General features: G+C 35.6%; 61 protein-coding genes and 1 riboswitch (2 of these 62 cut by a window edge). Of the genes, 52 read left to right on the top strand and 9 right to left on the bottom strand.

Annotated features, from left to right (window positions below; all coding sequences use genetic code 11):
* Together NSS71_RS13850 and NSS71_RS13845 are read left to right on the top strand one after the other, a co-directional pair.
* Positions 1 to 751: the 3' portion of an alpha,alpha-phosphotrehalase gene (locus NSS71_RS13850; protein WP_144546558.1), read on the top strand. It extends 914 nt beyond the left edge of the window; the window shows 751 of its 1,665 coding nt (coding positions 915–1,665); its start codon lies beyond the left edge, outside the window; the stop codon is at positions 749 to 751.
* A 224-nt stretch (positions 752 to 975) separates the two neighbouring features.
* Complete coding sequence (locus NSS71_RS13845; protein ID WP_144546560.1) at positions 976 to 1,248, top strand: hypothetical protein; 273 nt, start codon at positions 976 to 978, stop codon at positions 1,246 to 1,248.
* A 7-nt stretch (positions 1,249 to 1,255) separates the two neighbouring features.
* On the opposite strand, the gene NSS71_RS13840 is transcribed toward NSS71_RS13845, so the two are convergent.
* Positions 1,256 to 1,654 carry a hotdog fold thioesterase gene (locus tag NSS71_RS13840; protein WP_082138328.1) on the bottom strand — a complete coding sequence of 133 codons (399 nt, stop codon included), beginning with the start codon at positions 1,652 to 1,654 and terminating at the stop codon, positions 1,256 to 1,258.
* A gap of 177 nt (positions 1,655 to 1,831) precedes the next feature.
* Here NSS71_RS13840 and NSS71_RS13835 point away from each other — a divergent pair, with 177 nt between their 5' ends.
* The 3 genes from NSS71_RS13835 to NSS71_RS13825 all read left to right on the top strand — a co-directional run bounded on the left by NSS71_RS13835 (position 1,832) and on the right by NSS71_RS13825 (position 6,709).
* A complete protein-coding gene (locus NSS71_RS13835) occupies positions 1,832 to 2,281 on the top strand; it encodes a MarR family winged helix-turn-helix transcriptional regulator (RefSeq protein WP_082138327.1) in 450 nt (149 codons plus the stop codon).
* Between the two features lie 26 nt (positions 2,282 to 2,307).
* On the top strand, positions 2,308 to 5,433 hold the full coding sequence (locus tag NSS71_RS13830) for an MMPL family transporter (protein ID WP_061799099.1): 3,126 nt from the start codon (positions 2,308 to 2,310) through the stop codon (positions 5,431 to 5,433).
* A 247-nt stretch (positions 5,434 to 5,680) separates the two neighbouring features.
* Positions 5,681 to 6,709, top strand: a complete 1,029-nt coding sequence (locus NSS71_RS13825) for an AI-2E family transporter (RefSeq protein WP_061799097.1) — start codon at positions 5,681 to 5,683, stop codon at positions 6,707 to 6,709.
* A 56-nt stretch (positions 6,710 to 6,765) separates the two neighbouring features.
* On the opposite strand, the gene NSS71_RS13820 is transcribed toward NSS71_RS13825, so the two are convergent.
* Positions 6,766 to 7,605 (bottom strand): undecaprenyl-diphosphate phosphatase, encoded by an 840-nt coding sequence (locus tag NSS71_RS13820; RefSeq protein ID WP_047942294.1) that lies wholly within the window; start codon positions 7,603 to 7,605, stop codon positions 6,766 to 6,768.
* A gap of 266 nt (positions 7,606 to 7,871) precedes the next feature.
* On the opposite strand from NSS71_RS13820, the gene NSS71_RS13815 reads away from it, so the two are divergent.
* From NSS71_RS13815 to NSS71_RS13795, 5 genes are all read left to right on the top strand, one after another.
* The gene (locus NSS71_RS13815) at positions 7,872 to 8,837 is read left to right on the top strand and encodes a carbohydrate kinase family protein (RefSeq protein WP_061799095.1); all 966 of its coding nucleotides are present in this window, start codon (positions 7,872 to 7,874) and stop codon (positions 8,835 to 8,837) included.
* A gap of 310 nt (positions 8,838 to 9,147) precedes the next feature.
* Positions 9,148 to 9,693, top strand: coding sequence for a hypothetical protein (locus NSS71_RS13810; RefSeq protein WP_082810053.1), 546 nt, complete (start codon positions 9,148 to 9,150; stop codon positions 9,691 to 9,693).
* A gap of 205 nt (positions 9,694 to 9,898) precedes the next feature.
* A complete protein-coding gene (locus tag NSS71_RS13805) occupies positions 9,899 to 10,720 on the top strand; it encodes an amino acid ABC transporter substrate-binding protein (protein ID WP_061799091.1) in 822 nt (273 codons plus the stop codon).
* Positions 10,707 to 11,408, top strand: coding sequence for an amino acid ABC transporter permease (locus NSS71_RS13800; RefSeq protein WP_047942288.1), 702 nt, complete (start codon positions 10,707 to 10,709; stop codon positions 11,406 to 11,408). The genes NSS71_RS13805 and NSS71_RS13800 overlap by 14 nt, the downstream gene beginning before the upstream one ends.
* Before the next feature lie 57 nt (positions 11,409 to 11,465).
* A complete protein-coding gene (locus NSS71_RS13795) occupies positions 11,466 to 12,200 on the top strand; it encodes an amino acid ABC transporter ATP-binding protein (protein ID WP_341151761.1) in 735 nt (244 codons plus the stop codon).
* Positions 12,201 to 12,346: 146 nt separating this feature from the next.
* On the opposite strand, the gene NSS71_RS13790 is transcribed toward NSS71_RS13795, so the two are convergent.
* On the bottom strand, positions 12,347 to 12,538 hold the full coding sequence (locus NSS71_RS13790; protein WP_141231662.1) for a hypothetical protein: 192 nt from the start codon (positions 12,536 to 12,538) through the stop codon (positions 12,347 to 12,349).
* Between the two features lie 453 nt (positions 12,539 to 12,991).
* Here NSS71_RS13790 and NSS71_RS13785 point away from each other — a divergent pair, with 453 nt between their 5' ends.
* The 3 genes from NSS71_RS13785 (at position 12,992) to NSS71_RS13775 (ending at position 16,229) form a co-directional block, all read left to right on the top strand.
* Positions 12,992 to 14,278: a methyl-accepting chemotaxis protein gene (locus NSS71_RS13785; protein WP_053215673.1), complete on the top strand. Its 1,287-nt coding sequence runs from the start codon at positions 12,992 to 12,994 to the stop codon at positions 14,276 to 14,278.
* 347 nt (positions 14,279 to 14,625) lie between these two features.
* Positions 14,626 to 15,771: a rod shape-determining protein RodA gene (gene rodA / locus NSS71_RS13780; protein WP_047942284.1), complete on the top strand. Its 1,146-nt coding sequence runs from the start codon at positions 14,626 to 14,628 to the stop codon at positions 15,769 to 15,771.
* A gap of 209 nt (positions 15,772 to 15,980) precedes the next feature.
* Positions 15,981 to 16,229, top strand: a complete 249-nt coding sequence (locus tag NSS71_RS13775) for a DUF2573 family protein (RefSeq protein WP_047942283.1) — start codon at positions 15,981 to 15,983, stop codon at positions 16,227 to 16,229.
* 84 nt (positions 16,230 to 16,313) lie between these two features.
* Here the strand turns inward: NSS71_RS13775 and NSS71_RS13770 are convergent, their stop codons facing one another.
* The 3 genes from NSS71_RS13770 to NSS71_RS13760 all read right to left on the bottom strand — a co-directional run bounded on the left by NSS71_RS13770 (position 16,314) and on the right by NSS71_RS13760 (position 17,259).
* A complete protein-coding gene (locus tag NSS71_RS13770; RefSeq protein ID WP_047942282.1) occupies positions 16,314 to 16,652 on the bottom strand; it encodes a spore coat protein in 339 nt (112 codons plus the stop codon).
* 178 nt (positions 16,653 to 16,830) lie between these two features.
* Positions 16,831 to 17,103 carry a hypothetical protein gene (locus NSS71_RS13765; RefSeq protein WP_047942281.1) on the bottom strand — a complete coding sequence of 91 codons (273 nt, stop codon included), beginning with the start codon at positions 17,101 to 17,103 and terminating at the stop codon, positions 16,831 to 16,833.
* Between the two features lie 21 nt (positions 17,104 to 17,124).
* Entirely contained in the window at positions 17,125 to 17,259 is a 135-nt protein-coding gene (locus NSS71_RS13760; RefSeq protein ID WP_082138326.1) for a YuzL family protein, read from the bottom strand.
* Between the two features lie 203 nt (positions 17,260 to 17,462).
* Between NSS71_RS13760 and NSS71_RS13755 the strand changes: the two genes are divergently transcribed.
* The 29 genes from NSS71_RS13755 (at position 17,463) to NSS71_RS13615 (ending at position 45,800) form a co-directional block, all read left to right on the top strand.
* Positions 17,463 to 19,835, top strand: a complete 2,373-nt coding sequence (locus tag NSS71_RS13755; protein WP_144546562.1) for a 3-hydroxyacyl-CoA dehydrogenase NAD-binding domain-containing protein — start codon at positions 17,463 to 17,465, stop codon at positions 19,833 to 19,835.
* Between the two features lie 51 nt (positions 19,836 to 19,886).
* Complete coding sequence (locus tag NSS71_RS13750) at positions 19,887 to 21,641, top strand: acyl-CoA dehydrogenase family protein (RefSeq protein WP_047942279.1); 1,755 nt, start codon at positions 19,887 to 19,889, stop codon at positions 21,639 to 21,641.
* A 253-nt stretch (positions 21,642 to 21,894) separates the two neighbouring features.
* Positions 21,895 to 22,251, top strand: a complete 357-nt coding sequence (locus NSS71_RS13745) for an arsenate reductase family protein (protein ID WP_047942278.1) — start codon at positions 21,895 to 21,897, stop codon at positions 22,249 to 22,251.
* 67 nt (positions 22,252 to 22,318) lie between these two features.
* Positions 22,319 to 22,702, top strand: a complete 384-nt coding sequence (gene gcvH / locus NSS71_RS13740) for a glycine cleavage system protein GcvH (RefSeq protein WP_047942277.1) — start codon at positions 22,319 to 22,321, stop codon at positions 22,700 to 22,702.
* A 229-nt stretch (positions 22,703 to 22,931) separates the two neighbouring features.
* Positions 22,932 to 23,285 (top strand): toprim domain-containing protein, encoded by a 354-nt coding sequence (locus NSS71_RS13735; RefSeq protein WP_082138325.1) that lies wholly within the window; start codon positions 22,932 to 22,934, stop codon positions 23,283 to 23,285.
* Entirely contained in the window at positions 23,282 to 23,593 is a 312-nt protein-coding gene (locus tag NSS71_RS13730) for a thioredoxin family protein (protein WP_144581279.1), read from the top strand. The genes NSS71_RS13735 and NSS71_RS13730 overlap by 4 nt, the downstream gene beginning before the upstream one ends.
* 194 nt (positions 23,594 to 23,787) lie before the next feature.
* Positions 23,788 to 24,138, top strand: coding sequence for an alkyl sulfatase C-terminal domain-containing protein (locus NSS71_RS13725; RefSeq protein WP_172866040.1), 351 nt, complete (start codon positions 23,788 to 23,790; stop codon positions 24,136 to 24,138).
* Between the two features lie 262 nt (positions 24,139 to 24,400).
* Positions 24,401 to 24,506, top strand: a riboswitch (SAM riboswitch).
* A 147-nt stretch (positions 24,507 to 24,653) separates the two neighbouring features.
* On the top strand, positions 24,654 to 25,676 hold the full coding sequence (locus tag NSS71_RS13720; protein WP_047942273.1) for a methionine ABC transporter ATP-binding protein: 1,023 nt from the start codon (positions 24,654 to 24,656) through the stop codon (positions 25,674 to 25,676).
* On the top strand, positions 25,673 to 26,341 hold the full coding sequence (locus NSS71_RS13715; protein ID WP_047942272.1) for a methionine ABC transporter permease: 669 nt from the start codon (positions 25,673 to 25,675) through the stop codon (positions 26,339 to 26,341). The genes NSS71_RS13720 and NSS71_RS13715 overlap by 4 nt, the downstream gene beginning before the upstream one ends.
* A 12-nt stretch (positions 26,342 to 26,353) precedes the next feature.
* Positions 26,354 to 27,202 (top strand): MetQ/NlpA family ABC transporter substrate-binding protein, encoded by an 849-nt coding sequence (locus NSS71_RS13710; RefSeq protein WP_047942271.1) that lies wholly within the window; start codon positions 26,354 to 26,356, stop codon positions 27,200 to 27,202.
* A gap of 491 nt (positions 27,203 to 27,693) precedes the next feature.
* Entirely contained in the window at positions 27,694 to 28,488 is a 795-nt protein-coding gene (sufC, locus tag NSS71_RS13705) for a Fe-S cluster assembly ATPase SufC (RefSeq protein WP_047942270.1), read from the top strand.
* A gap of 19 nt (positions 28,489 to 28,507) precedes the next feature.
* Positions 28,508 to 29,815 (top strand): Fe-S cluster assembly protein SufD, encoded by a 1,308-nt coding sequence (sufD, locus tag NSS71_RS13700; RefSeq protein ID WP_047942268.1) that lies wholly within the window; start codon positions 28,508 to 28,510, stop codon positions 29,813 to 29,815.
* Positions 29,815 to 31,044, top strand: coding sequence for a cysteine desulfurase (locus tag NSS71_RS13695; protein ID WP_095320547.1), 1,230 nt, complete (start codon positions 29,815 to 29,817; stop codon positions 31,042 to 31,044). The genes sufD and NSS71_RS13695 overlap by 1 nt, the downstream gene beginning before the upstream one ends.
* Positions 31,034 to 31,471 (top strand): Fe-S cluster assembly sulfur transfer protein SufU, encoded by a 438-nt coding sequence (gene sufU, locus NSS71_RS13690; protein ID WP_047942265.1) that lies wholly within the window; start codon positions 31,034 to 31,036, stop codon positions 31,469 to 31,471. The genes NSS71_RS13695 and sufU overlap by 11 nt, the downstream gene beginning before the upstream one ends.
* Before the next feature lie 39 nt (positions 31,472 to 31,510).
* The gene (gene sufB / locus NSS71_RS13685) at positions 31,511 to 32,908 is read left to right on the top strand and encodes a Fe-S cluster assembly protein SufB (RefSeq protein ID WP_047942264.1); all 1,398 of its coding nucleotides are present in this window, start codon (positions 31,511 to 31,513) and stop codon (positions 32,906 to 32,908) included.
* 230 nt (positions 32,909 to 33,138) lie between these two features.
* Positions 33,139 to 34,143, top strand: coding sequence for an ROK family transcriptional regulator (locus tag NSS71_RS13680; RefSeq protein ID WP_095320561.1), 1,005 nt, complete (start codon positions 33,139 to 33,141; stop codon positions 34,141 to 34,143).
* 33 nt (positions 34,144 to 34,176) lie between these two features.
* Complete coding sequence (locus tag NSS71_RS13675; protein ID WP_341151760.1) at positions 34,177 to 35,400, top strand: MFS transporter; 1,224 nt, start codon at positions 34,177 to 34,179, stop codon at positions 35,398 to 35,400.
* Positions 35,401 to 35,427: 27 nt separating this feature from the next.
* The gene (locus tag NSS71_RS13670) at positions 35,428 to 35,808 is read left to right on the top strand and encodes a VOC family protein (protein WP_047942262.1); all 381 of its coding nucleotides are present in this window, start codon (positions 35,428 to 35,430) and stop codon (positions 35,806 to 35,808) included.
* A gap of 23 nt (positions 35,809 to 35,831) precedes the next feature.
* Positions 35,832 to 36,392, top strand: coding sequence for a maltose acetyltransferase domain-containing protein (locus NSS71_RS13665; RefSeq protein WP_047942354.1), 561 nt, complete (start codon positions 35,832 to 35,834; stop codon positions 36,390 to 36,392).
* Positions 36,393 to 36,416: 24 nt separating this feature from the next.
* Positions 36,417 to 37,214: an HAD family hydrolase gene (locus tag NSS71_RS13660; RefSeq protein ID WP_095259308.1), complete on the top strand. Its 798-nt coding sequence runs from the start codon at positions 36,417 to 36,419 to the stop codon at positions 37,212 to 37,214.
* 129 nt (positions 37,215 to 37,343) lie between these two features.
* Positions 37,344 to 38,102 carry an IclR family transcriptional regulator gene (locus NSS71_RS13655; RefSeq protein ID WP_047942260.1) on the top strand — a complete coding sequence of 253 codons (759 nt, stop codon included), beginning with the start codon at positions 37,344 to 37,346 and terminating at the stop codon, positions 38,100 to 38,102.
* Between the two features lie 122 nt (positions 38,103 to 38,224).
* Positions 38,225 to 38,872, top strand: coding sequence for a bifunctional 4-hydroxy-2-oxoglutarate aldolase/2-dehydro-3-deoxy-phosphogluconate aldolase (locus NSS71_RS13650; protein WP_095259331.1), 648 nt, complete (start codon positions 38,225 to 38,227; stop codon positions 38,870 to 38,872).
* Between the two features lie 2 nt (positions 38,873 to 38,874).
* Positions 38,875 to 39,879 (top strand): sugar kinase, encoded by a 1,005-nt coding sequence (locus tag NSS71_RS13645; RefSeq protein ID WP_095259309.1) that lies wholly within the window; start codon positions 38,875 to 38,877, stop codon positions 39,877 to 39,879.
* Between the two features lie 21 nt (positions 39,880 to 39,900).
* On the top strand, positions 39,901 to 40,731 hold the full coding sequence (gene kduI, locus NSS71_RS13640) for a 5-dehydro-4-deoxy-D-glucuronate isomerase (RefSeq protein ID WP_095320562.1): 831 nt from the start codon (positions 39,901 to 39,903) through the stop codon (positions 40,729 to 40,731).
* 14 nt (positions 40,732 to 40,745) lie between these two features.
* Entirely contained in the window at positions 40,746 to 41,549 is an 804-nt protein-coding gene (locus tag NSS71_RS13635; protein ID WP_047942255.1) for a gluconate 5-dehydrogenase, read from the top strand.
* Between the two features lie 258 nt (positions 41,550 to 41,807).
* Positions 41,808 to 42,653, top strand: coding sequence for a DUF72 domain-containing protein (locus NSS71_RS13630; RefSeq protein ID WP_341151759.1), 846 nt, complete (start codon positions 41,808 to 41,810; stop codon positions 42,651 to 42,653).
* A gap of 87 nt (positions 42,654 to 42,740) precedes the next feature.
* Complete coding sequence (locus NSS71_RS13625; RefSeq protein WP_047942253.1) at positions 42,741 to 44,099, top strand: bifunctional metallophosphatase/5'-nucleotidase; 1,359 nt, start codon at positions 42,741 to 42,743, stop codon at positions 44,097 to 44,099.
* A gap of 101 nt (positions 44,100 to 44,200) precedes the next feature.
* Entirely contained in the window at positions 44,201 to 44,503 is a 303-nt protein-coding gene (locus tag NSS71_RS13620; RefSeq protein ID WP_095320549.1) for a YunC family protein, read from the top strand.
* 202 nt (positions 44,504 to 44,705) lie between these two features.
* Positions 44,706 to 45,800 (top strand): HD-GYP domain-containing protein, encoded by a 1,095-nt coding sequence (locus NSS71_RS13615; RefSeq protein ID WP_061799077.1) that lies wholly within the window; start codon positions 44,706 to 44,708, stop codon positions 45,798 to 45,800.
* A 52-nt stretch (positions 45,801 to 45,852) separates the two neighbouring features.
* On the opposite strand, the gene NSS71_RS13610 is transcribed toward NSS71_RS13615, so the two are convergent.
* Positions 45,853 to 46,812 (bottom strand): M23 family metallopeptidase, encoded by a 960-nt coding sequence (locus NSS71_RS13610; RefSeq protein WP_047942353.1) that lies wholly within the window; start codon positions 46,810 to 46,812, stop codon positions 45,853 to 45,855.
* 284 nt (positions 46,813 to 47,096) lie between these two features.
* Here NSS71_RS13610 and lipA point away from each other — a divergent pair, with 284 nt between their 5' ends.
* The 5 genes from lipA (at position 47,097) to NSS71_RS13585 (ending at position 51,622) form a co-directional block, all read left to right on the top strand.
* Complete coding sequence (gene lipA / locus NSS71_RS13605; RefSeq protein WP_235844501.1) at positions 47,097 to 48,011, top strand: lipoyl synthase; 915 nt, start codon at positions 47,097 to 47,099, stop codon at positions 48,009 to 48,011.
* A 373-nt stretch (positions 48,012 to 48,384) separates the two neighbouring features.
* A complete protein-coding gene (locus NSS71_RS13600) occupies positions 48,385 to 48,657 on the top strand; it encodes a YutD family protein (protein WP_047942248.1) in 273 nt (90 codons plus the stop codon).
* A 312-nt stretch (positions 48,658 to 48,969) separates the two neighbouring features.
* Complete coding sequence (locus NSS71_RS13595) at positions 48,970 to 50,265, top strand: EAL domain-containing protein (RefSeq protein ID WP_047942247.1); 1,296 nt, start codon at positions 48,970 to 48,972, stop codon at positions 50,263 to 50,265.
* A gap of 22 nt (positions 50,266 to 50,287) precedes the next feature.
* Positions 50,288 to 50,725 carry a DUF86 domain-containing protein gene (locus tag NSS71_RS13590; RefSeq protein WP_061799075.1) on the top strand — a complete coding sequence of 146 codons (438 nt, stop codon included), beginning with the start codon at positions 50,288 to 50,290 and terminating at the stop codon, positions 50,723 to 50,725.
* 120 nt (positions 50,726 to 50,845) lie between these two features.
* The gene (locus NSS71_RS13585; RefSeq protein WP_061799072.1) at positions 50,846 to 51,622 is read left to right on the top strand and encodes a TIGR01457 family HAD-type hydrolase; all 777 of its coding nucleotides are present in this window, start codon (positions 50,846 to 50,848) and stop codon (positions 51,620 to 51,622) included.
* A gap of 67 nt (positions 51,623 to 51,689) precedes the next feature.
* Here the strand turns inward: NSS71_RS13585 and NSS71_RS13580 are convergent, their stop codons facing one another.
* Positions 51,690 to 52,181: a phosphatidylglycerophosphatase A family protein gene (locus NSS71_RS13580; protein ID WP_095259312.1), complete on the bottom strand. Its 492-nt coding sequence runs from the start codon at positions 52,179 to 52,181 to the stop codon at positions 51,690 to 51,692.
* Between the two features lie 194 nt (positions 52,182 to 52,375).
* Here NSS71_RS13580 and yutH point away from each other — a divergent pair, with 194 nt between their 5' ends.
* From yutH to thrB, 4 genes are all read left to right on the top strand, one after another.
* Positions 52,376 to 53,377 carry a spore coat putative kinase YutH gene (yutH, locus tag NSS71_RS13575; RefSeq protein ID WP_047942242.1) on the top strand — a complete coding sequence of 334 codons (1,002 nt, stop codon included), beginning with the start codon at positions 52,376 to 52,378 and terminating at the stop codon, positions 53,375 to 53,377.
* Between the two features lie 429 nt (positions 53,378 to 53,806).
* A complete protein-coding gene (locus tag NSS71_RS13570; protein ID WP_047942241.1) occupies positions 53,807 to 55,105 on the top strand; it encodes a homoserine dehydrogenase in 1,299 nt (432 codons plus the stop codon).
* Positions 55,105 to 56,166 carry a threonine synthase gene (gene thrC, locus NSS71_RS13565; RefSeq protein ID WP_047942240.1) on the top strand — a complete coding sequence of 354 codons (1,062 nt, stop codon included), beginning with the start codon at positions 55,105 to 55,107 and terminating at the stop codon, positions 56,164 to 56,166. Before NSS71_RS13570 ends, thrC begins: the two co-directional genes overlap by 1 nt.
* On the top strand, positions 56,163 to 57,083 hold the full coding sequence (thrB, locus tag NSS71_RS13560) for a homoserine kinase (RefSeq protein ID WP_061799069.1): 921 nt from the start codon (positions 56,163 to 56,165) through the stop codon (positions 57,081 to 57,083). Before thrC ends, thrB begins: the two co-directional genes overlap by 4 nt.
* Before the next feature lie 51 nt (positions 57,084 to 57,134).
* On the opposite strand, the gene NSS71_RS13555 is transcribed toward thrB, so the two are convergent.
* Positions 57,135 to 57,371: a NifU family protein gene (locus NSS71_RS13555; protein ID WP_047942238.1), complete on the bottom strand. Its 237-nt coding sequence runs from the start codon at positions 57,369 to 57,371 to the stop codon at positions 57,135 to 57,137.
* Positions 57,372 to 57,538: 167 nt separating this feature from the next.
* Between NSS71_RS13555 and NSS71_RS13550 the strand changes: the two genes are divergently transcribed.
* On the top strand, positions 57,539 to 57,671 hold the 5' portion of the coding sequence (locus NSS71_RS13550; protein ID WP_047942237.1) for a YuzD family protein. The gene runs 191 nt beyond the window's last position; the window shows 133 of its 324 coding nt (coding positions 1–133); the start codon lies at positions 57,539 to 57,541; its stop codon lies off the right edge, out of view.

Below are 57,671 nucleotides of genomic sequence, written 5' to 3'. Positions count from 1 at the left end.
AAATAAATGGCAAAAAGGTTTAGAAAACAAGGGATGGAATGCTTTGTTTATTGAAAACCATGACAAAGCAAGATCTGTTTCCACATGGGGTAATGATAAGGAATATTGGAAAGAAAGTGCCAAGGCTTTAGGGATGATGTATTTCTTTATGCAAGGAACTCCATTCATTTATCAAGGTCAAGAAATAGGAATGACGAATGTTCAATTTCCAACGATTGAGGAATATGATGACGTGGCAACGAAAAACCTTTATAAATTGAAACGGGAAGAAGGATTTAGCCATAAGGAAGTGATGGAGATTATTTGGTCTACTAGCCGTGATAATTCCAGAACCCCAATGCAATGGTCTAGTGATGAATATGCTGGTTTTTCTGAACACACGCCTTGGATGGGAATGAATCCAAACTATTTAGATATCAATGTGGAAAGTCAAAAGCAAGATCCAGATTCTATCTATCATTTTTATAAGAAGATGATAGATTTGAAAAAATCTGGTCCTATTTTAACATATGGAACCTTTGATTTAGTGGATGAAGAGAATAAACAGGTTTTTGCCTACACTCGGACCCTGGAGGATAAAAAGATGGTGATCATTTCTAATTTATCAGCAGAAGAGGCAGTGTTTGAAAATCGTGTCGTCGAATTGGAGCATGAAAATTTACTGTTAGCAAATTACTCAGTTGAAGAACATGAGCCAACAACTTCCATTTCATTGAAACCATATGAAGCAAGAATGTATACTTGTAAATAAGAGATAGTTAAGAGAAAAGTGCATTCAAAAATCAGCAAATTGATTTTTGAAATGCACTTTTTGTATTGATTTGAAAAAATAAGTGCTGGATAGGGAACAAAGATCGAAGAAATTACCTAAAAGGAGGAGGAAATCAGCCAAAGAACAGAAATATCAGCCAAAAGGAGGAGGGAATCAGCCGAAGTGCCGAAATATCAGCCAAAAGGAGGGAGAAATCAGCCAAAGTGCAAAAATATCAGCCAAAAGGAGAGGGGAATCAGCCAAAGAACAGAAATATCAGCCAAAAGGAGAGGGGAATCAGCCAAAGTGCTGAAATATCAGCCAAAAGAAGGGAGGAATCAGCCAAAGTGCAAAAATATCAGCCAAAAGGAGGGAGAAATCAGCCAAAGTGCCGAAATATCAGCCAAAAGGAGGGAGGAATCAGCCAACCTCCCAATATATCAGCCAACCGACCACAAATATCAACTAAAATTAAATTTCTCCTCCAAATTCCTTAAAGAAAAACTATCTCTCTAAAGAAATTACTGCCAGCGTACACCGTGAGATACATATTAATTCCTTTTTATCATTCTCTACTTTAATTTCGTAAACCATACTGGATTTTCCTTGATGAATAACTGTAGCAGTTGCGGTTACAATTCCTTCTTTTACCGAACGAATGTGGTTTGCGTTTATTTCTTGGCCAAACACCGCTTGTTTTTTGGCATCAATTAGACTAGCTGCTCCAACGCTTGCAGCAGTTTCCGCTAAAGCTACGGAAGCCCCGCCGTGTAGATAGCCGAAAGGTTGTTTTGTTCGTTCATCTACTGGCATTGTCGCAATGCATACCCCATTTTTAACTTCAACAATATTGATTCCTAGACTTTCCATAAGTGTATTTTTTATTGAGATATTTGGAAACATATTCTTATTCTCCATTAATTTTTTTCTTATTATAGCATAATCAATTAAAGGAGGAATTATTGCAATCCTAGTGCTGTTGATATCTCCCTTTTTGGCATGAAAATTTTGTGTTGACATAAAAATAAAAATAAAGTTAAAATATTTAATAGTTAAACCCTTTAACTAAATAGATGTGGGGTGAATGTTATTAATCGAACAGAGATAAATCAGATTATTGATCGATATGTAAGTATAAATTTTTCTGTTAATCGTAAATTTGATCAGTTAATTAGACAGGAAATAGGAGATGTTCTAACAACAGAACAGCATTTTACGATGCGCCATATCAACAATGTCGAAGTATGTACATCTACAGAGCTTGCGATTGTGTTTGGGGTGAAAAAAAGTGCCATTACTCCTATCATCAACCGCTTAGTTGAAAAGGGATGGGTTGAGAGAACAAGAGATGAAAAGGATAGGCGTGTTATTTATTTAACTTTAACTTCAGCAGGAAAAGTAATATTTGGCGAGATGGAGAAAAAAATTCAAAGTGTGATTGTGTCTGTTATTTCGCAATTTGATCATACTGAAATTCAAAACTTTATAGACACGTATGCCAAGTTAGATAGATTAATTGAAGAAAAATAGAGAATAGAAGCTGGAGGGGAATAAAGTTGAATGCTATTTTAAAGGGAAAATGGTTTATTCTTGGAGCATGGATTATCGCTATAGTCGGTTTATTTATAATAGCTCCAAATATGGGAGATTTAGTGAAGGAAAAAGGACAGATTACTATACCTGATGAATACTCTTCTTCTGAGGCTGGAAAAATTCTTGATGAAATTCAGAATCAGAAAAATGCAGGGGAACAGTCAACAGTGGCTTTAGTCTTTCATAATGATAAGAAGTTGACGGAAAAAGATATTGCGGAAGCGAAAAAAGCAGTGGATGCATTAGAAGCCAATAAGAAAAAGTTAGGAATTACAGATATACTTTCCTCGTTTGAAAAGGAGGAATTAAAGGACCAGTTGGTTTCAGATGATGGAAAAACCATCCTCACATCATTGACTATTAGTTGGAATGATAGAGAAGCGGAAGAGGTCAGCGACGCATTATATAAAACAATTGAAAAATATGATGTGGATCACTATTATACCAGCAACTGGATGATTGATCAGGATTTGGTAAATAGTTCTCAAGAGGGATTAAAGAAGACAGAAGGAATCACAGTTGTCTTCATTCTGGCTGTATTGTTAATTGTTTTTAGATCTGTAATTGCGCCATTTATTCCTTTAATTACAGTAGGACTTACATACTTAGCATCCCAATCTATTGTGTCTATTCTAGTAGATCAATTTAATTTCCCACTTTCCACGTATACACAAATTTTCTTGGTTGCTGTTCTCTTTGGAATAGGGACGGATTATTGTATTCTACTATTAAGTAGGTTTAAAGAGGAAATGATGCATCGGGAAAGTATTTGGGAATCGATAGTCGAAACGTACAAAAATGCGGGAAGAACAGTCTTTTTTAGCGGTATTGCGGTAATGATTGGGTTTGCTGCGATAGGATTTTCTAAATTTGTGCTTTATCAATCTGCTTCTGCCGTAGCAGTGGGGGTAGCTATTTTACTTATCGCCTTATTTACGGTTGTACCAATTTTTATGCTGTTATTAGGGAAGAAATTATTCTGGCCATCTAAAGGGTCGGCAGAGCATGGAGACAGCAAGATTTGGGAAGTGGCGGGTAATTTCTCTATAAAAAGACCGCTGCTATCCTTATTGGTTGTAGCATGTATTTGTGTTCCCTTCCTTGTTACCTATGATGGTGATATTTCTTTTAATTCTTTAGAAGAAATTGGGGATGATTATTCATCGATAAAAGCATTTAATGCAATTGCGGACAGCTTTGGACCAGGCGAGTCCATGACAACAACCGTAATTTTAAAAAATGATGACCAATTAGATACAATAGAGTATTTATCTTTAGCAGATACGATTACGAATGAATTAGCTAAAGTAGATTTGGTGGATAGAGTTCGGTCTGTAACGAGACCAATGGGAGACTCCATTGAAGATCTTTATATTTCTAATCAAGCGAAAACCTTAGAAGAAGGTTTGGGCCAAGGAAAAGAAGGAATTGATCAAATAAGTGAGGGGCTTCACAGTGCCGGAGATGAACTGCAAAAATCAGGACCACAGTTGAATGACGCAGCAGATGGGATTAATGGGCTCATTAAAGGAACAAATGATGTGAAATCTGGTTTGGGAGAAATTCAGTCTAACTTAGAAAAAATTGAACAAGGCATTCGCCAAGGTTCTGCTGGTTCTGATCAAATAAAGTCAGGATTACAACAGGCAAAAACAGGGGCAGAAGCACTGTTGAATGAGCATAATAAATTACAAACTGGATATAAAGAGGCAGAGAAAGGTCTATCTGCTATTCTCGGGGAATATCAAAAAATTAATTCAGGTTTAGAGCAATTGGCACAGGGGCTAAATAAAGTACCAAAAGAATCGTTTGGTTCTTTAGAAGGGACATATGCTGGATTAGCTGATAACCCAGCATATATAGGAATTAAAGCAGGATTTTTAGGAGCACAACAACAATTACCCGCAATTAATGCTGGTATCGATCAATTAAATACAGGGTTAGCTAAATTACAAACAGGAATGAGTAAAGCGAATGCAGGCTATGCAGAAATATTAAAAAATCAAGCAAATATTTCGGCTGGACTGCAGCAATTAATTGCTGGTATCGATCAACAGCAAAAAGGATTAGACCAATTAGCAGATGGCCAAGGGCAGATTGTGAACAATATGCCTAAATTAACGAATGGATTAAGTAGTATTAATGAGGGACAGAAGCAATTACTAGATGGGTTTAGTGATATAGGTGGTCAGCTTGGCCAATTAACGGACGGATTAACACAAAGTGCTGAAGGATTAGATCAAGTTTCTGAAGGTTTAGGTTCTGCTAAGGATTATTTATCTGGATTATCTAAAAACGAAACAAACAGTTTCTATATTCCAGATGAAGTATTAGCGAGTGATGAATTTAAAGGGGCATTAGATACGTACCTATCTCCAAATCGCAAAATCATGACATTTGACGTTGTATTCTCAGACAATCCATATTCAAATGAAGCAATTGATCAAATTGATAAGATAAAAGATAGAGTTGATCAAATAACAAAAGGAACCAAGCTTGAAAATGCGGAAATTGCTGTTTCCGGGATTACTAGTACCAATGCAGATCTTCGCACTATGTCCAATGCTGATTATACAAATACTGTTATTTGGATGATGATTGGGATTTCGATTGTTTTAATCTTTTTATTCCGGTCTATCATTATGCCGGCTTATATTATTGGATCGTTAATTTTAACATTCTATACAACGCTTGGAATAAATGAGGCAATCTACGTGAATCTGCTGGGCTATTCTGGGATCAGTTGGGCAGTACCATTCTTTGGATTTGTTATTTTAGTAGCTTTAGGTGTGGATTATAGTATTTTCCTTATGGATCGATTTAATGAATATAAGAATTTAACGATAAAAGATGCGATGTTAGAAGCGATGAAGAAGATGGGGACAGTCATCATTTCTGCAGCTATCATCTTAGGTGGAACATTTGCAGCGATGATGCCATCAGGAATGTTATCCCTATTACAGATAGCAAGCATTGTATTAGTTGGATTATTCCTATATGCATTTATCATTTTGCCATTGCTTATACCTGTTCTAGTAAAGAATTTTGGAGAAGCAAACTGGTGGCCATTTAAACGAATAAAGGATTAATAAGGAAGAGGAAGGCATTTAGGGTATATACACTTAAAGCCTTCCTTTTCATATAGGCAATGATTTTGTTGTAAGTGGATGAAGGAGAACGGATTAAATGAAATTTTTCTCTAGATAATGGAATTGAAATTAATCTGTGAAAAAAAACGTTTTTTCTTGTTATTTTTCATTTTTGGATTGATAATAAAGGATAAAGAAAAGATATTTTATAGTAGTTAGGTATTTTAAATCGTCAGGAGTCTTTTGCATGGAGATGTTGCTTCATTTTTTTCAAAAAAAAGCAGTAAAAAGATTTTTAATTTTGTTTTTAATTGGTTTAAGCCTTTATTTTGTACGTAGTATGATAAATCTCATTTTATTTACTTTTATATTTTCTTACCTAATGGATCGACTTGTTCAGTTTTTTACAAGCAAATTTGCGATAAAACGATCAATTGCGGTTATTTTGCTATATTTTACTGTATTATTTTTGCTCATATATGGGATTTCCACCTATTTACCTGTTGTCATCCAGCAAATCTCGATTTTGGTTATCCAAATCACAGACTTTTATATGCAGCCACATGACAATGCAGTCTTGAATTTTATAGTAAATACAATAAATAATCTTAATGTAACGACCTATTTACATCAGGGCTTTACCTTTATATTTAAGTATTTTACAAATATATGGGGAAATCTGCTTCAAGTGTTTATGGCGATAGTATTAAGCCTATTCTTTTTGTTAGAAAAAGACAGATTACGGTTGTTTGCTACTCGTTTTCATACTAGTAAAATAGCACCAATTTACTTTGAATGTAAATATTTCTGTAAAAAATTTGTAGCAACCTTTGGAAAAGTAATAGAAGCACAATTTATTATTGCCATTATTAATTGTGTGTTAACGACAACTTCCTTGTATTTCTTAGGCTTTCCTCAATTATTTGGATTAGGTATTATGATTTTCTTACTGGGTTTAATACCAGTTGCCGGGGTTATTATTTCCTTTATTCCATTATGTATTATCGGTTATACGGTCGGAGGAATAACACATGTCATTTCAATTGTTATCTTAATTGTTGTAATTCATGCGCTTGAAGCATATATATTAAATCCTAAACTAATGTCTTCTAAGACCGATTTACCAGTTTTTTTCACATTCATTGTTTTAATATTTTCCGAACACTTCTTTGGAGTATGGGGATTAATTGTAGGTATTCCGATTTTTATATTCTTGTTAGATATATTAGAAGTGAAGAGTGAAAAACAACGAAAAGAATCCATAAAAGAAAAATAGGTGGGTATAAAGAAAAAGTCATCTCCGGGGAGATGACTTTTTCTTTATAAATATTATTAAATAAACACAACAATGATAATGATAGCAAGCACAATACGATAGATCGCAAATGGTGTTAATTTAATTCGATCGATTAGCTTTAAAAAGAAGCGTATAGAAATTAATGCGAAAATAAATGCACTGATAAATCCAACGATAAAGAATGGGAGAGCAGCAGATGTAATGTATTCCCAATTATTTAGTAAAGAGATAAAGCTTGCACCAGCCATAATTGGTACTGCCATGATAAAGGTAAAGTCAGCTGCTACCCGGTGGCTTAGCCCCATAAGTACACCGCCAGATATCGTTGATCCAGATCTTGAAAAGCCTGGCCATAGGGCGATACATTGAAATAAACCAATGAAAAATGCTTGCTTATTTGTAATTTGATCCAAAGAAGTTGTGGTTGGTTTCTTCTTCTTTTGCGTAAAGTCTGCGATAATCATTAGGACTGCACCCACAATTAAAGCATATGCAACTGTTTCAAAATTAAATAGATGTTCATCTATGTAATCATCAAAAAGAAGTCCTAAAACACCAGCTGGAATTAACCCAATAAGAACTTGTACTAAGCTTAATTTATGTCCGACTACTTTTTCACCATTAATTGTTTTTTTCAAACCAAGAATATTTAAGAAACGATCTTTAAAGATAATTACTACTGCCAAAATCGACCCTAATTGAATAACAACTTTAAAGGTATTAGCTACTTCAGGTGAAAAAATCTCCCCTGACTTTAACCATAAATCATCGACTAGTATCATATGTCCAGTTGATGATACAGGTGCAAATTCCGTCAAACCTTCTACTATGCCCAAAATAAAGGCCACTATCAAATCCCATAACTTATCCAACATTTTTTCACTCCTATTTATCCATTCATTTCAAAATTATATTCTTACTCGAAAGCATACGCCTATCTATCATATCAAAAATTTAGCAAAAGCTGAATGCTATATTGAATATTAAATTAGACTTGGTTTCCTATTCCATTTTTCGATATAAAAACACATAAAGTATAACGCAGAAAGAAATACAGAAGTTTCACTAATTAATATTAGCGAAAGGAATAAAAGAAGATATACTAGAAAGATAGAAAAAGATAGAGAGGAAGAATCACGAAATGGAACGAAAAGGAATCCTGTCTCTTGGCGATGCGTTTATCGATTATGTTTCACGATCGAGTGATAATAATTGTTTTGAAAGAAGTTTAGGGGGAGCTTCTGTGAACGTTGCTGTACATATCAGTAGATTTACTATTCCTAGTTTTTATCTTACAAAACTAGGAAGCGGAGAAGATAGCCAATTTGTCGAAAAGGAAATGTTAAAAGAAAAAATAAATCTTGAAGACAGCGTTCGTACACCAACCAAGAAAATATCGAAAGTATATGTCCATTTAGATGCATCTGGAGAAAGATATTTTCATAAATATGAAAATGAAACGCCAAATGAAATTGTATTAGAATCAGATCTTAAGGAATCATCTTTTGAAAATAAATCGATCTTTTATTTTGGTTCTGGGACACTCTTTCATCCAAGTGCAAGAGCAGCGACAAAGAAGGCGATTGAAATCGCAAAGGAAAAAGGCTTATTCATTGCTTTTGATGCAAATATTCGGATTAAAAGATGGAAAAATGAAGAGGAATGTAGACAAGTGATGATGGAATTTTTGTCTTTTGTAGATATTCTAAAAATGTCAAAAGAAGAACTTCTCTTTCTATTAGAGGTTCAATCGGTAGAGAAGGGCTTAGCAAATTTGGAGAAGTTCCAAATACCTCTCAAGCTAATTACTTTGGGCGAAAAGGGGGCAATTGGACTATTATACGAAGAAAAAGTCCAAATGGCTGGAAAGGTGGTAAAGGCAATAGATACGAATGGTTCAGGCGATGCGTTTATGGCAACGATTCTTGCATGTATTTATAAAAAGGGATTTCCAGCTTGCAAAAAAGAGATGGAGTCTTATATGGATCAAGCTAATCGGTTGGGGGCAATAGTAGCTACAAAGGCTGGTTCCTTGCCGATTCTTCCAGATTATCAAATGATTATGGGAAGAGCTGAATCACCATTGCTCTGTGAAAACGAAGTATAGGAGATAGGATTGCATAGATATTGCGTTGAATTTGAAAACTGGAAAAAAAGCATGATTTTTTAAATAAAGCATACTTACTTATAGAGAATTATTATATTTCTAAGTAAGTATGCTTTTTATGTAACTTTTTTAAGTCTAAAGACGTAGATAAAAATAATACAAGAGTTTGTTTCCAGCCGGGGTTAAACTCTATATGATAACAAAGAGGAGTAGTAAAGATTATAACTTTTATTCGAAGGTGTTTACAAAAGAAGCCAGGATTAACAGCTTTTTCGATAAGTAAATATTAATGCGAAGGAGGGGTGTTTGTGTGACTGAAAGAAAGGTATATATTATTTTAACGGATACAGGCACTTTATTTACACGTTGTATTAAATTTTTTACAAGAAAGCCCCATAATCATGCATCTATTTCTTTTGATCCGCAATTAAATGAAGTTTATAGTTTTGGAAGAAGAAAGCCAAGCAATCCATTTATCGGTGGATTTGTGAAGGAAAATGTCCAGCATAGTTTTTTTCGAAACAGTAGGTGTATTATTTATTCCATTTCTGTTACGCAAACACAATATGAAAACATGAAGAAAAAAATTGAGCAGATGGAAAAAGAACAAAGAAATTATCGCTACAATTTACTTGGGCTTTTATTTATTTTACTAAAAATCCCATATAATCGTAAAAATGCTTATTTTTGTTCGCAATTTGTTGCATCGATTTTGCATGACAGTGGTGTCCTATTTTTTAATAAGCCCCCATGTTTAATGACCCCCTATGATTTATTAGATGAATATAAAATGCAAAAAGTCTATGAAGGGAAATTACATCTATACTCACTTGTTTTCAGAAAGCCGGCAGCCTAATGCATTTATTTATTTTTATATAATTGGAAAAAAGTGACCGTTTAAAAGGTCGCTTTTTTTTTGTATCAAATGGATATATTTCACATGGTTAATGTCAGAACTTTTGGTGAAAATAAAAAGGAGAAATCAATGCTTTGACAAATGGTAATCCCCTATACTATGATAGCTATTGCTGATAAGTCTTATCGGAATAAGGAGGAATAATATGAGAAAATTTAGTATATTATTAAGTTTGTTGGTAAGTATTACCATTGTGTTAGCTGCTTGTGGCAGCAATTCAGATAAGGGATCAAAAGATTCTGCAGATAAAAAAGCTGATAGCAACGCAGATTTATTGGCACAAATTAAAGATAAGGGCACATTAATAGTTGGTACGGAAGGTACATACCCTCCCTTTACTTTTCATGATAATTCTGGGAAGCTAACTGGATTTGATGTGGAAATTGCACAAGAAGTGGCAAAACGTTTAGGAGTGAAAGCAGAATTTAAGGAAACACAATGGGATGCCATGTTTGCAGGCCTTGATGCAAAGCGCTTTGATATGATTGCAAACCAAGTAGGGATTAATGATGAAAGAAAAGCGAAGTATGCATTTTCTGATCCTTACATTTCTTCTGCTGCTGTTCTTATCACGAGAGAAGATTCAGATGTGAAAAGTTTTAAAGATATGAAAGGATTAAAGTCAGCACAATCATTAACAAGTAATTATGCGGAAATTGCCAAAACGAATGGTGCAGAGCTAGTTGGAGTGGATGGATTTAATCAAGCGATTGAACTTCTTAACGCAAAACGAGTAGATGTTACCGTTAATGATAAATTATCTTTCTTAGATTTTAAAAAGCAAAAGCCAGATGTAAAAGTTAAAATTGTCGATACTGCTGATGATGTAGCGCATAGTGGTTTAATGTTTAGACAAGGAAATGATACATTAGTTAAAGCGGTAAATAAAGCACTTAAAGAAATGATTGATGATGGTACGTATAAATCAATATCAGAGAAATGGTTCGGAGAAGATGTACTTAAATAGCATTTTTACTGACGCAGAAGCATTCCAACGATATTATGATATAGCAGTTAGTTCCCTTCTTCCTTTGGTGAAGGGGGCTATTTTATATACGATACCACTATCCATTATATCCTTTATTATTGGGATAATTTTAGCTGTATTAACCGCTTTAGCTAGATTATCCAGTATAAAAATTTTTCGGGCGATTGCTGGAATCTATGTTTCCATCATTCGCGGAACACCATTACTCGTACAGCTTTTTATTATTTTTTACGGGTTACCCAATGTTGGTATTACGCTCGAACCTTTTATAGCAGCTATTATAGGTTTTTCATTAAGTGTTGGAGCGTATGGATCGGAAATAGTCAGAGGATCCATTTTAAGTATTCCTAATGGTCAATGGGAAGCTGGCTATTCCATTGGGATGAGCTATGTTCAAAATTTAAAAAGAATTATTTTGCCACAGGCTGCACGTGTTTCGATTCCGCCATTGTCTAATACATTTATCAGTTTAATTAAAGATTCGTCTCTAGCAGCCTTAATTCTAGTAACAGAAATGTTTCGAAAGGCACAGGAAATCGCAAGTACGAATTATGAGTTCTTATTGCTATATTCAGAGGTAGCCCTATTGTATTGGCTTATTTGTTTCCCTCTTTCTATTATCCAGCAAGGACTGGAAAATCGATTCGGCCGTCACTTAAGTAAATAAAAAAGCTTCTATTAGGCAGGAAGACTAAAATAATCGATAGAGGAAGGAGCGAACATCATGATTTCAATTAAAGGGTTGTCTAAGCATTTTGGCGATTTACAAGTATTAAAGGACATAAATTTAGAAGTGGACAAAGGGAAAGTCATTGTTGTTATTGGTCCTTCTGGATCAGGAAAAACGACGATGCTTCGATGTTTAAACATATTAGAAATACCAACTAGTGGTCATATTACAATAGAGAATAAGCAATTGGATTTCTCGACGAAAGTAACGAAAAAGGCTATAACAGATTTTCGAAAATTAACAGGAATGGTTTTTCAAAGCTATAATCTTTTTCCCCATAAAACTGCCATTGAGAATGTGATGGAAGGTCCCATCACGGTGAAAAAGCAATCAAAAGAAAAGGCAAGCATGAGAGCGGCTGATTTACTAAATAAAGTAGGACTGGGTGATAAAATCGATTTTTACCCATTCCAACTGTCAGGTGGGCAGCAGCAGCGAGTCGGCATTGCCAGAGCACTTGCGATGGAACCAGAAGTAATGTTATTCGATGAACCAACATCTGCGTTGGATCCAGAGCTTGTTGGAGAAGTTTTAAAAGTAATAAAGCAACTTGCGAATGAAGGCATGACGATGATTATTGTTACCCATGAAATGAAATTTGCGAAAGAAGTTGCGGACGAAGTAATTTTCATGGATGGTGGCTATATTGTAGAGAAAGGCAGCCCGCATGAAATCTTCTCTGACCCTAAAGAAGCAAGAACACGGCAATTTCTTCAATTAATTCAATAAAAAAAGAGCTGGTCAGGAATTTCTCAAAAGCGAGAATTAATCTGAAACAGCTCTAAACAAAAGGGGGAATTACACTTTGTAGTATCATTGTGGTCCCCTTTTTCTTTTTTTATACATAAAAGACTAATTTATTTTTTTTAATAGACTCAATGTTCGTCATGGATTTTCTTATGGATGACCTCTTCTTCTAATAAACTAATGAAAGCTACTAACACCCCTGAAATCAAGGAGGCAATAGTAAAAACGGTTAAACCAGTCAGTATATAAAAAAGAGTCGTCGCAAAGACAGTCAACAAACAGCAATAGATGATAGAGTTTACATATAAGGTGTTTTTCATTTAGAACCTTCTTTCCGCTAATCTTTATAATGTAGTATATGTCCGAATAATGAAATATACTACCGTTAAAAAGGCAAAAGGATGATTGCCCTTTTTTATTAATAAAGGGGATAAGCCCTCACTGATTTTATAAAAAAGCATATCTAATAAGTATAAAGAATAGCTTGTATCACCTTCTTAGAAGCTGAATACACAGCATATTCTTTATACCGTAACCCCATAACCTCCTCTCACTTTGGGTATAGCCGTACGTTTGGCTATACCCCTTTTTTTTTGGAAAAGGATAAAAATTGCTTAAATACACTGTTTTTTGTAAAATAGGTATAAACAACTATTTAATTTATAACAATTTATTAATATTGGATATTAATAGGTCTTATTACATAATTGTTAAAGTTTTATCTTGGTATAAAAACAGCTATATATAACTATAGGGTTAGAAGGAGAATATATATGAAGAAACGAAGTATTTTTCGCAGTTTACGAACAAAAATGATTGTCATTATCTTTTTTGCTACATTATTTAGCACCATGATATCCTTTAAGCTAAATGAGATGATTCTAGAAGCCGGCTTCTTCCCACAAGAATTCAGTATTTTTGTTAATACTGTCATTAATTTAATTTTTGTAACTGTTATTGTCGCATTATTTACACGGAGAATCATTATTTCTCCTCTGAAAAAATTATTGCATTCAACAAAGAAAATTACAGAAGGCGAATTAGATATTGAAATTCATAAAGCTTCTAATGATGAAATTGGCCAACTAACAGATGCGTTTATTTTGATGAAAGAATTTATTCGCAACTTAGTACAAAAAGTGAATGAAACATCTGAACAAATAAATGCTTCTGCCGAAAAGCTGACTGCTAATACAGTGGAAACAAACCATGTATCAGAGCAGATTTCAGCTGCCATTCAAAGTGTTGCTGCTGGTTCTGAAGAGCAGACAAAAGGAATGGATTTCATTGTTGATTCGGTTGCTGTTGTGAATAATGAAATTAAAGATATTGCGAAGAATACAGAAGAAATGGTGAAAAGCACTCATAATACTGTATTGAAAGCTAAAGAAGGACAAGCAGTTGTTGATAATACTGTAACGCAAATGAGTTTGATTCAAAATTCAGTGCAAGAATCGAATGACTCTATTGTATTATTACAAGAGCGTTCCCAGGAGATTGGTCAATTTTTAAATGTTATAACAGAAATTGCTGATCAGACAAATTTATTGGCATTAAATGCAGCCATCGAAGCTGCTAGGGCTGGCGAAGCAGGCAAAGGGTTTGCAGTAGTAGCAGAGGAAGTAAGGAAATTGGCAGAACAGTCCAATCAGTCCGCTGAGCAAATCGCTGTTCTGGTAAATGAAATTCAAAAAGATACTCTATCTTCTGTTAAAACAATGAAACGAGTGACAGAGGAAGTAAAAGACGGCATTGATATTACCAATGATACAAAAGAAAAGTTTACGATAATTTCGGAATCGATGTTATCCATGAGTCAGCAAATGGAAAGTATTTTAGAGGCTGCTCATAAAATTTCTACGAATATAGTAGAGGTTGCAGGTTCGGTAGATCAAGTTACTGGCATTGCCAAGGAAAACAGTCAAAATTCCATGAACGTGTCAGAAGCCTCTCAGGAACAACTGGCGGCAATGGAAGAAATCACTTCCTCCACTAAATCATTAGCTAAAATTGCAGACGATTTAGTGGAGTTAACAAAAACCATACATGTAGAAGGCTAAATAAGAGAGTGGTCAAAGTAGCAGTTAACATCCCAGAATATTTTTCTGGGTGTGGAGCTAATTTGATCATTCTCTTTTTTTGGGGGAAAATAAAAGGAGTAAGTTATATGACATTTTAAACAGTTTTTTATTAATTTGGTTAAAGTTAGAAATGAAAATAAATAATTTTATAAAAATGATTGTCGAAAGTTGTTATTTCATGCAAATACAAATATAATGGAGAATTGTAAATGTGTGTGAATGACTCTATTTATTTAGGGGTAAATATAAATGGTGAAAAATGATTATTTCTGAATGGAAGAATGATAAGCTGTTAAAAGTTTTACTGAACAAGGAGCAATGACAATATGTCCCCAAAAAATTCATCGAAAATAGATTATACACTTGTTCTAATATTAATGCTTCTATGTTTAACTAGCCTTATTGCTATATATGGAGCAAACTCATCCTATGTGTTAAAGCAAGTTATGTATTATGTAGTTGGTATAGGTATTATTATTGGCGTAATTCGTTTAGATTCGGATCAGTTGAAGAAACTGACCTGGTATCTGTATGCTTTTGGTCTATTCTTATTGGTAGTGCTTATATTCGCCCCATCCAGTATTGCCCGAGAAATTAATGGTGCCAAAAGTTGGTTCACTTTACCTGGTTTTTCTCTGCAGCCTTCTGAGTTTGTAAAGGTATTTTTAGTACTGGCACTATCAAGAATCATTGTAGATCATCAGGAAAAGTATATAGTAAAGACGATACAAAGTGACTTTTTTCTCTTATTTAAAATTGGAGCTGTAACGGTACCTCCACTTCTTCTTGTCATGAAGCAGCCAGATTTGGGAACCTCCTTAGTTTTTCTTGCTATTATGCTGGGGATGATTTTTATATCCGGTATTTCCTGGAAGATTTTAACGCCGATTTTTTCTAGTTTTGCTGTGATTGCAACAGCTGTCCTCTACCTTGTTATTTGGCATCCAGATTGGATTACCATGTATTTTGGAGTGAAGGAATATCAGATGGGAAGAATTTATTCCTGGTTAGATCCCTATACATACCAAAGTACAACGGGATATCACTTAACGCAGTCTTTGCTTGCAATTGGTTCTGGCCAGACAACGGGAAAGGGTGTTGGCACAAGTGAAGTAGTGCTTCCGGAGAATCACACTGATTTTATTTTTAGTGTAGTCGGCGAAGAATTTGGCTTCATTGGAGCTAGTATTATTATTAGTTTATTTTTCTTGCTTATTTATCACATAACAAAAGTTGCCTTAGAAACAAAAAATACTTTTTATACTTGTATGAGCGTAGGGATTATTAGTATGCTTTGTTTTCATGTTTTCCAAAATATTGGGATGACGGTAGGAATTCTTCCTATTACAGGGATACCACTCCCTTTTATTAGCTATGGAGGTAGTTCCTTGATGGGAAATATGCTTTCGATGGGATTGATTTTTTCCATTCGATATCATTATAAAAAATATATGTTTTCTAGTGATGAATAACGGTTTTTTATTTAATGACAAAAAGAGGCTGACAGGGAAGCAGCCTCTTTTTGTGTATTCTTTCTCGATTCTTTAAATGAGGGGGAAAGAAAAGGAAAGAATATCAATTATGGGAAGTTAATGATATTGATAATCATTATCATTAGGTGTACTCTTATAATAGAGCAACTCAATCACGTTGTCAATGAAAATCGAAGGGGGAATAGAAATTGGACGAGAAATTTCAAGAGGAGTTTGACGCCTTATTGAGTAATTATACGGAATTACTTCTTGGAGAAGAGAATGAGGAATTAAAGGAAAAAGTGCAAATATGGATGCTCTATACCTATATGTCCAAAAATATGCCAGGTTTAGTAAAACATTGGAATGCTAAATTCCCTGATGGGAAACAAACAATAGTTCAAATTATATCGGAAATAAAAAAAATGAATGAGATAAGAAAACAAAATCAAAAATAAAACATATGCTATAAAGAAAGCTGGACAAAGCGTAAAAAAACACCACCCATAACAATGTGTTTGGGTGGATAAAAAATGAGAGTTTTACTGAATAGTGGTGTTTCCATATGGAAATTGGTTACTGTATCCTTTGAATTGCTGATAAGATTGCTGGATTTTTTGTTGCTCAGCAGCTTCAAGCTTATACCATCCTTTTTGAAACATTAAATCATACAATTCTCTTTGCATATTTTGTGTTTCGGTAAAAATGGATAATAAATCTTGATAGAGTGTTTCATTACTAGCTTCGTTTAAAGCTGTTGAATAAGCATCAGTCATGTATTTTTCTGTTGAAAGCATGTCGTTAGTAAAATCGCGATCATTCATTTGCGGTGTTTTGGGAACCTGTGACTCAGGGTTTTGAATTGGCTTTTGTTGATCCATTTTCTTTGTCCTCCCTCATAAAATCATTGTTTTAGTAAGATGATTGCTTATTCAAAGTCCTTTACGAAGAAAAGGTGCTCATTCTACAAAAGGCATAGTCAACTAAAAAAGGTTTGGCAATCTCTTTAGCAGAATGAGCAAAATTGAATAAACAATCACTAATTTTTTTCGTTACTATCTATTGCTGTTGCTGTACCATTGGCTGACTATTAGTATCTAAGTGACTAAGTATTCTTTCATAATGATGCTGATGCATTTGTCCACATTTCTCAAGCTGAGATTTAATTGCCGGATCTTGGGCATTTTGTGCAAAAAAATGCGCTTTTTTCATTGCTAGTAAATTCCAAGAAAGCATATCTGTTAAGTAAAGGGAATCTTTGACTGTTACCATAACAGGTGGTTTCATCATCATCCCGTTAGGTTGTGTCATATTAGTTGGTTGCTGCTGCATCAAAATCGACCTCCTGTTAAACTATTGCTTTTTATATTGATTATTTTGACTGTTAACTTTTCCGCCACCATCTGTTTCAACTGTTGGACCAGCGTTACCTTTTACACTTGCCGCACTAACTCCTGCTTTAGAAGGGTTCTTCTTAAGACGAGCCATTTATTTATACACCTCCCTTTACTATTTCTTTACTAGCATTTCCTATTTTTCTTATTTAATGAGTACACGGCATGGAGAAAAAACGAATAATTTGACACAATTATTGTTAAAAATCACGTCACTTGGACGTACAAAGAGTAATGGAGCCTTTTTAAAGCCATTTGAAAACCATCAAATTTTAATACATTTTTCAAGGAGGATGCATGGTGAAAGAGATAAAATCAGCTGCGGTTATTGGTTCTGGAGTTATGGGGGCAGCGATTGCAGCACAATTTCTTAATGCAGGAATTTCTACGGTTCTGCTGGATATCGTGCCAACTAAGTTATTAGCAGAAGAAATAGAAGCAGGACTTACATTAAAAGATAAGGTTGTGAGGAATCGATTTGGCAGGCTTGCTATTGAAAAAATGAAATCAGAATCCCCCAGCCCGCTTACATCTTTAAATAATTTAGCGCAACTAACAATTGGGAATCTAGAAGATGATTTTGCCTTATTAAAAGAATCAGATTGGATTGTGGAAGCAATTATTGAAGATATGCAAATAAAGAAGGAACTCTTTAAAAAGATAGATCAGTACCGTAAAAAAGGATCTATTATCAGCAGCAATACTTCTGGTATATCGATTAACCAGATGAAAGAAAATCTTTCTCCAGATTTTCAGGCCCATTTTTTAGGTACACACTTTTTTAACCCACCTCGTTATATTAAATTACTTGAAATTATTCCTACTAAAGTTACTGCCTCAAATGTTGTAAAAACAATCAGTCAATTTGCAGAAGAAGAATTAGGAAAGGTAGTAGTAAAAGCGAATGATACTCCTAACTTCATTGCAAATAGGATTGGTTCCTTTGCTTTTTTAAATATTGTAAAAGAAATGATAAAGGCAGACTTAACAATCGAAGAGGTTGATCAATTAACAGGTCCACTAATTGGTCGTCCAAAAAGTGCCACCTTTCATACGCTAGATATGGTTGGATTAGACACTTTTTATCAAGTTATTCATAATATGCAAGGAAAAATGAATGACACAGAAGAAATAGAGATGTACCAAATTCCTGTTTTATTAGAAGAAATGCTTAAGAAAAAAATGTTGGGCAGAAAGGTACAAAAGGGATTTTATCGAAAAACGGAAGAGGGGCTACAAGTTCTAGATTATCATACGTGGACGTATAAGAATTTGACTGGAATGAAAAAGAAAGCAGCGAAACAATCGCTTCCTCTATTTTTAGAACAAAAAAATCCAAAAGCACAATTTCTCTGGAAAGGAATTGCTCCATTTTTACTGTATTCAGCCAAAATGGTTGGGGAGATTTCCGATTCTATTTATGAGATAGATCAAGCTGTTCAGTCTGGATTTAATTGGAGAAATGGGCCGTTTCGTTTATGGGATGAACTATCACTAAAATCTACAGTAGAACGAATGGAAAAAGATTCAAGAGAGATTCCTGGATGGATTAAAGAAATGTTGGATCAAGGATTTGAATCCTTTTATAAAGAGATTAATGGAGTAGAACATTATTACCATCAAGGCAACTATCTGCCTATTCCAAAAAGTGAGGACCAAATATGCATACAAGAATGGAAGAAGCAAAGAGGCGTGCTTCTTTCCAATAATGGAGCAAGTTTAATGGATATCGGAGACGGAGTATTATTACTGGAATTACACAGCTCCAATATGAGCATTGGCATGGATATTCTTGCGATGATTGATAAGGCGATCGAAAAAGTAGAGTCAGAAGCATATAAAGGGCTGATTATAGGCAGTGAAAAAAAGAACTTTAGTCTAGGGGCTAATTTAGCTTTAATGCTATTAGAAGCCCAAAATGAGGATATTGTAGAGCTGCAGATAGCCGTCCGCCGTTTTCAGCAAGCCATGAAGCGCATAAAATATTGCCAGAAGCCAGTGGTAGCTGCCCCTTATCAAAAAACATTGGGAGGAGGAGCAGAAATTTGTCTGGCGGCAGGTAAGGTGCAAGCATCGTTAGAAACGTATCTGGGACTAGTAGAAACAGGGGTAGGGCTTATCCCTGGCGGAGGCGGAACAACAGCCTTATATTGCAATAAGTGGCAGGGAAATCAACAACTTTTACCAGAGGAAATGCTGAAGCTTACTGTAGAAGTATTTCAGACCATTTTGACTGCTAAGGTAGCTGCCTCTGCGGTTCAAGCGAAAGAACTAGGCTTCTTAACAGAGAGAGATGGGATAACTAATAATGATCGATTTTTATTAAGAGATGCAAAAAGAGCAGTTCTACAATTAGCGGATGAAAAGTTTCAAGCGGCTAAAAAAGAAAAGATTATGGTTACAGGTAAAAAGGGTTATGACTTCTTAATGAAAGAAGTTGATAAACTTAAAAAAATAGGTTTTATCTCAGAATATGATGCCGAGATTGCCAGCAATCTTGCTACGGTTCTTACAGGTGGCAGTGTAGAATTTGGTACATTAGTGGAAGAGGACTATTTATTAGATTTAGAGAGAGAAGCGTTTATCCAATTAATACAAGAGCAGGAGACACAAAAAAGAATGCTTTATCTATTGCAAACAGGAAAACCATTAACGACGAAAAAGATATAATATTTTGATCATAAACATTAAGTGCTGGAAGAAAGGAAGGATAGGATTACTATGCAAAAGGGTGGAAGTTTTTTAACGGAACAGGTCACCACAGACGCAATTTTTACTCCAGAGGATTTTACAGAAGAGCATCAAATGATTGCAGAAATGACAAGTGAGTTTGTTCAGAAAAAAGTACTACCTCATTTGGCGGAGATGGAAAATCACCAATTTACAATAACAAAACAGCTGATGGAAGAGGCAGGGAATCTGGGTCTGTTAAGTTCAGATATTCCAGAACCGTATGGCGGTTTGGGTTTAGATAAAATCAGCACAGCCATTATTTCTGAAAGAATGTCTGTTGCAGGGGGATTTTCTGTAACCCATGGGGCTCATATAGGGATTGGTTCATTACCAATTGTTTTATTTGGAAATAAGAAGCAGAAGGAAAAATATTTACCGGATTTAGCCGTTGGTAAAAAAATCGCCTCCTATGCGTTAACGGAACCTTCAGCAGGATCGGATGCTCTTAGTATAAAAACAACTGCAGTCTTAAATAAGGAAGGCACGCACTATTCCCTTACTGGCGAAAAACAGTGGATTACTAATTCAGGAATTGCAGATGTCTTTATCGTCTATGCAAAAGTAAACTCAGAACATTTTACTGCGTTTATTGTAGAAAAAGACTTTCCAGGTGTTTCAATAGGGAAAGAAGAAAATAAATTAGGAATCAAGAGCTCTTCCACCTGCGCCGTTCGTTTTGATCATGTCGATGTACCAGTGGAAAACGTGCTAGGAGAGATCGGAAAAGGCCATTTAATCGCACTAAATATTTTAAATATTGGTCGCTATAAGCTTGGTCTGGGAGCAATTGGTGCTAGTAAAGAAGCATTAAAAAAGACGATTGCTTATACGGATAAGCGGATGCAATTCTCGGCTCCATTATCTCATTTTCCGCTTACGCTTGAAAAGTATGCAACAATGGCAGCATATATTTACGCGGCAGAAAGTAGTGTCTATCGTACAGCAGGATTACTGTCCTCAGCCATGGATGGAGTAGATGCAGATATAGAATGGACACTAATGGCGAAAATCATAAATGAATATGTTATAGAGTGCAGCTTAAATAAAATTTTTGCCTCGGAAGTATTAGATATGGTAGTAGATGAATGTGTGCAGCTCCATGGTGGCAATGGATTTATGGAAGATTATGATATTGCTAGAATGTATCGCGATTCGCGTATCAACCGCATTTTTGAAGGAACAAATGAAATTAATCGCTTATTAATTCCTCCTACCTTAGCTAAAAAGAGTTTAAAAGGAGAAATCCCATTGTTGGCACTAGCCAAAATGACGGAAAAGGAAATGCTCTCCTTCCTACCGAAAGAGCCGGATGATAAGCTGCTATCCCAAGAAAAAATGCTTCTTTCCAATACTAGAAAAATCAGTTATCTGCTATTTGGAATGATGTTGAAAAAATATAAAGAAAAATTGGAAGAGCAGCAAGAGATTATGGTCAATCTAGCAAATATTTTTAATGCTGTATTTGCAATGGATTCTTGTATTTTAAGAACAGAAAAGGCAATGGGGAAAAATGGGCAAGAAGAAAAACAAAAATTATTATATACCGAAATATATTGCCAAGAGGCCTTTCAACAAGTAATCACAGAGGCAATAGACACGTTAGCATATATGCTGAGCGGTGATGAACTAAGATTAGCACTATCTGTATTAAAGAAATATACAAGATACACACCAAAGCCAATCATTGCAAGGAAAAGAGAGGCTGCTAAACATTTATTAACAGCTGGAGAGTATCTTGGGTAAGGCGTAATCATAAATAGTCAAACAGGTTCTTCTGGAATAAACGAATCAGAAGAACCCTCTTTTTAGTCAATCGATTGAGGGATTCATCTAGTTTGATTCTGTCGTAATCTATCCTGCTTAAAGAAATAGCTGAAAAATGCAAGAAAGGAAATAACAGTTGGCACAAGTGGGCACTGATTGAAGTTTTACTTTATATCAAATTGTGATAATATTTAGTTGAATGTTTCAAAATACATAGATTATGGGTGATGGAATGAAAGTTACTTTTTATTGGTATCCAAAATGCTCAACTTGTCGCAAGGCGAAAAAGTGGCTGGATGAAAATCATGTGTCATATGAAGAAGTACATATTGTGGACAATCCTCCTTCTCGTGCGTTATTAGAGGATTTGTATAAAAAAAGTGGCCTTGAATTAAAGAAATTCTTCAATACTTCAGGTCAGAAATACAGAGATCTTGGATTAAAGGATAAAATAAAGGAAGCGTCGGATGAGGAATTACTAGATTTGCTTGCTTCTGATGGCATGTTAATTAAACGCCCTTTAACTACAGATGGAAATAAAGTAACATTAGGCTTTAAAGAAGAGATGTTTAAAGAAAGTTGGGCTTAAGCGACCTGCTTTTTTTAATAGTAACTCTGTTTAACAGAGTAAAAATGATAAATACGGAGGGGTTATAATGGCAGTACCAAAGGATTTGCGATATTCAAAAGAACATGAATGGGTAAAAGTTGAAGGAGATAACGCACGTGTAGGGATTACATATTTTGCACAATCTGAATTAGGCGATATCGTATTTGTTGAACTACCAGAAGTAGGCGATGAAGTAACAGCAAATGAACCTTTTGGAAGTGTAGAATCTGTTAAGACAGTTTCTGAATTATATGCTCCTATCAGCGGAAAAGTAGTTGAAGTAAATGAAGAGCTTAGTGACAATCCAGAATTTGTGAACGAATCTCCTTATGAAAAAGCATGGATGGTTGTTATTGAGCCAAGTGATAAAGCGGATATTGACGCGCTTATGTCAGCAGAGCAGTATGAAGAAATGACAAATGAAGGCTAATTTAATGTAGAGACCGGGATAAAGATATTTCAACCACCTATTAATCCAAACAAGTATACGGAGATGCTAATAAAAATTTTCGTATACTTGTTTGGTTTTTTTAATTTTTAGGAGAATATAAAGGGGCGATATGTCTTTCCTATCACCGATATATACCAGAAAACCTACTTCTTTCTCTTCCTGTTTGAATATGTTAAAGTAAATGAAATAACTCCTTTAGGTGATCAATATGAAAAAAGTAATCATTGTTGAAGGCAAATCAGACAAACAAAAAGTAGAGAAGATTGTGCGTGAACCAGTCGATATTATTTGTACGAATGGAACAATTGGAGTTTCAAAGCTGGATGAATTACTAGACGAGCTAATGGATAAAGATGTGTATATCTTAGTGGATGCAGATAAGTCAGGAGATAAGATAAGAAAACAGTTTAAACGAGAACTTCCTGAAGCAGAATTCCTTTATATAGATCGCAAATATAAAGAAGTTGCTGCCTCTCCTGAATGTCACTTAGCAACCCTATTATTACAAGCTGATATTGAGATTGAAGCAAAATATTTAGATACAAGGATGAATGGATTATGATAGATTGGAACCTCGATCAATGGGAGAAACAAGTAAAGGATAGAGATGCTGCCTTTCTTTACTTGTATACTCCTCTTTGCGGTACGTGTATGGTTGCGTCAAAAATGTTGACAGTATTGCATACAATGAAGCCAGAGTTGAATTTAGGAAAAATGGATTTAAATTATGCCCCCGGTTTAGCAGCAAAATATGAGGTAGAAAGTGTTCCCTGTCTAGTTATTATGGAAAAGGGGGAGTTAAAAGAAAAAGTATATCGCTTTGAATCAGTCCCTCATTTAGTAGAAGTTATCCATAACTATATAAAATAAGCAGGACATGGACATTTTCATGAAAGGGTTATATTAGAGTGCCAATTCCATTAAACGGATGCTGCCCTTAAAAAGCTAGCATGGTTAAAAGCATCAATCGCCTTTTTTATAAAGATTACTTTTAAAAAAGGTTTTTTTCTGCTGCTGCAAGAATAAGTAATATAAGATTGTTCGGCAGAAAGTAGGAGATGCTTTTGCAGGATTGGATGAAATATTTTGTAGAAAAGCTGAATCGGAAAGAATCGTTAAAACCATTATTACGAAACGCTTCGCTTTCCTTAGTGTTAACATGTCAAAATGAATCCTATTATATGGAGCTTAAGAACAATCGCTTTTCATGGAGAAGGATGAAGGATGATGATAATCCAGATATATGGTTAACGGGGGATATGACTAGTATTAGCCTCGTTATGGAAGGCGAGTTTCTTCTTAGAGAAGCAAAAAAGAATGGATCTATTCAATTAGAAGGCTCCTTAAGGAAAATCCTCTTACTTGAATCTTTGTTTTTCTTAAGCCGTTCACGTTCAGTTCCCCACACTGGATAATAGTTTTGATGTTTACCTGGAATCCGCCTTTGCTAACAAAAAGTGAAGGTATTTCGGGTTATTTTTTTTGAAAGAATTTTTCCCCATATTGGTTTTAAATCCAAGCTTTCTCATTGAATTAATTATGTCAGAAAATCTAACTTATTTTAATTGAAAATTCAGAAAATAAATTATGTTAAAAAAGGTGTTGACAGTCATTTCGGGAAATGGTAAATTACATCTATCATATTAACGATTTTTACATTTCATATAAATAACGAAACTCTTATCAAGAGAGGTGGAGGGATGTGCCCTATGAAACCCGGCAACCGTCAGTATACTGAAACGGTGCCAATTCACACAAAGCGTCATGCTTTGATAGATGAGAGAAAGGGATATTAATCATAATAAAAACCTTTCTGCTCTTCTTGCAGAAAGGTTTTTTTGTTATCTGGAATGATATGATATGCTTTGTTAAAAACTATTTAAATATAGTGATCGATAGAGTGATTTTAAATAAGAAGTAGGTGAATACATTGATTAATGTAAACTCAGTAAAAAAAGTATACTCCTCTAGAAGTGGGAAGGTCACTGCGGTTGATCACGTGGATTTAACCATCGATTCAGGAGAGATATTTGGAATAATCGGATATAGTGGTGCAGGTAAAAGTACATTAATCAGAATGCTGAACGGATTGGAGATTCCTACTGCTGGAAGTGTGTCGGTTGCAGGTCACGAAGTTTCTAAAATAAAAGGAAGCAAACTTCGTAAGGCGAGACAAGAAATCAGTATGATATTTCAACATTTTAATCTGCTATGGTCAAGAACCGTAAAAGAAAATATTGCTTTTCCTTTAGAAATAGCGGGAGTAAAAAAATCAGCAAGAGACAAGAAGGTATTAGAACTCATCAAACTGGTTGGATTAGAAGGACGAGAAGATGCTTATCCTTCTCAATTAAGTGGTGGGCAGAAACAGCGGGTTGGGATTGCAAGAGCACTTGCTAGTGATCCGAAAGTACTTCTCTGTGATGAAGCAACCTCAGCATTGGATCCACAAACAACAGATGCCATCTTAGATTTATTAGTGGACATTAATAAACGTCTTGGTCTTACTATTGTGTTGATTACCCATGAAATGCACGTTATTCGCAAGATTTGTCATCGAGTGGCAGTGATGGAAGACGGGAAGGTAGTAGAAACAGGACCAGTGATTGATGTATTTAAGCAGCCAAAGAAAGAAATTACGAAACGTTTTGTTCAACAAGTAATTGAACCAGAAGAGGCGAAGGATACGATTGAACACTTAATAGCGCAATATAAAACAGGCAGTATTGTCATGCTGGGATTTGTCGGCGAAAGTGCTGAACAGCCTGTAATCACCAATCTCATTCGAACTTTTGCTGTTTCTGTGAATATCATTCAAGGGAAAATTTCCCCGACACAGCATGGATCCTATGGAACATTATATATTCATTTAGATGGAGAGAAACAAGAAATAGAAAAAGCTATTCAATATCTTCATGCGCAAGAAATTAGTGTGGAGGTGATTGAAGGATGATGGAAAGATTATTGCCAAATGTAGATTGGGAAATAATGTGGAATGCCACGAAAGAGACCCTATTTATGACTGGATTCTCGATTATTTTTACCTTTATACTTGGAATTATTCTTGGGATTACGCTGTTTTTAACCGATAAAGGGAATATGTGGAATAATGTATTTTTTAATAGAATCATCAGTGCAGTCGTGAATATTTTCCGTTCCATTCCTTTTATTATTTTATTAGTTCTATTAATCCCATTAACAACTTTACTAATCGGGACAATGATTGGACCGAAAGCGGCGCTGCCTTCTTTAATCATTGGCGCTGCTCCATTTTATGCAAGACTTGTGGAAATTGGCCTTCGAGAGGTGGATAAAGGTGTTATTGAAGCGGCAAAGTCAATGGGAGCAAAACCAACTACTATTATCTTTAAAGTTCTTTTGCCAGAATCTATGCCAGCACTTGTTTCAGGAATTACGGTTACTACAATTGCATTAGTAGGATCGACCGCAATGGCTGGAATAATTGGTGCCGGCGGTCTTGGGAATTTAGCCTATTTACAAGGATTTCAACGAGGTAATGGTGATGTGACACTTGTTTCAACTGTTATTATTTTAATCATTGTTTTTATCATCCAATTTATTGGTGATTTTATAACAAAAAAAATAGACAAAAGATAAGGAGAAAAACACATGAAAAAATTATGGTCTTTACTGATTGCATTAACATTTGTATTTGTGCTTGCGGCATGCGGCAGCTCTAATGATGATAGCAAGGAAAACGGCGCTTCTAACAGTGACAAAGAATCAACTAAATTAGTAGTAGGTGCTTCTAATGTACCACATGCTGAAATTTTGGAAAAAGCAAAACCAATTTTGAAGGAAAAAGGAATTAATTTAGAGATCGTTCCTTTCCAAGATTATGTATTGCCAAATAAAGCTTTAGAATCAAAAGAAATTGATGCAAACTATTTTCAACATATTCCATACTTAAACCAACAAATTAAAGAAAATGGTTATGATTTTGTAAATGCTGGTGGAATTCATATTGAGCCAATGGCTGTATTCTCTAAGAAATATAAGAGTTTAGATGAGCTTCCAGATGGAGCAACCATTATTTTTAGTAACTCTGTTGCTGAACATGGCCGTGTACTGTCTCTTTTAGAAAAAGGTGGATTAATTAAGCTTAAAGATGGAATTGATAAAGTAAATGCAAAGATTGAAGATATTGCGGAAAATCCGAAAAATGTTAAATTAAAAGCAGATTATGAGCCAGCGTTACTTCCACAAATTTTTAATAATAATGAAGGGGATGCAGTTGTTATTAATGCCAACTATGCATTAGATGCTGGCTTAAACCCTGTGAAAGATTCTATTGAAATCGAAGGAAGCGAATCTCCATATGCGAATATCATTACTGTTCGTAAAGGAGACGAAAATCGTGAAGATATTAAAACTTTAGTAGAAGTACTGCATTCTAAAGAAATTCAAGATTTCATTAATAAAGAGTATAAAGGTGCAGTTGTACCAGTTAGTGAATAATAAGTAAGAAGATGTTCCTATAAAAGATTAAACATATAGTATATATCCAATTGAGAATTAAGTTGATTCTATTAATAATGGATATAGCATGTGTAGAAGTCTTTATAGGAACATTTTTTATTTTTGTATGATCAAATAATATTTAGCGGAATCGTCTTCCAATAAGTACTAGGGCTAAATTTATTTCGTGTATAAATACTAAAACGAAACTATTCAAGTGAATATATTTTTGAGTCTATCGTTATCGTTTATGCCAGTGAATTGTTCGGGACCGTAATAAGGAGAGAAATTATTTTAAAGAAAGCAAACTCATGCGAAATTATAAGGAATCAAGCGTATTTATTTGTTTCATGCGAATTTTCCTTATTGAACGGGAAGCAATAGGTTGCTATCAGATTTTATTTGTTATAAGATTAGAATGATAATAAATTGATAATGAAGTTTCGACAATTTTGTGAACAAAACTTCTTTTTACTATGGAGGTATATAATATGAGTCAACCTAAATTAGTCATTAATGATTTACATGTTTCAATCGAAGAAAAAGAAATTATTAAAGGTCTTAACTTAGAAATAAAGGGTGGAGAAATTCACGCAATCATGGGGCCAAACGGAACGGGTAAATCAACATTATCTTCTGCAATCATGGGTCACCCAAAGTATGAAGTAACAAGCGGTGATGTAAGTCTTGATGACGAAGATGTATTAGAAATGGAAGTAGATGAGCGCGCGCGTGCAGGTCTATTTTTAGCTATGCAATACCCAAGTGAAATTAGTGGTGTAACAAATGCAGACTTCTTACGTTCTGCTTTAAACAGCCGTTTAGGTGAAGGGAATGAAATTTCTTTAATGAAATTTATCCGTAAAATGGATGATAACATGGAGTACCTAGAAATGGATCCAGATATGGCACAACGTTACCTAAATGAAGGCTTCTCTGGCGGGGAGAAGAAACGTAATGAAATTCTTCAATTAATGATGTTGAATCCAAAAATTGCGATCTTAGATGAAATCGATTCTGGTTTGGATATCGATGCATTGAAAGTTGTTTCAAAAGGAATTAACAAAATGCGTGAAGAGCGTAAAGAAGAGTTCGGCTGCTTAATTATCACTCACTACCAACGTTTATTAAACTACATTACTCCTGACTACGTTCATGTAATGATGCAAGGTCGTATTGTTAAATCTGGTGGACCTGAGCTTGCTCAACGCTTAGAAGCAGAAGGATATGACTGGATTAAAAAAGAGCTTGGTATTGAAGACGAAACTGTTGAACAAGAAGCGTAATTGTTAGGAGGATTGACCAATGACAACGGATATTAAATTACCATTTGACCAAGAGTATCTTTCCTCTTTTTCGAAAGATATGAATGAACCTTCTTGGCTGACAGAGCTGCGTGTAAATGCTTTACAACAAGCAGAGGCTCTTCCGATGCCAAGACCGGACAAAACAAATATTAAAAACTGGAACTTTACCCAATTTGAAAAGCATATTGTAAGCAGTGAAGATTTTTCAGATGTAAGTGATTTACCAGAACAAGTAAAAGCACTTATCGATTTAGAAAAAAATAAAACACTTTATATCCAAAGAAATAACCGTCCAACTTTTTTAGCTGTTTCTAATGAATTAAAAGAAAGCGGCGTAGTTTTCACTGATATTTTCACAGCCGCAAGAGAATACACTGACTTACTGCAAAAATACTTTATGAAAGATGCTGTAAAGATAGATGAGCATAAATTAACGGCTTTACATGCAGCCCTTTTAAATGGTGGAGTATTCTTATATGTTCCTAAAAACGTAGTAGTAGAAGAACCAATTCAATCCATTTTCTTACATGATGACAAGGAAGCGAACCTTTTTAACCATGTTATTGTAGTGGCTGAAGATAATAGCTCTGTTGTTTATGTAGAAAACTATGTTTCTACTGTGGATCCTGAAGAAGCAGTATTCAATATTGTGACAGAAGTAATAGCCAATGCAAATGCAAAAGTTCAATATGGTGCTGTTGATAATCTAGCGCATGGGGTTACTACGTATGTAAATCGCCGTGGTGTTGCAGGTCGTGATGCTAAAATAGAATGGGCATTAGGCTTCATGAATGACGGTAATACGATTTCTGATAATACAACATATTTGATGGGTGATGGCTCATATGGCGATACGAAGTCTGTAGTAGTTGGACGCGGCGATCAAAAACAAAACTTCACTACAAAAGTAGTTCATTACGGTAAGAGCTCTGAAGGCTATATCTTAAAGCATGGTGTAATGAAAGATAAAGCTTCTTCCATCTTTAACGGAATTGGTAAGATTGAACATGGTGCAACAAAAGCAAACGCTGAGCAAGAATCTCGTGTTCTAATGTTAAGCGAAAAGGCTAGAGGCGATGCGAATCCAATTCTATTAATTGATGAAGACGATGTAACGGCAGGACATGCAGCATCTGTTGGTAGAGTAGATCCTTTACAATTGTATTACTTAATGAGCCGTGGTATTCCACAACATGAAGCAGAAAGATTAGTTATTCATGGTTTCTTAGCTCCTGTAGTAGAACAATTGCCAATTGAAGGTGTGAAAAAGCAATTAGTTGAGGTAATTGAAAGGAAAGTAAGATAATGGATAGCAAACATATTCGTTCTTACTTCCCAATTTTAAACCAAGAAGTCAACGGACATCCATTGGTTTATCTTGATAGTGCAGCTACCTCTCAAAAGCCAGTCCAGGTAATTGAAACAATCGAGAACTACTATCGAGAATATAATTCCAATGTTCATCGTGGCGTTCATACCTTAGGCACAAGAGCGACAGATGCTTATGAAGGAGCAAGGGAAAAGGTAAGAAAGTTTATCTCTGCTTCTTCCATCGAGGAAATTATCTTTACTCGTGGTACGACAACTGCGCTGAATACAGTTGCACAAAGCTATGCGATGGAAAATGTAAAAGAGGGGGATGAAATAGTCATTACCCCGATGGAGCATCATAGTAATATTATTCCTTGGCAGCAAGTTGCCAAAAAAACAGGAGCAACACTTAAATATTTGCCGCTGCAAGCAGATGGAACAATTGCACTTGCCGATGTTGAAAATACAATCACGCCAGCAACAAAAGTAGTTTCCATTACCTATGTTTCAAATGTTCTGGGGGTTATCAATCCAATAAAGGAAATTGCGGCTATTGCTCATAAAAATGGAGCTGTACTCGTTGTAGATGCTGCACAAGGAGCTCCACATGTAAAAATCGATGTGCAAGATTTGGATTGTGATTTCCTTGGATTCTCTGGACATAAAATGTGTGGTCCAACAGGAATTGGGGTACTTTATGGAAAGAAACATCTTTTAGAAAATATGGAGCCAATTGAATTTGGTGGAGAAATGATTGATTTCGTCGGATTATATGAGTCGACTTGGAAAGAACTTCCGTGGAAGTTTGAAGCTGGAACGCCAATCATTGCAGGGGCAATCGGTTTAGGAGCAGCCATTGATTTTCTCGAAGAAATTGGCTTAGAGAATATAACCGAACATGAGCATAAATTAGCAGCATATGCAATGGAGAAATTGTCATCTATTAATGGTTTAACTATTTATGGACCGCAAAACGCAAATAACCGTGCTGGCGTGATCACCTTTAATATTGAAGATGTTCATCCACATGATGTTGCAACAGTATTAGATGCTGAAGGAATTGCCGTACGTGCAGGACATCACTGTGCACAACCATTAATGAAATGGCTAAATGTTTCTGCAACCGCTCGAGCAAGCTTTTATCTTTATAATTCAGAAGAAGATGTTGATAAGCTTGTGGAAGGGATTGGCAAGACAAAGGAGTATTTTAGCGATGTCTTTTAATAATTTAGATTCACTTTATAGAAGTGTAATTATGGATCATTATAAAAATCCCCGGAATAAAGGAGTTCTTGAAGGCAGTTTGACTGTCAATATGAATAACCCTACTTGCGGGGACCGTATCCTTCTTACAATGAAAATTGAAGATGGGATTGTCGCTGACACAAAATTCGATGGAGAAGGATGTTCCATAAGCATGTCTTCTGCATCCATGATGACACAAGCAATTAAAGGGAAAACAGTCGAACAAGCGTTAAAAATGTCTGAGTCATTCTCTGAAATGATTCAAGGTAAAGACTACGCTGATGATATGGACCTGGGGGATATTGAGGCACTTCAAGGTGTTAGTAAATTCCCAGCAAGAATTAAATGTGCAACATTAGCTTGGAAGGCTATGGAAAAAGGCGTAAATGAAGGATTAGATTCATAATTTACTACCAAGGTTGCATGTAGAATGGAGGAAAATGAAATGGCAAAAAAGATGCCCGATATTGGGGATTATAAATATGGATTTTCAGATAAAGACGTTTCTATCTTTCGTTCTAAACGTGGATTAACGAAAGAAATCGTTGAAGAAATTTCAAAAATGAAGGCTGAACCACAATGGATGCTAGACTTTCGTTTGAAAGCATTAGAGCATTTTTACAACATGCCAATGCCACAATGGGGCGGCGATCTCTCTGCTTTAAACTTTGATGAAATTACGTATTATGTAAAGCCATCAGAGAAAACAGAAAGATCTTGGGATGAAGTTCCAGATGAAATCAAACAAACATTTGATAAGCTTGGTATTCCAGAAGCTGAGCAAAAATACTTAGCAGGTGTATCTGCTCAGTATGAATCTGAGGTTGTTTATCATAATATGCAGGAAGATCTTGAGAAAATGGGAATTGTTTTCAAAGATACAGACTCTGCATTAAGAGAAAATGAAGATATTTTCCGTGAGCATTGGGCAACTGTTATTCCACCTACGGATAATAAGTTTGCTGCTTTAAACTCAGCTGTATGGTCTGGTGGATCTTTCATTTATGTTCCAAAAGGAATTAAAGTAGACACGCCATTACAAGCGTATTTCCGTATTAACTCCGAAAATATGGGTCAATTTGAAAGAACATTAATCATCGTGGATGAGGGTGCAAGTGTACATTATGTAGAAGGCTGTACAGCACCAGTTTATACAACGAACTCTCTTCACAGTGCCGTTGTTGAAATCATTATTAAAAAAGACGCATATTGCCGTTATACAACGATTCAAAACTGGGCAAACAATGTATACAATCTTGTAACAAAGCGTGCAGTTTGTGATGCTAATGCTACAATGGAATGGATCGATGGAAATATTGGTTCTAAATTAACGATGAAATACCCTGCTGTCATCTTAAGAGGTGAGGGAGCAAGAGGAATGACTTTATCTATCGCTCTTGCTGGTAAAGGACAACACCAAGATGCTGGAGCAAAAATGCTTCACTTAGCTCCAAATACATCTTCTACAATTGTTTCTAAGTCTATTTCGAAACAAGGCGGAAAAGTAACATACCGCGGTATCGTTCACTTTGGACGTAAAGCAGACGGTGCTCGTTCTAATATCGAATGCGATACGTTAATTATGGATAACAAGTCTACATCTGATACAATTCCATACAATGAAATTTTAAATGATAATATTTCATTAGAGCACGAAGCAAAAGTTTCAAAAGTATCAGAAGAACAATTATTCTACTTAATGAGTAGAGGTATTTCGGAAGAAGAGGCAACAGAAATGATCGTAATGGGCTTTATCGAGCCATTTACAAAAGAATTACCAATGGAATATGCAGTAGAGATGAACCGTCTGATCAAGTTCGAGATGGAAGGCTCTATCGGTTAATATATCCAGTAAAGAAGATGAACTATTGAGGTTCGTCTTCTTTTATTTTTATCAGGAAGAAAATATTTTAGCTGCATATGAACTATATTGCATTCCAAAAATTAGTGTGTTATATTAGCCTCAAGTACTTATTAAAGAAGTTTAATAAGTTTTATTTTGCTCACTTATTAAGTATCTTTAATAAGTTGGATGGAAAGGAGGGAAATAAAGTGGATGCGACGCCAAAATCTATGAAAAATATTATCCAGCAAAATATTCGTCAATTTCTTTTAGCAAATGGAAGTGCTACGAAGGTGGAGTTGAGTGATAAATTAGGAATTAGTTTCCCAACTATTAGCAAATTTACGGCGCAGATGGAAGAGAATGGAGAATTACAATCAGCAGGTTTAGATGATTCAAGTGGCGGCAGACGAGCGAAGCGGTATACATATAATCCTGAATATATGTTGGGGTTAGCTATTTTTTTAGAAAAGACCGAAACCAATTATATTGTGTTTAACTGCCTAGGCGAAGAAAAGGAGACTGGCAAAATTTCCAGTGCATTAAGGGATGACAATGTTAAATTACTGATCGAGTACGTGGAAGCGCTACAAACACAATATCCAAAGATTAGCTCTATCTCTATTGGGGTGCCTGGTTCGGTTGATAATGGTCGAATCATCTACAGTCCTGATTATGAATATCTTCACGATTTTGATTTAAAGGGATACTTAGAAAATTATTTTTCGATTCCAGTGGTCATTGAAAATGATATGAATGCAGCAGTATTAGGTTATCAAGATCGGCGGGAGAAAAAGAACGATAAATCACTTGTTTATCTCTATTCTGGCCAAAATGGTCCAGGAGCTGGAATTATCGTAAATGGAAAGATTGTAAGAGGGAGCACTAATTTCGCAGGGGAAGTATCTTTTGTTCCGCAATATAATAATCGAAACTTTGGTCAGACCTTTGCGAATGGAAAAGTATTCTTTTCAAAGGAAGATGAAATTGATGCCATAAGTAGACTAATCGCTTCCTTTGTGGCAATTATTAACCCGCATGCGGTTATTTTCTGTGATGATGAAGTCACAAAAACCACAATCAACCAAGTTAAGCAAAAAGGCTCCACCTATATTCCGGCAGAGCATCTCCCTGAATTTAGGGTGAGCGATTGGAAGCAAGATTATTTATATGGATTACAACGACTTGGACTCGAACTAATCATTAGAGGAATAAGTAGTAAAACAAATGAATAGTTTGCAAAACGCTTACAGAGTGGGGGTTAACTATTGGCGACATTTTTTTTAGTAATCATCTATTTGGCTTTTATCAGCTTAGGTTTGCCTGATTCTTTATTGGGAGTTTCATGGTCTTTAATGGAAGTGGAATTTAAGGCACCCCTTGAAACTGCAGGAGTACTGTTTATGACAATTGCAGCGGGAACAATCATTTCCAGCTTTATTAGCGGTATAGTGCTGAAAAAATTCGGAACTGGAATGGTTACATTTGTAAGCTGCTTTATGACAGCGGGAGCTCTATTAGGGTTTCATTTCGCCCCATCCATTATATGGCTGTTTATCTTTGCAATTCCGCTTGGCTTAGGTGCAGGTGCTGTGGATACAGGTTTAAACAACTATGTGGCAAGCCATTACAAAGCGCATCATATGAGCTGGCTTCACTGTTTTTGGGGAGTTGGAGCTACACTTGGCCCGATTGTTGTGGCTCAGTTTATATCTAGAGATAATTCTTGGCGAAGTGGTTATTTTGCCATCGCATGTATTCAATTTATTTTAGTTGTCATTTTGCTTTTCACACTCCCTTTATGGGAAAAGATAGAAAAGATCCCTAAGCAGGAGAACGAGAATAATAGAGAAGATTCAACTAGTACATTGGATGAAACATATTTGGAAAATCAAAAGCCTTGGCAAATAAGAGGGGTTAAGCTAGCTTTACTTGCATTTTTATTTTACTGCGGGGCGGAAGCGGCAGTTGGGCTTTGGGGAAGCAGTTTTCTCGTAAATGTTAAAAATTTATCGATAGATGTAGCAGCCAAATGGGTTTCCTTATTTTATGCAGGTATCACCATTGGAAGATTTATCACAGGCTTTATTACATTAAAAATGAGTAATCAAAGATTGATAAGATGGGGACAAATAATTGCGTTAGTTGGTGCAGTTCTATTATTTTTGCCATTCCCTATTCTTTTTTCACTGGCAGGCTTTATTATGATTGGTTTAGGTTTAGCGCCGATATTTCCGTGTATGCTGCATGAAACACCATTACGTTTTGGAAAGAAACATTCCCAAACCATAATGGGTTATCAAATGGCTATTGCCTATACAGGCAGTACCTTTCTTCCTCCCATTCTGGGATATGCTGCAGCCAAATCAACAATAGGAATTTTCCCTTTTGTTATTGCAGGCTTTATTGCCATTATGCTATGGGGATCGGAAAGGTTAAATGGAGTATTGCATAAAAAAGAAATAAAAAGGGATACAGCGCGTGTAATTTAAGCTAATTAAAGAAGGAGTGACAGGAACATGAAAATAGAACATGTTGCAATATGGGTGAAAGATTTAGAAGGAATGAAGACATTTTATACAACCTATTTTGGTGGGAGAGCAAATTCGAAATATCAAAATAGAGAAAAGAAATTTGAATCCTATTTTATATCGTTCAAGGAAGGAGCTCGCTTAGAACTTATGCGGAAAGCTGGGATCGATAAGGATGATTCAAATGATAGAGTTGGCTGGGCGCATATTGCTATTTCATTAGGAAGTGAAGAAGCAGTTAATCAACTGACGGAACGATTGCAAAAGGATGGTTATTTGTTAGTTAATGGGCCTCGTCTAACAGGGGACGGCTATTATGAAAGTGTGATAGAAGATCCGGAAGGAAATCTTTTAGAGTTGACGGTTTAATGTGGATAGAAAGGAATGATAAAGTGAAAACAGAAAAAGAAAAAATGGTAAATGGAGACTTCTATAATCCAGCAGATCCAGAATTAATAAAGGATAGAAGTAATGCGCGAAAGCTAACAAGAGTATTTAATGAATCCATTGAAACAGAAGATGATATTCGGTCCGTCCTATTAAAACAATTATTTGGTTCCACAGGAACTAATATATTCATAGAACCAACCTTTCGTTGTGACTATGGATATAACATCCATGTAGGGGAAAACTTCTTTGCTAATTTTGATTGTGTGTTTTTGGATGTTTGTGAGATTAGAATTGGGGATAATTGCTTTATCGCCCCAGGAGTACATATTTATACAGCGACACATCCTGTAAATGCTCAAGAGAGAATAGCAGGAATTGAGTACGGAAAGCCGGTGAATATCGGAAATAATGTCTGGGTGGGAGGAAGAGCAGTTATCAATCCCGGAATAAGTATTGGGAATAATGTGGTGGTTGCATCTGGTGCAGTTGTGACAAAGGATGTACCAGATAATGTTGTTATTGGTGGAAATCCGGCAAGAATTCTAAAAAAAATAGTTGAGTAGAATACCAGAGGTGGGGGAAAGCGAATGATTAAATTAGTGCTGACAGACATGGATGGAACATTTTTAAATAATAATGGTGATTTTGACCGGGAATTGTTCAAAGAAGTAAAGAATTTAATGAAAGAAAAAGGCGTAGCTTTTGCTCCTGTTACTGGTAAACAATGTGAACGGGTTGAAGAATTATTTGGTGAAGATGCGAAAGATATGTGGATTCTAGGGGATAGCGCCACCCGCATTAAGCATAATGGCAAATTTGTTTATGAATCGCTGTTAAGTAATGAATTGGGCCTAGCGATTATTCGTTTGCTAGAGGAAATCAGTCTAAACCATACTATTATTGCTTGTACGAGAAGCGGTGCAGTTATAAAGGATAACGTTATCCCGGAAGAAGCTGCTATTGTAAGAAAGTCTTATGCACAGGTGAGAAAAGTGTCAGATTTTAAAGAAATAACGGAAGATTTTGTGAAAATAACAATTCACGATTCAGAGCTTAAATGTTTTGAGACAAAAGAAAGATTATCATCCTTTTTTGAATCCGCTTATATTGTAGCATCTGAGGCAGCTTGGATTGATATAGCCAATGTAAATGTACATAAAGGGACAACAGTTGAGCATTTACAACAAGTACTAAATGTTACCCCTGAAGAAACAATGGCGTTTGGTGATGGCTATAATGACATAGAACTTATGAGTCGCAGTACATATAGTTTTGCTGTTCGTAATGCCGTAAAGGAATTAAAAGAGACAGCAAATTTCATCACTCGTTCAAATGAAGAAGATGGTGTAATGAGAACAATCATTCAACTGTTATCTCTTTCATAGATGGAAGATAGAATCTATCTATTTGAAAATAATGTAAGAAGTGAATCCCAAATGTGATTTTAGGAAGAGAAAGCTTTTCATTTCTCCTCTTTTCGTATATAATTTCTTTATTGGAAAAGAGGGTGTATAATGGAGAAAACAAAACCTTATGGTACTGTTCTATTAAGAGCAGCAAAAATTATGGATTACCTTTCAGACAATCCTAATCAAGCATTGCAGAAAATTGCTCAAAACACAGAGATGACAACTTCAACTACTTTGAAAATATTGGACACTTTATTGTTAATTGGCTTTGTGAGCAGAGATAAAAATAAAAATTATCGATTAGGATCTAAACTTATTCGATATGCAAATCAAGGTGTGGATCAGCTGGACTTAGTAGAGCTGACATTGCCTTATTTAGAAAAACTGCAAAAGTTAATTGATGAAACCATTCATTTAGGCGTACTTGCAGATAATGAAATTTTATATGTAAACAAGCTAGAGGCTAAACATCAGACAATAAGAATGTCATCAAGGATTGGGATAACAAGGCCCTTGTACAGCTCAGCAATGGGAAAGGCAGTTCTTGCAGAATTGGAAGAAGAAGAGTATTTAAATTATCTAAAAACAACTCCTTTAGTTCCATATACAGAGCATACGATAACCAACTCTTTAAAGCTTGCATCAGAATTGCAGAAAGTGAGAGAGACTGGTATTGCTTTTGATGACGAAGAAATGGAGAAAGATATTTTCTGTATTGGAGCGTCTTTAAAAAAAGATGGAAAAATCATTGGAGCATTTAGTGTAAGTATGCCGAAATATAGGCTCACAGAAGAATTTAAAAAACAAATAATAAAGGCTGTCGTCGAAACGAAAAATGAGATAATGCAAGTTGTGGCTCGTTAAATCGTTTCGGCGATTTTTTTTATTTAATGATTAGCGTTTACATTTTTCAAAAAAGTATGTATAATCAAGGTGGGTTTCTTAATAGTAAAATTGTATTTCTAAATAGGAAAAGAGTGGTGGAGATGAAACGAGTTGAAACATTACGACGCTTAAAGAGTGCTGGAATAATCGCAGTAGTCCGAGGGAACAGCAAGGAAGAGGCTGTGAAGGCAAGTAATGCAGTAGTTCAAGGTGGCATGAAGGGAATTGAATTAACTTTTACTGTTCCTAATGCAGATAAAGCCATTAGTGAATTAGTAGAGTTGTATAAGAATGATTCTGACATTGTTATAGGTGCAGGTACTGTGTTAGATGTAGTAACTGCTCGTTTAGCTATCATGGCTGGAGCAGAATATATTGTCAGCCCAAACTTTGATAGAGAAACTGCAGAACTATGTAATCTTTATCAAACTCCCTATCTTCCGGGATGCTTAACGATTACAGAAATGAAAGAGGCATTAAAGGCAGGAGTAGATATTATCAAATTATTCCCAGGCAGTGCCTATGGACCAAGTATTGTATCCGCTTTTAAAGCTCCAATGCCTCAAGTTAATATTATGCCGACAGGCGGAGTTAGCCTAGAAAATATGGAAGACTGGTTTAAAGCAGGAGTAGTAGCAGTTGGCGTAGGAGGAAACCTATTAGCACCTGTGGCAAAAGGGGATTTTGCTAAAGTTACAGAGATTGCTAGTCAATATATGGATAAATTTCATCAAATTAAAGGAGCATAAATATGGGGAAGGTAGTTACGTTAGGTGAAATCATGCTTCGTCTATCCACTGATTCTGGTGTACGAATTGCCCATGCTGATAATTTTCGTGCCCATTATGGCGGGGGTGAAGCCAATGTCGCTATTTCACTAGCCAATTTTGGTCACGATGTTTACTTTGCTAGTAAAATTCCAGACAATGGCTTAGGAGAAGGTGTAGTAAAGCATTTAAGTTGTTATGGCGTTCATACTGACTTTCTTTTAAAAGGAGGATCCAGGTTAGGCACTTATTATGTAGAGGCTGGAATTGGTGAACGAGCAGCCAATGTCATTTATGACCGTGCTGGTTCTAGTTTCGCCGAAATGACAGAGAGTGAATGGAAAAAGGAAGAACTGTTTAATAACGTAGATATCTTTCATATTTCAGGAATTACACCAGCGTTATCTTCAAGTTGGAAAAAAACAACAATCTCATTAATAGCAGCAGCAAAAGAGTCTGGCTGTAAAATCAGTTTTGATATTAACTATCGAGGAAAATTATGGTCTCAAAAAGAAGCAGGTGAGACAATTTCTGAAATATTGCCTTTGGTAGATTACTGTTCAGCTGGCAAGCTTGATGCTCTCTATTTGTTAGGAATTCCTGAGGCGACTGAACAGGAGAATGAATTAGTTTACTACTATCAAGAAATACAGAAGAAATTTCCTGCTATCTCTATTCTATATTCCACAAAAAGAACGGTGGTATCTGCTAGTAGCAATGAATTAATAGGAACATTATGGATGGATGATTACTACTATGAATCTCAAAAACATGTTATTAATCCAATCGTTGATCGAGTAGGAGCAGGTGATGCCTTTTCCGGTGGAGTTCTGCATGGAATACTAGCACAAAAAAGTCCACAGGAAATGATTGACTTTGCGACAGCTGCATCTGCTTTGAAACATACAGTTCATGGTGATTGTAATCAATTTAACGAACCAGAAGTCAACAGCTTTTTACTAGCTGGCTCTGGAAAAATAAATCGATAGGAGTGTAGAAAAATGCAAAACATGGAAACGCGTTATACACATAGCCCCGAGGATATACGTCATTACTCTACAGAACAATTGAGAAAAGAATTTTTAGTAGAAAAAGTATTTGTGCCAGGGGAAATTAGCTTAACGTATACGCATAACGACCGCATGATTTTTGGTGGAATTACGCCAACCGATAAATCCTTAGAAATCATATTGGATAAGCAATTGGGTGTGGAATATTTCTTGGAACGCCGTGAGCTGGGAGTTATTAATATCGGTGGACCTGGTTATATCGAAATCGACGGAGAAAAAGAAGAAATGAAAAAACAAGATGGATACTATATTGGCAAAGAGACACGACATGTTGTCTTTTCTTCCGAGAATCCAAACAATCCAGCTAAATTTTATATTAGCTCCGTACCGGCACATCACAAATATCCAAATGTAAAAATTAGTATTGATCATATCAAACCAATGGAAACAGGAGAAGCCCTAACATTAAATCAGCGTAAAATTTATCAATACATACATCCAAACGTATGTGAAAGCTGCCAATTGCAAATGGGCTATACTATCTTAGAGCCTGGAAGTGCATGGAATACAATGCCTTCTCATACACATGAAAGACGCATGGAAGCATATGTTTACTTTGATATGGAAGAAGATACCCGTATTTTTCACATGATGGGGAAACCGGATGAAACAAAGCATCTAGTTATGAGCAGTGAGCAAGCTGCTATTTCACCAAGCTGGTCTATTCATTCTGGAGTTGGCACAAGCAACTATTCCTTTATCTGGGCAATGTGTGGCGAAAATATCACGTATACCGATATGGACATGATTCCAATGAATAAATTGAAATAAAAGGAGAGAAAACAATGGCATTCACGATGGATAAATTCCGCATTGATGGAAAAGTAGCCTTAGTTACAGGTGCAATATATGGAATTGGTTTTGAAATTGCAAGCGCTTTATCGGAAGCGGGTGCAAAAATCGTGTTTAATTCCTTAAATCAAGAATCTGTCGATCAAGCACTTCAAAGTTATCAAGAAGCAGGAATTGAAGCAAAAGGCTATGTATTTGATGTTACAGATGAACAAGCCGTACAAGCTGCGGTTGCGCAGATTAAAGAAGAGGTTGGTCCGATTGATATTTTAGTTAACAATGCTGGGATTATCAAGCGTGTGCCAATGGTAGAAATGTCTGCAGAAGATTTCCGCCAAGTAGTAGATGTAGATTTGAATGGACCATTTATCGTTTCTAAAGCAGTTATACCTGATATGATTCAAAATGGCGGCGGTAAAATCATCAATATCTGTTCCATGATGAGTGAACTTGGCAGGGAAACAGTCAGTGCCTATGCTGCTGCTAAAGGCGGGCTAAAGATGCTGACAAAAAATATTGCTTCTGAATATGGAGAATACAATATTCAATGTAATGGAATCGGACCAGGTTATATCGCTACACCACAAACTGCCCCATTACGCGAAAAGCAGGCAGACGGATCCCGTCATCCATTTGATCAGTTTATTATTGGAAAAACGCCTGCAGCACGTTGGGGAAATCCTGAAGACCTAGCTGGTTCAGCCGTATTTTTAGCATCTGAAGCATCGAACTTCGTGAATGGTCATATTCTCTATGTAGATGGCGGAATACTGGCTTATATTGGTAAACAGCCTTAAGAGAAGCATAGATATTTTTACTAGTTCAATATCTGAAAGTATCTGTACTTATTTTTAAATTTATCTTGGAGGTACCAATAAATCGGGTGACTGATTTATTGGTACCTCTTTTTCTTTTAACTTAGTTATTTATGATGATTATGATATGATATTTAATATAAAGAAATAAAAAAACAGATATATTTTTGGAAATGAAGTTAGTGTTTTTCTCTATGTGAGTATCGCTTTGAGAAAAACAATGTTATCGAGGTGATTTTATTGATTCATATCGGATTAACAGGCTGGGGAGATCATCCGAGTCTATATGGAAAAAATACTTCATCGCAAAATAAGTTAATGGAATATGCCGGGTATTTTCCTACTGTGGAAGTGGATGCTTCTTTTTATGCGGTGCAGCCAGTCCGGAATGCGGAGTCTTGGGTAAAGAAAACACCTGACTCTTTTCAATTTATCGTAAAGGCATTCCAAGGGATGACAGGCCATAATCGTGGAGACATTCCTTTTGCCTCGAATGATGAAATGTTTGCTGCATTTATCGATTCCTTAGTTCCATATAGAAAAAGTGGCAAATTGGCGATGGTGTTATTCCAATTTCCTCCTTGGTTTGATTGCACAAAGGAAAATGTCCAATTCTTAAGAGCGTGCAGAAAAAGGATGGGAGATATACCTTGTGCACTTGAATTTAGACATCAATCATGGTTTAATCCCAAATATCGAGCAAGTACCCTTCAGTTTATGAAGGAAGAGAATTGGATACATAGTATTTGTGATGAGCCTCAAGTAATGCCGGTCTCTGTTCCTACTGTTCTAGAAGCGGTTGGCGAAGATAAGGTGCTCATTCGGCTTCACGGAAGAAATTATTATGGTTGGCAGCAAAATAATAATCCAAATTGGCGAGAAGTTCGTTATTTATATCGGTATAACACAGCAGAATTAAGTGAATGGGCTGAAAATATTCGCCAGCTTGAAAAGCAATGTAAAAATATTCATGTGCTCTTTAATAATAATTCTGGTGGAGATGCGGCTGATAACGCACGAGAACTGATTGATTTATTAAATATAGAATATACGGATTTAGCTCCAAGACAATTGGATTTATTCTAACTATCAGAAGAGTGGAGAAGAGCATTCTCTGCTATAGAATAGATAATTGCCTAAAAAAGTGAAAATACAAATAAGGAAGGCGAGAAGATGGAAGTCATCCACATATATCATACTAATGATTTACATAGCCATTTTGAAAATTGGCCAAGAATTTATGAATTGCTGCGTGAAAGAAAAAAATGGCATAAAGAGGCTGGCGAAGCTGTTTATTTATTTGATATAGGTGACCATTTAGATTTGTCTCATCCTTATACGGAAGCAACTAAAGGTAGAATTAACACACAGCTGTTAAATGAGGAACACTATGATGCAGTGACAATTGGGAACAATGAAGGAATTACTTTGTCATATGAAGGATTAGATCATTTATATGATGAAGCCAAATTTGATGTAATTGTTGCAAATCTATACAAACGTAATGGGGAACGTCCTGATTGGGCTATTCCTCATCAAATATTTAAGACAGCTAAAGGAACAAAAATTGGGGTAATCGGTATTACAGCCTATTTCGAAAAGTTATATGAGCTCTTAGGATGGAAATTGACAGAACCAATAGAAGAACTATCAAAGCAATTAGAAAAAATTAGAGGAAATGTTGATATTATTGTATTGCTTTCCCATTTAGGGATAAATGACGATGAGATGATTGCAGCTAATTATCCAGAAATAGATGTGATTCTTGGTGCACATACCCATCATATTTTCCATCAAGGAAAAATAATTAATAATAATCTTCAAGGTGCTGCCGGTAAATATGGCTATTATCTTGGTCATATTGAATTAAAGGTTGATGCTTCCAAAAGGGTAATCGATAAAAAAGCCATATTATATGAAACAAGTAAGTTGCCGATTGCAAATAAAGAAGAAGCCATTGTGGAAAATTATTACCAGCAAGGGAAATTGGTTTTATCAGAAAAGGCAGCAACGATTGATGAGTATTTATCTAGAGAAGCCCTAGCAGAAATGCTTTGCAAAAAATTAATTTCGTGGTGTCAATCGGATTGTGCCATTATAAATGAGGGCTTAATTTTAGAAGGATTGCAAGCCGGGGAGATCACTTTCTTTGATTTATTATCGATTTGTCCACATCCAATTAATCCATGTAATGTGACATTAACCGGAGCGGAACTGAAAGAAATTCTGCTTGATATGAAATCCGATAAGTGGGAGATAATGCCTGTCAAGGGTCTTGGGTTCCGGGGAACATTAATGGGGAAAATGATTGCAGCAGGCATTACGCAAGAGACAATCGGAGAAAAAGAACAGTACTATATCCATGCACAGGAAATACAGGCAGATCAGAATTATGTTGTAACAGTACCTGATATGTTTACATTCGGTAATTTTTTTCCAGCCATTTATCGGGCAACGAAGAAAGACTATTTTCTTCCTGAATTTATGCGTAATATTCTTGCTGACACTTTACAAAATAGGATAAAAGCGTAAAGGGTCATTTTATCATTCTTAAATAAAGAAGAAAACACCGATTTCTCCTCTCTTGAATATACTTATTAGGAAGGGAAAGAGAGGAGTGAGCACAGAGTATTATGATTGATGTGTATCCTGTTGATATCAATGGACATACTTTTATTGCGGTCTCGGTATTATTGCCTAAAACTACTTTGCTTGCTGTAAAAAATGATAAAGGCTACATTATGTGCGGTGCTTTAGATGTGGCATTGTTAAATGATAAGCTGAAAGACCGGAAAATTATTGCTGGTAGAGCTGTTGGTGTGAAAACGATTGAACAATTGCTAAATGCACCCTTAGAGTCAGTGACAATAGAAGCAGAAGCATATGGAATTCATAAAGGGATGATTGGAAGAGAAGCATTATTGAAAATGGTATAAAGGATAAAGAGGTTAAGAAGGTTTAACGAATCAGAGGGGAGCCCCTTTTCGTTAAACCTTCTTTTTTGGAAGAGAAGGAAATGAATATCCCTGCATTTAGACAATTTCTTATAAATTTTACTTTTCTTTTATAGGTATAAAGAAACAGAAGCAAAAGTACGATATAATAGTTACTATATAAATTATTAGGAGCTATTAAAGCATGAGATTAGTTGGGACAAAGAATATAAAAGAAGGTGCAATCTTAGCTAAGCCTATATTAAATGATCGCGGAAGAGTGTTAATAAATAGCGGGATAAGATTAGAGCAAAAGATGATTAAAAGGCTGCTTGACTTTGGTATTAGCTATGTTTATTTAGAAGATAAAAATACAAAGGATATTAAAGTGAATGATGCTATCTCAGAGCAAGTTAAGATGGAAGCGATGCAAACTATTGAGAAAAGTTTTGATATGATAAAAAGTGCGGATGCTGATAATATTTCGATGGTGATGGAGAAGAATACACCGGTTTTTAAAAATTTGGTTGAAAAAGTACTATTGGAATTAAAAAATCATGAACATCTTTCTTCTGTTATGTCTGATGTTTATCTATATGATAATTATATTTTTTCGCATAGCTTAAATGTAACTATTTACTCGTTGGCATTAGGTTTAGAGTTAAAACTTCCGCCGAAGCAGATGGAAATCTTAGGGCTTGGGGCTATTTTACATGATATTGGTAAAATGACAGTTCCATTAGAAATTCTCCTGAAACCAGGAAAGTTGACGGCAGAAGAATTTGATATTATAAAAAGTCATGCTGAAGCAGGCTTTGAGATGCTAAGAAAAGTGGAGACACTGCCTTTACTCGTTAGTCATTGTGCCTACCAGCACCATGAACGATTAAATGGTTCTGGCTATCCGAGAGGCATAAAAGCAGAAGATATTCATTTGTTTGGAAAAATTATTGCTGTAGCAGATGTTTTTGATGCCATTACATCTAATCGCGTCTATCATGATGCTTTATTACCACATGAAGCACTAGAGATTTTGTATACAGGATCAGGTTATCTATATGATGCAAAAATTGTTGAAGCATTTAGAAGAGCGATAGTCCTTTATCCTAATGGGTTAAGTGTTATGCTAAGCAATGGAGAAAAAGGGATTGTATGTAAACAAAATAAGGGGATGAATGAAAGACCAATTATACGAATTGTGGAAAGAGAGGGAAAAGAAATTCCTCCATATGACTTGAATTTAAAGGAAAATCTTTCAATTGTCATAACGCAATGTGATTCTCTCCAAAATCCCTTGTGAACATAAAGGCGATAAGAATGAAGCAGTAGATCCTTATCGCCAAGTAAGTAATTTATTTTTTCTTTCTTGTTTTTATCTTTTCTTGTCTTTCCCATAATCGTAAATGTGCATATGGATCATAGGACCATTCTGTATAGCCATTATCTTTATAGATACCATAATGTAGATGAGGAGGGAATTTTCCTGAGGTTCCTGGCGGTCCGTATCCTGAACTTCCAACTCCACCAATAATCATCCCTGGCTCTACGACCATTCCAGCCTGAATCTCTTTCGAGAATCCATTTAAATGGGCAAAATAATGATAATTATTATTAATATCTCTTATTCCGATGCGCCATCCGCCATAATTATTCCAGCCTTTCATTTCTACAATACCATAGGAAGTCGCTTTTACAGGGACTCCATAGTCTGCAAAAATATCTGTACCTTCATGAATTCTTTTTCCTCCCCAGCCGCGGGCGTCCCCCCAAGTACTGCGATAGCTATGATCACTTCTTAATGGCAGAGGGAAGGCATGATCATCTAAATTTAATCTGCCAAAGTGGTTGTATATGGCTGCTTTTCCCATTATGATGCTAACAGTTTTATCCCTTTTATAGTAGTTCCATAATCCGATTTTAAAGTTATCCTCATCAATGCCATATTGACTTATATAATTGGAGAATGCGGAAAGGATATCTTCATCATTAAATCTATCTGCTTTTCCATCTCCATCACCGTCAGCACCAAGTCCTCCAAATAAAGGAATGGTTAAAGGGTTATCATCCTCTGGATTGGGATTAATAATACCAGCCCATTCTTCCTTCGTAAAATAAATCCCAGTGTATCCCTTTGCCTTAGGGATATCTTTTCTTGAAGAGCGAATGTTACGCTCATATTGATCGACAGCCGCTATATAATACCAAGGAATATGATATAATGCTTCTATTTTTTTATAAAGTTCCATCCTTTTTGTGTAAGGGTCATTCATTTTTTCATTAGCATATGTGACGGTGTTAGGTAGTAAAAACATAAGAATAATGATTATAAATATTAACCTGTGCAAAGATTAGTCCCTCCCTTCTTATTCTGTCGTTATATTTTGTGACTTATATCAAAAAAAATAATTATCAATTAATGGTAATCATTTTAAATGAATAACTTGTAGACGCATTTCCATTATGTTAAAGTGACAAATGAAGAAGAGACAATCCTTTTACTGTGTATAACATACAAAAAAATCTGAGGGATAGCTGTTATACAATACTGTTTTTTAAGTAAAAATGATGAAAATTATTTTACTAGGAGATGAATGTGGTGTCAGAAAAAAAACAAGAATATTTGCGCAAACCTGAATGGTTAAAAATTAAATTGAATACGAATGAAAATTATACAGGTTTGAAAAAAATGATGAAGGAAAAGCAGCTACATACAGTCTGTGAGGAAGCAAAATGTCCAAATATTCATGAGTGCTGGGCAGTTAGAAGAACGGCAACATTTATGATTTTAGGAGCTATTTGTACAAGAGCCTGTCGTTTTTGTGCAGTCAAAACAGGATTACCGACTGAATTAGATTGGCAAGAGCCAGAAAGAGTTGCTGATTCTGTGTTTGCAATGAACTTAAAGCATGTGGTTATTACTGCTGTTGCAAGAGATGACTTAAAAGACGGCGGAGCAGCTGTATTTGCAGAAACTGTTCGTGCCATTCGCAGAAAAAATCCATTCACCAGCATTGAGGTATTACCATCTGATATGGGAGGGGTAGAAGAAAACCTTCGATTATTAATGGATGCTAAGCCAGATATCTTGAACCATAATATTGAAACAGTAGAAAGATTGACCCCTAGAGTACGTGCCAGAGCAAAATATCATCGTTCTCTTGAGTTTTTACGAAGAGCAAAAGAGATGCAGCCTAATATTCCTACTAAGTCTAGTATTATGGTTGGGTTAGGGGAAACGAAAGAAGAAATTATCGCCACAATGGATGATCTTAGAGCAAATAATGTGGATATTATGACCATTGGCCAATATTTACAACCAACTGTCAAACATTTAAAAGTACAAAAATATTATCATCCAGATGAATTTAAAGAGTTAAAAGAGATTGCTTTAAGTAAAGGATTTAGCCATTGTGAAGCAGGTCCATTAGTTCGTTCATCTTATCACGCAGATGAGCAAGTAAACGAAGCGAAAAAAAATCAGCAAATGGCTGAACATGCAAAAGAAGCATAAATAAAGAATAAGACTAAAGGGATAAATTTTCCGCTGAACATTAGCTCAGACCATTATACGGAGATACTAAAAATATTTCGTATAATGGTTTGGGTTTTTTTATTCAACCAGAATTAATTAAGAATATCAGCCCATAATCAAAAGGTATTTAACAGTATAGAATAAAAATTCTGTATTTTTATAGGAAGATTTTATTGTTAGTGCTATGTAAATATCTATCCTAAGGTTATAATGATAGTGAGCAATGTTATAATTGGACTATTTATACCAAGATACGAATAGTTCAACTAATTATCAGTAAAGTTAAAAAGCAAAGCTGCATGGCTGGAAGTTTTATATTTAGGAAATATATACAGGTTTTGAGGTGATACGATTGGTTTGTATTAATAATCATTGTTATGAACTGATTGAAGAAAGAAAATCAGGTTTTAATGAAGAAGCATTTAAAAATAGATATAGTGACATATTAACGAAATACGATTATATTGTCGGAGATTGGGGTTATGGACAATTAAGATTACGTGGCTTTTTTGATGATCATAATCAAAAATCAAGTTTTGACACGAAAATAAGCACGTTAACGGAATATTTATATGAGTATTGTAATTTTGGCTGTGCCTATTTTGTCGTGAAAAAAACAAAATAAAAAGGTTATCCTTTATTTTGATCTTGAAGAAGGAGCTTCCATTCAGAAAGAAAACAAGAAATGGACTGGCTTAGCAAATGGAGAAACTGTTTTGTTAATGATTACTTATCTTTATCCAAGTGTAAGGAAATCCATCTAACTCAGTTTCTTAAGCAAAGCCATGAATGATTATCTTACCATTTGAATTCCCCAATGCGACTTTTTGCTTCTAATTGTAAGTCTTGTAGCAATAGAAGTAAGGAAAAGTCCATCTAAAGAGAATTAATTTGCTTTAATGACAGAAAAAGTTGGCATTTTGAGAGGAATGGGGCTATGAAATATCAAGAGAATGTCTGTTCAAGATTATTTAATTGGGGAAAATTACTTCTTCCGGCAAAACTTATTAAGTATTTTCCTCCATCATTTGTATTACGAGACCCTATTATTCATCAAGTACAAAAAGCGATGATAAAAGGATATGAGGTAGCTGTTATTGTAATAGATATATCGAATTTACATAGAATAAAGCAACAATTAGAAGCAAAAGATTTTCGACAATATATTCGATTGCTAAAAAAATTATTTGGCAAAACGATACAATTAAAAGCTTCTAATGAAATCATTGCTATTCATGATTATAATCCGAACGGCTTAACCATGTTTATGAAATGGGAACAAGGATCCGAATGTTTACCAGTAATAGATGGGTTAATTAAAGATATTATACATAATGTGGAAAATGACTTTCGTGAAATTGGGAGCATTCCGCCTGAATTTCATACAGGATACATGTTTATCGAGAATAAATATACCTATCTTTCTGATGCTATTCAAACGGCTTATGAATTTGCCCTTGCAATGGCACATAAAAGAACTGATCCGGAATTCAATAAATTAGTCTATACTTTGAGTAATATTGTGGCGAAAAAAAGCATCCGTTTATTGGCACAACCAATTATGGATGTAGAAACAAATAAAATTCACGCTTGTGAAATGCTGACAAGAGGCCCAGAAGGAACACCGTTAGAAAATCCACTTCAACTTTTCTCTTTAGCAAGGCAAACGAAGTTTTTGTATGATCTTGAAATGATTGTTCTTGATAAAGCTTTTGAACAAATCCAGCAAACAAAATGGAGGCATAATATCTTTATTAACTTTACACCAATCACAATTGGTAACCAAAGATTTATTAAAGATATAAAGAGCGTAATTCGTAGGTATAAAGGGATTTCCCCGAAAAAAATAACAATTGAAATTACAGAAAGAGATTCATTTGAAGGGTTAGAGCATTTTGCTAAAAATCTAAAGGTTTTAAGAATGCTTGGTTTTTTAATCGCAGTTGATGATACTGGCGCGGGTTATGCTAGTCTGAATTCCATCAGTGAAATCATGCCAGATATTATTAAGATTGACCGTTCTGTAATCCAGAATATTGATAAAAATTCAGTAAAGGAATCGATGCTCCAAGGACTTCTTCTTATTGCAAAAGAAGTGGGCTCCGTTGTGGTAGCAGAAGGAATTGAAAATGCAGAGGAAGCCTCTGTTTTATCGAAAAATAAAGTGGATTTAGCTCAAGGATATTTTTACGCCAAGCCTACTAGTCTTAGTAACCATTTACAAATCTCATAGTATGCGGAAGGAGTAAGGGAATATGTATTTTGTGGACCGAGAAAAAATAGAAGAACAGTTAAATTATTACCATGAGCTCATCAGTCAGTTTGAAACGCAAGAAACGTGGAATACATTTCTTGAGAAAGTGGCACTTGAAAGATTGACACATATGATGATTGAAGTCATCTTAGATGTAGGAAATAGTATGATTGATGGTTTTATTATGAGGGATCCGGGCAGTTATGACGACATTGTCGATATACTTATTGATGAAAAAGTTATTACTATGGAAATAGGAAAAGACATTAAGGAACTCATTCTTTGGCGCAAACAGCTTGTACATCAGTATACTAATATTGATCATAAGGGATTGATTGCAGCATTTGAAGCGAAGCTACTCTCCATAAAAGCCTTTGCTCCATCTGTAAAAGAATACTTAATTCATGAATTAGGACCTGTTTCTGCATTTAGAAATTAGATTATTTTTAAAGAAAATGATTTTAATCAAATAAAGAATAATTTTCAAGCTGTGAAAAAAGCAACGTGCTTTTTTAAATAGTTCCTGAATTAATACATAGCAATTGAAAGGATTTTCTTAATGAAAGCGTATAAAGGATATTTAATAGATTTAGATGGAACAATGTATCGGGGAACAGAAGTAATTGAAGAGGCAGCTGAATTTGTTAAGCGATTGATTGCTGCGCAAATTCCCTATTTATATGTCACCAATAATTCGACAAAAACACCAGAACAAGTGGCCAAAAAACTACAGGAGTTTCAAATACCGGCAAAAGCGAGTGAGGTATTTACTTCCGCCATGGCTTCTGCTAATTATATTGTCGAAAAATCCCCTGGAGCAAATGTGTTTATGATAGGGGAAGAAGGACTTCAGCACGCTTTAGAGGAAAAAGACTTGAAGTTAATGAAGGATTCAGAAAATGTTGATTATGTGGTTGCTGGACTTGATCAACAGATTACCTATGAAAAGCTTACAGTGGCATGCTTAGCAGTCCGAAATGGCGCACAATTTGTCATTACAAATGGGGATACGGCTTTGCCAAGTGAGCGAGGATTATTACCTGGAAATGGTGCCTTAACTTCTGTTATTTCGGTAAGTACTCAGCAACAGCCTGTTGTTGTCGGCAAACCAGAATCAATTATTGTAGATCAAGCAATCAAATTATTAGATCTGCCGAAAGAAGACGTCTTGATGGTTGGCGATAATTATCAAACAGATATTATGGCAGGCATCAATGCAAAGATGGATACACTTCTCGTGTATACAGGAGTTACAACGAAAGAGCAACTAAGCGGATATTCTGTCAAGCCAACCTACACGGTTGATAGCTTAAGTGAGTGGGCTATAATAAAATAAGGTCATATAAAGAGGACGTTTCGCTACTGTTTACAGTGTATGAAACGTCTTTTTTTTACAAGGTGACTTATTCTTCCCCATTAGCACGGTGAGCTAGTCTACTTGAAGCTGCTGCTGCAATAGCACCGACAATATCGTCTAAAAAGGTATGGCATTCACCAGAACTCTTATCATTTAGCTTTTGTAAAATGCCTGGTTTCAATTTATCTACATAGCCATAATTAGTAAATCCGATGGAACCATATACATTTACAATCGAGAAAGCAAGCACTTCATCTACCCCGTAAAGCCCTTCATCTGTTTCGACAATTTCTTGCAGGGGAGATTCCAGGAGCTTTTTTTCAGCGAGTACATCTAATTGTATCCCTGTGATAACAGCATTTTGAACCTCTCTTTTGGAAAGAACGCGCTCGACATTATGAATACAGTCTTCCATTTGTAAATCTTTATGATATTTCTCTTGTAAGAGATAAACAAGCTTCGCTATGTCTTCTATTTCGACTCCACGTTCATGTAACCACTTTCTGGCTGTTTTTTCTGTTAGGTCTTTTAATGACATGAACTTCACCTTTTCTTTAATTATTCACTATGTATTCACAGTGTTTATTATTATATGCATGATGGCTGTTAGATGTTCCTTACAGCTATTGTTTCCATAATAGGGGCAATTCATGATTTGTATCCTCTTAACAAGTTTTAACATTCCTTGTCATATACTTCTAAAAGAGAGAATAACGAGGAGGAGGAAAAGACATGATTAAGAAAATTTTATCGACAAAGTATGGAATTGATGTAGAAGAAGAAACAAGAGTCGGTCATTATGAAGCTTGTATAAGCAAAGGAAAACTGTATACTATTGTCCCAGTAGGAAATATAGAGGAAGAAGAACTAACAGAAAGAGACCAAATTGCTGCACATATCTATCAGATTGGTGATAAACATGTCAGCATGTTATTAGAGTCAAAAGAAGGAAGCAAACATACTGAAATGAATGAGCAGCTTTATTGTGTGCTTATGAATGAACGACTACGTCCCTTTCAATCTCGGAAATTAGGGCGAAAACTGGGGAAGTTTCATTTTAGAGGCAGAACTGTACCATTTGGTGTCCAAAAAATAAGTAGAATGGGGCAGTGGAAGAGTATGTGGGAACAAAGATTGGGCCAATTGGAGGGTTTCTGGAACAGTATGTTATACAAACAGCCAGAAAGTGAATTCGATCAATTATTTTTAGAATCTTTTCCATATTATATGGGGATTGCTGAGAATGCCATTCAGTATCTTGTCGATACAGAGCTAGATGATGATCCAACTGCTGTAGATAGTGGAACAATTTGTTATAACCGTTTTACCAAAGACACATGGGCAGGAGAATATTATATTAAAAATCCATTTGATTGGGTGTTTGATCATTGTGGAAGAGATCTTGCTGAATGGACAAGAGATCGATATTTTCGAAATATCAAAACATATCATCGAGAAGTAAAGACGTTTTATGAGGAGTATCAAAGTGTTATGCCCCTAAGTTCTTTTGCATGGAGATTAATATATGCAAGGCTGTTATTCCCCATTCATTATGTGGAATGTATCGAAAATTATTATTCTGCTATACAGGAGGCGGACCGTCTATTTCTAGAAGAACGGTTAAAGAAAATGCTCAGCCAGTCGAGGGATTTAGAAATATTTCTGAAAGAATTTTATGACAACACAGAAGTGCCAGTTAAAACATTGAAAATCCCTATTGTTTCCTGGTTGTAAATAATTGGTTTGGAGCGAAGGGCTTAAATAGTCAGGGATATAAGTGTTCAAAACAAAGGAAAATCCTAACAATTATACGGAGATGTTCATGGGAATTTCGTATGTTGTCTGGTTTTTTTTATGAATACAGTTTCTTTTCCATGGAGTGAGCGACGAGCGCTTCGTCGACTCACTGCTTAAAAAATCTAAATATACATAAAATTTATAATTTTTCTTTTGGAATTTTAGCATCTTCCTATATAATGGATTCATTAAGTAAACGAGCACAAATATTCTTTTTAAAAGGGAAAAGCTATTCTTATTCTTTTAAAATAAAAATTTTAAAAGAATGTTTAAACACCCCTTGTAAAAAAAGGAATCAAACACTATAATGTCTACTATACAAAGACAGTTGTTCTCGTAAAAAGAACATCAACGGGAGGTAAACAGATGGAGGCAATCTCAATTGGACTACTCGGCTTAGGAACTGTTGGATCCGGCGTTGTAAAAATTATTGAAAATCATCAAGATAAAATCATGCATCAAGTCGGCTGTCCAGTGCAGGTAAAAAAAATACTCGTCAAGAATGTAAAGAAAGAACGAGAAGTAGAGATAACCGATGATATTCTCTTAACAGTTGATGCTAATGATATATTAGATGATCCTGAAATAGATGTGGTTATAGAAGTAATGGGTGGGATTGAAGAGACAAGGAACATCCTGCTAAAAGCCTTAAAAAATAAAAAACAAGTAGTAACGGCTAACAAGGATTTAATGGCAGTACATGGAGCAGAGCTACTGCAAGCAGCTTCCCAAAATAATTGTGATTTATTTTATGAGGCAAGTGTTGCTGGTGGAATTCCTATTCTAAGAGGTTTAGTAGATGGGTTAGCTTCTGACCGTATCATTAAATTAATGGGAATTGTGAACGGAACAACTAATTTTATTTTAACGAAGATGAGTCAACAGCAAAGACCGTATGAGGATGTTCTTTTAGAAGCGCAAGCATTAGGTTTTGCGGAAAGTGATCCTACCTCTGATGTCGAAGGGCTGGATGCAGCAAGAAAAATGACTATTTTAGCAACTTTAGGCTTTTCGATGAATATTGGCTTGGAAGATGTAAAGGTACAAGGCATAACGAATGTAACAGATGACGATATACAGTATGGAAAGCAGTTAGGATATACAATGAAACTCATTGGTATTGCTCAAAGACAGGAAGAAAAAGTAGAAGTTAGTGTCCAGCCTACTTTTATTGTCGACAGCCATCCATTGGCAGCCGTTAATAATGAGTATAATGCTGTTTATGTATATGGAGAAGCGGTTGGAGAAACGATGTTTTATGGACCTGGTGCCGGAAGCTTACCAACTGCAACAGCCGTTGTATCGGATCTAGTGAATGTTTTGAAAAATATGCGCTTGGGCGTTAATGGAAAAGGTGCAATCGCTCCACAATTTAAAAAGAAGCTAAAAGAGCCAGACGAAATGTTTTCTAAATATTTCTTACGACTGCAAGTAGTGGATGAGGTTGGAGTATTTGCGGAAATTACATCTATCTTCTCCCAGCATGGAGTCAGCTTTGAGAAGATCCTCCAGTTACCAGTGAAGGAAAAAGGGTTGGCAGAAATAGTCTTAGTAACACACCATGCGTCTTTATTAAACTATGAGAATATTTTATTAGAATTAAGGGACTTATCATCTGTTCGAACAGTTAAAAGTTCTTATCGAGTTGAAGGAGGAACAAAGTAATGAGATGGAAGGGTCTCTTAGAAGAATATAAAGAGTATTTACCAATAAATGAATCGACACCAATGTTAACACTGAATGAAGGAAACACACCTTTAATTAAGCTGGAAAAGTTGTCTGAGGAATGGGGCGTAGAGCTATTTGTCAAAACGGAAGGAACTAATCCAACTGGCTCCTTTAAAGATAGAGGAATGGTCATGGCTGTAGCTAAAGCAAAGGAAGAAGGAAACTCAACCGTTATCTGCGCTTCTACGGGAAATACGTCAGCTGCAGCAGCTGCCTATGCTACACGTGCAGGGATGCGCTGTATTGTCGTTATACCAGAAGGAAAAATCGCGATGGGAAAATTAGCACAAGCTGTTATGTATGGTGCTGAGATTATTGCGATTGAAGGGAATTTCGATCAAGCATTACAGATGGTACGCAAAATTAGTGAAACAGAACCAGTTGCACTTGTTAATTCAGTGAATCCGTATCGTTTAGAAGGACAAAAAACAGCTGCTTTTGAAGTCTGTGACCAATTAGGAGGAGCGCCAGATATATTGGCAATTCCTGTTGGTAATGCTGGAAATATTAGTGCTTATTGGAAAGGATTTAAAGAATACCACGAAATAAAGCAAACAGGACTGCCGAAAATCCACGGCTTTGAAGCGGCTGGAGCAGCAGCGATTGTTCATAATCGCGTATTTGAAAATCCAGAAACAATTGCTACAGCCATTCGAATTGGTAACCCTGCTAGCTGGAAGCTGGCTGTTCAAGCACAAGAAGAGTCCAAGGGAATTATTGATGAAGTAACAGATGAAGAGATTATTGCTGCATATCGTACGATTGCTGCAAAAGAAGGGGTATTTGCTGAGCCAGGTTCTTGTGCATCGATTGCAGGTGTTTATAAGCATATTCAAAATGGGAAAATTCCTAAAGGAAGTAGAATAGTAGCGATCCTTACAGGAAATGGCTTGAAAGATCCGAATACAGCAATCGATGTAAGTCCAATTAAGCCAGTAGTATTACCTAATGATGAAAAAGCAGTAGCTAATCACATTAAGGGAGTCGTTCATATATGAACGAAGGAGAGATGCTGCTAATTAAAGTCCCAGCGAGTACTGCTAATCTCGGGCCAGGCTTTGACAGTATTGGACTAGCGTTAAACTTATATTTAACATTGGAAGTTGTTCAAAGTGACTGTTGGGAGGTTATTCCGTTAACAGATGAATTGAAGGAATTTCCAAGTGATGAAAGTAATTTCATTATTAAAACAGCGATCGAGGTGGCGAAATCATTTCATACTATTCTTCCTCCTTGTCAAATAAAAGTGAATAGTAATATTCCTTTAGCAAGAGGACTTGGATCTAGTGCTTCCGCTATTGTGGCAGGAATTGAACTAGCAGATCAAGTTGGTAATTTACAATTGACTAAACAACAGAAATTTGCAATTGCCTCCAAAATGGAGGGGCATCCAGATAATGTTGGAGCGAGTATTTTCGGCGGCTTAGTTGTTGGCTGTCAATTAGGAGAAGAAGTAGATGCAGAAATCATTCATTCGGTAGATTTGGAAGTACTAGCTGTGATTCCAGCAGAAGAGCTATTAACAAAGTCTTCACGAGGAGTTTTACCGGACACTCTTTCTTTTGCTGAAGCTGTTTCAGCAGGTGCAGTATCTAATCTATTAGTTGCGGCACTGCTTACAGGTAATAGGAAACTTGCTGGAAAAATGATGAAAAAGGACAAGTATCATCAGCCATATCGGAAAGAGTTAGTACCGCACTTAGAGCTAATGGAAGAACATGCCTGCGAGCTAGGTGCTTATGGGGTGGCTTTAAGTGGAGCGGGGCCGACAGTATTGTGTTTTGTAGAACCAGGAAAAATGAATACGTTAATAGATGGATTAGTGCCGAAATTACCTGATATGCGTTTCCTCCCATTGGAAATAGACAAGAAAGGCAGTACTTGCTCCGGAGTACTTGCAACAGAAGTTAAATAAAAAAGAAAGAGGATGCAATTGCATCCTCTTTCTGCATTTTCTCATCAAAAATTAAAATACTTGTTCTACTTCATAAACGCCTGGTACTTCCTCTAATAAAGCACGTTCAATACCAGCCTTTAAAGTAATAGTAGAACTTGGACAGCTTCCGCAAGCACCTAATAAGCGTAGTTTTACAATGCCATCCTCTACATCCACTAATTCACAGTCTCCACCATCTCTTAAAAGGAATGGACGTAATTTATCTAGTACTTCTTGGACTTGTTCTTTCATTTCAACTTCTTGCATACATATCGACTCCTTTCCTATTATTTATTATAATCACATTAGGATGAAAAATCTATAATCAAGAAACACGAATTAAATAAACAAAAAATTGGATATATAACAAAACCCTATAATACCGGAAAAATAATGGATAGGCAAGCTTGTCTATCCCATGGAGGAGAGTTTATTTGAAAAAGGAAATTGAAGTAAGTATTTATGGAGCAGAACAAATTTGTGCCAGCTGTGTTAACCTGCCATCTTCTAAGGACACATATGAATGGCTCCAGGCTGCATTAAGTAGAAAATTTCCAGAGCAAACTT

This window comes from Niallia sp. FSL W8-0951, from assembly GCF_038006525.1.
In the GTDB taxonomy this organism is placed as follows: Bacteria; Bacillota; Bacilli; order Bacillales; family Cytobacillaceae; genus Niallia; species Niallia circulans.
Note: the sequence above shows the minus strand (reverse complement) of the source record. Positions and strands in the feature narration are given on the sequence as shown.

What these genes read in the sequence shown, in the direction of transcription:
- NSS71_RS13840 (WP_082138328.1), bottom strand. Translation starts at nt 1,654, where the DNA reads ATGTTTCCAAATATCTCAATAAAAAATACACTTATGGAAAGTCTAGGA.
- NSS71_RS13825 (WP_061799097.1), top strand. Translation starts at nt 5,681, where the DNA reads ATGGAGATGTTGCTTCATTTTTTTCAAAAAAAAGCAGTAAAAAGATTT.
- NSS71_RS13820 (WP_047942294.1), bottom strand. Translation starts at nt 7,605, where the DNA reads ATGTTGGATAAGTTATGGGATTTGATAGTGGCCTTTATTTTGGGCATA.
- NSS71_RS13815 (WP_061799095.1), top strand. Translation starts at nt 7,872, where the DNA reads ATGGAACGAAAAGGAATCCTGTCTCTTGGCGATGCGTTTATCGATTAT.
- NSS71_RS13805 (WP_061799091.1), top strand. Translation starts at nt 9,899, where the DNA reads ATGAGAAAATTTAGTATATTATTAAGTTTGTTGGTAAGTATTACCATT.
- NSS71_RS13800 (WP_047942288.1), top strand. Translation starts at nt 10,707, where the DNA reads ATGTACTTAAATAGCATTTTTACTGACGCAGAAGCATTCCAACGATAT.
- NSS71_RS13795 (WP_341151761.1), top strand. Translation starts at nt 11,466, where the DNA reads ATGATTTCAATTAAAGGGTTGTCTAAGCATTTTGGCGATTTACAAGTA.
- NSS71_RS13790 (WP_141231662.1), bottom strand. Translation starts at nt 12,538, where the DNA reads ATGAAAAACACCTTATATGTAAACTCTATCATCTATTGCTGTTTGTTG.
- NSS71_RS13785 (WP_053215673.1), top strand. Translation starts at nt 12,992, where the DNA reads ATGAAGAAACGAAGTATTTTTCGCAGTTTACGAACAAAAATGATTGTC.
- rodA (WP_047942284.1), top strand. Translation starts at nt 14,626, where the DNA reads ATGTCCCCAAAAAATTCATCGAAAATAGATTATACACTTGTTCTAATA.
- NSS71_RS13770 (WP_047942282.1), bottom strand. Translation starts at nt 16,652, where the DNA reads ATGGATCAACAAAAGCCAATTCAAAACCCTGAGTCACAGGTTCCCAAA.
- NSS71_RS13765 (WP_047942281.1), bottom strand. Translation starts at nt 17,103, where the DNA reads ATGCAGCAGCAACCAACTAATATGACACAACCTAACGGGATGATGATG.
- NSS71_RS13760 (WP_082138326.1), bottom strand. Translation starts at nt 17,259, where the DNA reads ATGGCTCGTCTTAAGAAGAACCCTTCTAAAGCAGGAGTTAGTGCGGCA.
- NSS71_RS13755 (WP_144546562.1), top strand. Translation starts at nt 17,463, where the DNA reads ATGGTGAAAGAGATAAAATCAGCTGCGGTTATTGGTTCTGGAGTTATG.
- NSS71_RS13750 (WP_047942279.1), top strand. Translation starts at nt 19,887, where the DNA reads ATGCAAAAGGGTGGAAGTTTTTTAACGGAACAGGTCACCACAGACGCA.
- NSS71_RS13745 (WP_047942278.1), top strand. Translation starts at nt 21,895, where the DNA reads ATGAAAGTTACTTTTTATTGGTATCCAAAATGCTCAACTTGTCGCAAG.
- gcvH (WP_047942277.1), top strand. Translation starts at nt 22,319, where the DNA reads ATGGCAGTACCAAAGGATTTGCGATATTCAAAAGAACATGAATGGGTA.
- NSS71_RS13735 (WP_082138325.1), top strand. Translation starts at nt 22,932, where the DNA reads ATGAAAAAAGTAATCATTGTTGAAGGCAAATCAGACAAACAAAAAGTA.
- NSS71_RS13730 (WP_144581279.1), top strand. Translation starts at nt 23,282, where the DNA reads ATGATAGATTGGAACCTCGATCAATGGGAGAAACAAGTAAAGGATAGA.
- NSS71_RS13715 (WP_047942272.1), top strand. Translation starts at nt 25,673, where the DNA reads ATGATGGAAAGATTATTGCCAAATGTAGATTGGGAAATAATGTGGAAT.
- NSS71_RS13710 (WP_047942271.1), top strand. Translation starts at nt 26,354, where the DNA reads ATGAAAAAATTATGGTCTTTACTGATTGCATTAACATTTGTATTTGTG.
- sufC (WP_047942270.1), top strand. Translation starts at nt 27,694, where the DNA reads ATGAGTCAACCTAAATTAGTCATTAATGATTTACATGTTTCAATCGAA.
- sufD (WP_047942268.1), top strand. Translation starts at nt 28,508, where the DNA reads ATGACAACGGATATTAAATTACCATTTGACCAAGAGTATCTTTCCTCT.
- NSS71_RS13695 (WP_095320547.1), top strand. Translation starts at nt 29,815, where the DNA reads ATGGATAGCAAACATATTCGTTCTTACTTCCCAATTTTAAACCAAGAA.
- sufU (WP_047942265.1), top strand. Translation starts at nt 31,034, where the DNA reads ATGTCTTTTAATAATTTAGATTCACTTTATAGAAGTGTAATTATGGAT.
- sufB (WP_047942264.1), top strand. Translation starts at nt 31,511, where the DNA reads ATGGCAAAAAAGATGCCCGATATTGGGGATTATAAATATGGATTTTCA.
- NSS71_RS13680 (WP_095320561.1), top strand. Translation starts at nt 33,139, where the DNA reads ATGAAAAATATTATCCAGCAAAATATTCGTCAATTTCTTTTAGCAAAT.
- NSS71_RS13670 (WP_047942262.1), top strand. Translation starts at nt 35,428, where the DNA reads ATGAAAATAGAACATGTTGCAATATGGGTGAAAGATTTAGAAGGAATG.
- NSS71_RS13660 (WP_095259308.1), top strand. Translation starts at nt 36,417, where the DNA reads ATGATTAAATTAGTGCTGACAGACATGGATGGAACATTTTTAAATAAT.
- NSS71_RS13655 (WP_047942260.1), top strand. Translation starts at nt 37,344, where the DNA reads ATGGAGAAAACAAAACCTTATGGTACTGTTCTATTAAGAGCAGCAAAA.
- NSS71_RS13650 (WP_095259331.1), top strand. Translation starts at nt 38,225, where the DNA reads ATGAAACGAGTTGAAACATTACGACGCTTAAAGAGTGCTGGAATAATC.
- NSS71_RS13645 (WP_095259309.1), top strand. Translation starts at nt 38,875, where the DNA reads ATGGGGAAGGTAGTTACGTTAGGTGAAATCATGCTTCGTCTATCCACT.
- kduI (WP_095320562.1), top strand. Translation starts at nt 39,901, where the DNA reads ATGGAAACGCGTTATACACATAGCCCCGAGGATATACGTCATTACTCT.
- NSS71_RS13635 (WP_047942255.1), top strand. Translation starts at nt 40,746, where the DNA reads ATGGCATTCACGATGGATAAATTCCGCATTGATGGAAAAGTAGCCTTA.
- NSS71_RS13625 (WP_047942253.1), top strand. Translation starts at nt 42,741, where the DNA reads ATGGAAGTCATCCACATATATCATACTAATGATTTACATAGCCATTTT.
- NSS71_RS13620 (WP_095320549.1), top strand. Translation starts at nt 44,201, where the DNA reads ATGATTGATGTGTATCCTGTTGATATCAATGGACATACTTTTATTGCG.
- NSS71_RS13615 (WP_061799077.1), top strand. Translation starts at nt 44,706, where the DNA reads ATGAGATTAGTTGGGACAAAGAATATAAAAGAAGGTGCAATCTTAGCT.
- NSS71_RS13610 (WP_047942353.1), bottom strand. Translation starts at nt 46,812, where the DNA reads ATGTTTTTACTACCTAACACCGTCACATATGCTAATGAAAAAATGAAT.
- NSS71_RS13595 (WP_047942247.1), top strand. Translation starts at nt 48,970, where the DNA reads ATGAAATATCAAGAGAATGTCTGTTCAAGATTATTTAATTGGGGAAAA.
- NSS71_RS13590 (WP_061799075.1), top strand. Translation starts at nt 50,288, where the DNA reads ATGTATTTTGTGGACCGAGAAAAAATAGAAGAACAGTTAAATTATTAC.
- NSS71_RS13585 (WP_061799072.1), top strand. Translation starts at nt 50,846, where the DNA reads ATGAAAGCGTATAAAGGATATTTAATAGATTTAGATGGAACAATGTAT.
- NSS71_RS13580 (WP_095259312.1), bottom strand. Translation starts at nt 52,181, where the DNA reads ATGTCATTAAAAGACCTAACAGAAAAAACAGCCAGAAAGTGGTTACAT.
- yutH (WP_047942242.1), top strand. Translation starts at nt 52,376, where the DNA reads ATGATTAAGAAAATTTTATCGACAAAGTATGGAATTGATGTAGAAGAA.
- NSS71_RS13570 (WP_047942241.1), top strand. Translation starts at nt 53,807, where the DNA reads ATGGAGGCAATCTCAATTGGACTACTCGGCTTAGGAACTGTTGGATCC.
- thrC (WP_047942240.1), top strand. Translation starts at nt 55,105, where the DNA reads ATGAGATGGAAGGGTCTCTTAGAAGAATATAAAGAGTATTTACCAATA.
- thrB (WP_061799069.1), top strand. Translation starts at nt 56,163, where the DNA reads ATGAACGAAGGAGAGATGCTGCTAATTAAAGTCCCAGCGAGTACTGCT.
- NSS71_RS13555 (WP_047942238.1), bottom strand. Translation starts at nt 57,371, where the DNA reads ATGCAAGAAGTTGAAATGAAAGAACAAGTCCAAGAAGTACTAGATAAA.